The sequence below is a fragment of the Flagellimonas sediminis genome (assembly GCF_010500845.1).
GTDB classification, from domain to species: domain Bacteria; phylum Bacteroidota; class Bacteroidia; order Flavobacteriales; family Flavobacteriaceae; genus Flagellimonas; species Flagellimonas sediminis.
The window spans coordinates 115343-173013 of record NZ_JAAAMI010000001.1 but is presented as its reverse complement, the minus strand read 5'-3'; the positions used below and the strand labels follow the sequence as shown (position 1 = coordinate 173013).

General features: G+C 43.7%; 49 protein-coding genes (2 of these 49 running past the window's edge). 36 read left to right on the top strand and 13 right to left on the bottom strand.

What is annotated here, in order from left to right; all coding sequences use genetic code 11:
* From GTK07_RS00725 to GTK07_RS00700, 6 genes are all read left to right on the top strand, one after another.
* Window positions 1–522: the 3' portion of a glycogen/starch synthase gene (locus tag GTK07_RS00725; RefSeq protein ID WP_163631854.1), read on the top strand. 288 nt of this gene lie to the left of the window's left edge; the window shows 522 of its 810 coding nt (coding positions 289–810); the start codon falls outside the window, past its left edge; it ends in the stop codon at window positions 520–522.
* A gap of 5 nt (window positions 523–527) precedes the next feature.
* Window positions 528–2351: a DUF4270 domain-containing protein gene (locus GTK07_RS00720; RefSeq protein WP_163631851.1), complete on the top strand. Its 1824-nt coding sequence runs from the start codon at window positions 528–530 to the stop codon at window positions 2349–2351.
* Between the two features lie 129 nt (window positions 2352–2480).
* A complete protein-coding gene (gene glmS / locus GTK07_RS00715) occupies window positions 2481–4328 on the top strand; it encodes a glutamine--fructose-6-phosphate transaminase (isomerizing) (RefSeq protein WP_163631848.1) in 1848 nt (615 codons plus the stop codon).
* 208 nt (window positions 4329–4536) lie between these two features.
* Window positions 4537–7296, top strand: a complete 2760-nt coding sequence (locus tag GTK07_RS00710) for a TonB-dependent receptor (protein WP_163631844.1) — start codon at window positions 4537–4539, stop codon at window positions 7294–7296.
* A gap of 162 nt (window positions 7297–7458) precedes the next feature.
* A complete protein-coding gene (atpD, locus tag GTK07_RS00705; RefSeq protein ID WP_163631838.1) occupies window positions 7459–8967 on the top strand; it encodes a F0F1 ATP synthase subunit beta in 1509 nt (502 codons plus the stop codon).
* A gap of 76 nt (window positions 8968–9043) precedes the next feature.
* Complete coding sequence (locus GTK07_RS00700) at window positions 9044–9322, top strand: F0F1 ATP synthase subunit delta/epsilon (RefSeq protein ID WP_163631834.1); 279 nt, start codon at window positions 9044–9046, stop codon at window positions 9320–9322.
* Window positions 9323–9370: 48 nt separating this feature from the next.
* Here GTK07_RS00700 and GTK07_RS00695 read toward each other — a convergent pair whose 3' ends face one another.
* Together GTK07_RS00695 and GTK07_RS00690 are read right to left on the bottom strand one after the other, a co-directional pair.
* Entirely contained in the window at window positions 9371–9901 is a 531-nt protein-coding gene (locus GTK07_RS00695; protein ID WP_163631831.1) for a GNAT family N-acetyltransferase, read from the bottom strand.
* On the bottom strand, window positions 9902–11698 hold the full coding sequence (locus tag GTK07_RS00690) for a M61 family metallopeptidase (RefSeq protein WP_163631828.1): 1797 nt from the start codon (window positions 11696–11698) through the stop codon (window positions 9902–9904).
* A 62-nt stretch (window positions 11699–11760) separates the two neighbouring features.
* On the opposite strand from GTK07_RS00690, the gene GTK07_RS00685 reads away from it, so the two are divergent.
* The 3 genes from GTK07_RS00685 to bioD are packed head-to-tail and all read left to right on the top strand — an operon-like array spanning window position 11761 to window position 13909.
* A complete protein-coding gene (locus GTK07_RS00685) occupies window positions 11761–12915 on the top strand; it encodes an aminotransferase class I/II-fold pyridoxal phosphate-dependent enzyme (protein WP_163631825.1) in 1155 nt (384 codons plus the stop codon).
* Window positions 12912–13298 (top strand): putative signal transducing protein, encoded by a 387-nt coding sequence (locus GTK07_RS00680; protein WP_163631822.1) that lies wholly within the window; start codon window positions 12912–12914, stop codon window positions 13296–13298. Before GTK07_RS00685 ends, GTK07_RS00680 begins: the two co-directional genes overlap by 4 nt.
* Entirely contained in the window at window positions 13295–13909 is a 615-nt protein-coding gene (gene bioD, locus GTK07_RS00675; RefSeq protein ID WP_163631819.1) for a dethiobiotin synthase, read from the top strand. Before GTK07_RS00680 ends, bioD begins: the two co-directional genes overlap by 4 nt.
* Here the strand turns inward: bioD and GTK07_RS00670 are convergent.
* Window positions 13901–15376, bottom strand: coding sequence for an ArnT family glycosyltransferase (locus GTK07_RS00670; RefSeq protein WP_313790698.1), 1476 nt, complete (start codon window positions 15374–15376; stop codon window positions 13901–13903). The two genes, bioD and GTK07_RS00670, sit on opposite strands and share 9 nt — an antisense overlap.
* Window positions 15377–15438: 62 nt before the next feature.
* Here GTK07_RS00670 and bioA point away from each other — a divergent pair, with 62 nt between their 5' ends.
* The 6 genes from bioA to GTK07_RS00640 all read left to right on the top strand — a co-directional run bounded on the left by bioA (window position 15439) and on the right by GTK07_RS00640 (window position 22106).
* Window positions 15439–16725, top strand: coding sequence for an adenosylmethionine--8-amino-7-oxononanoate transaminase (bioA, locus tag GTK07_RS00665; protein WP_235932399.1), 1287 nt, complete (start codon window positions 15439–15441; stop codon window positions 16723–16725).
* A 9-nt stretch (window positions 16726–16734) separates the two neighbouring features.
* Window positions 16735–17913, top strand: coding sequence for a beta-ketoacyl synthase N-terminal-like domain-containing protein (locus GTK07_RS00660; protein ID WP_163631813.1), 1179 nt, complete (start codon window positions 16735–16737; stop codon window positions 17911–17913).
* A gap of 71 nt (window positions 17914–17984) precedes the next feature.
* Entirely contained in the window at window positions 17985–18560 is a 576-nt protein-coding gene (locus GTK07_RS00655; RefSeq protein WP_163631810.1) for a hypothetical protein, read from the top strand.
* Window positions 18561–18565: 5 nt separating this feature from the next.
* Window positions 18566–20005, top strand: coding sequence for a flotillin family protein (locus GTK07_RS00650; protein WP_163631807.1), 1440 nt, complete (start codon window positions 18566–18568; stop codon window positions 20003–20005).
* Window positions 20006–20082: 77 nt separating this feature from the next.
* On the top strand, window positions 20083–21180 hold the full coding sequence (gene bioB, locus GTK07_RS00645; protein ID WP_163631804.1) for a biotin synthase BioB: 1098 nt from the start codon (window positions 20083–20085) through the stop codon (window positions 21178–21180).
* Window positions 21181–21239: 59 nt separating this feature from the next.
* The gene (locus GTK07_RS00640; protein ID WP_163631802.1) at window positions 21240–22106 is read left to right on the top strand and encodes a cupin-like domain-containing protein; all 867 of its coding nucleotides are present in this window, start codon (window positions 21240–21242) and stop codon (window positions 22104–22106) included.
* Between the two features lie 6 nt (window positions 22107–22112).
* Here GTK07_RS00640 and GTK07_RS00635 read toward each other — a convergent pair whose 3' ends face one another.
* The 4 genes from GTK07_RS00635 to GTK07_RS00620 form a co-directional block, all read right to left on the bottom strand.
* A complete protein-coding gene (locus tag GTK07_RS00635) occupies window positions 22113–22598 on the bottom strand; it encodes a regulatory protein RecX (protein WP_163631799.1) in 486 nt (161 codons plus the stop codon).
* A gap of 6 nt (window positions 22599–22604) precedes the next feature.
* Complete coding sequence (locus GTK07_RS00630) at window positions 22605–25040, bottom strand: alpha-L-rhamnosidase-related protein (protein WP_235932398.1); 2436 nt, start codon at window positions 25038–25040, stop codon at window positions 22605–22607.
* 30 nt (window positions 25041–25070) lie between these two features.
* Window positions 25071–26624 carry an Rne/Rng family ribonuclease gene (locus GTK07_RS00625; RefSeq protein WP_163631796.1) on the bottom strand — a complete coding sequence of 518 codons (1554 nt, stop codon included), beginning with the start codon at window positions 26622–26624 and terminating at the stop codon, window positions 25071–25073.
* A 270-nt stretch (window positions 26625–26894) separates the two neighbouring features.
* Window positions 26895–27185: an HU family DNA-binding protein gene (locus tag GTK07_RS00620; protein WP_119647760.1), complete on the bottom strand. Its 291-nt coding sequence runs from the start codon at window positions 27183–27185 to the stop codon at window positions 26895–26897.
* Between the two features lie 126 nt (window positions 27186–27311).
* On the opposite strand from GTK07_RS00620, the gene mutY reads away from it, so the two are divergent.
* From mutY to gldD, 4 genes are read left to right on the top strand one after another with little or no spacing between them, the layout of a single operon-like run.
* Window positions 27312–28349, top strand: coding sequence for an A/G-specific adenine glycosylase (mutY, locus tag GTK07_RS00615; protein WP_163631793.1), 1038 nt, complete (start codon window positions 27312–27314; stop codon window positions 28347–28349).
* A 23-nt stretch (window positions 28350–28372) separates the two neighbouring features.
* The gene (locus tag GTK07_RS00610) at window positions 28373–28828 is read left to right on the top strand and encodes a single-stranded DNA-binding protein (RefSeq protein WP_163631791.1); all 456 of its coding nucleotides are present in this window, start codon (window positions 28373–28375) and stop codon (window positions 28826–28828) included.
* A 25-nt stretch (window positions 28829–28853) separates the two neighbouring features.
* Window positions 28854–30164, top strand: a complete 1311-nt coding sequence (locus GTK07_RS00605) for a gliding motility-associated protein GldE (RefSeq protein ID WP_163631788.1) — start codon at window positions 28854–28856, stop codon at window positions 30162–30164.
* On the top strand, window positions 30154–30708 hold the full coding sequence (gene gldD / locus GTK07_RS00600; protein ID WP_163631785.1) for a gliding motility lipoprotein GldD: 555 nt from the start codon (window positions 30154–30156) through the stop codon (window positions 30706–30708). The genes GTK07_RS00605 and gldD overlap by 11 nt, the downstream gene beginning before the upstream one ends.
* Here gldD and GTK07_RS00595 read toward each other — a convergent pair whose 3' ends face one another.
* The gene (locus GTK07_RS00595) at window positions 30709–31137 is read right to left on the bottom strand and encodes a hypothetical protein (protein ID WP_163631782.1); all 429 of its coding nucleotides are present in this window, start codon (window positions 31135–31137) and stop codon (window positions 30709–30711) included.
* A 146-nt stretch (window positions 31138–31283) separates the two neighbouring features.
* Between GTK07_RS00595 and GTK07_RS00590 the strand changes: the two genes are divergently transcribed.
* Both GTK07_RS00590 and GTK07_RS00585 read left to right on the top strand, forming a co-directional pair.
* Entirely contained in the window at window positions 31284–31679 is a 396-nt protein-coding gene (locus GTK07_RS00590; RefSeq protein WP_163631780.1) for a hypothetical protein, read from the top strand.
* 80 nt (window positions 31680–31759) lie between these two features.
* On the top strand, window positions 31760–33856 hold the full coding sequence (locus tag GTK07_RS00585; RefSeq protein WP_163631777.1) for a TonB-dependent receptor domain-containing protein: 2097 nt from the start codon (window positions 31760–31762) through the stop codon (window positions 33854–33856).
* Between the two features lie 64 nt (window positions 33857–33920).
* Here the strand turns inward: GTK07_RS00585 and GTK07_RS00580 are convergent, their stop codons facing one another.
* Together GTK07_RS00580 and GTK07_RS00575 are read right to left on the bottom strand one after the other, a co-directional pair.
* The gene (locus GTK07_RS00580) at window positions 33921–35993 is read right to left on the bottom strand and encodes a M16 family metallopeptidase (protein WP_163631774.1); all 2073 of its coding nucleotides are present in this window, start codon (window positions 35991–35993) and stop codon (window positions 33921–33923) included.
* Window position 35994: 1 nt separating this feature from the next.
* A complete protein-coding gene (locus GTK07_RS00575) occupies window positions 35995–37317 on the bottom strand; it encodes a M16 family metallopeptidase (protein WP_163631770.1) in 1323 nt (440 codons plus the stop codon).
* 186 nt (window positions 37318–37503) lie between these two features.
* On the opposite strand from GTK07_RS00575, the gene GTK07_RS00570 reads away from it, so the two are divergent.
* The 8 genes from GTK07_RS00570 (at window position 37504) to eutC (ending at window position 46983) form a co-directional block, all read left to right on the top strand.
* Entirely contained in the window at window positions 37504–37950 is a 447-nt protein-coding gene (locus tag GTK07_RS00570; protein WP_163631767.1) for a DUF4199 domain-containing protein, read from the top strand.
* Between the two features lie 102 nt (window positions 37951–38052).
* Window positions 38053–38574: a 50S ribosomal protein L21 gene (gene rplU, locus GTK07_RS00565; protein ID WP_163631764.1), complete on the top strand. Its 522-nt coding sequence runs from the start codon at window positions 38053–38055 to the stop codon at window positions 38572–38574.
* 24 nt (window positions 38575–38598) lie between these two features.
* Window positions 38599–38859: a 50S ribosomal protein L27 gene (rpmA, locus tag GTK07_RS00560; RefSeq protein ID WP_163631761.1), complete on the top strand. Its 261-nt coding sequence runs from the start codon at window positions 38599–38601 to the stop codon at window positions 38857–38859.
* A 139-nt stretch (window positions 38860–38998) separates the two neighbouring features.
* Window positions 38999–40597, top strand: coding sequence for a tetratricopeptide repeat protein (locus GTK07_RS00555; protein WP_163631758.1), 1599 nt, complete (start codon window positions 38999–39001; stop codon window positions 40595–40597).
* A 171-nt stretch (window positions 40598–40768) separates the two neighbouring features.
* The gene (locus GTK07_RS00550; RefSeq protein ID WP_163631755.1) at window positions 40769–43669 is read left to right on the top strand and encodes a TonB-dependent receptor; all 2901 of its coding nucleotides are present in this window, start codon (window positions 40769–40771) and stop codon (window positions 43667–43669) included.
* A gap of 110 nt (window positions 43670–43779) precedes the next feature.
* Window positions 43780–44805, top strand: coding sequence for a phytase (locus GTK07_RS00545; protein WP_163631752.1), 1026 nt, complete (start codon window positions 43780–43782; stop codon window positions 44803–44805).
* Window positions 44806–44857: 52 nt separating this feature from the next.
* Window positions 44858–46228 (top strand): ethanolamine ammonia-lyase subunit EutB, encoded by a 1371-nt coding sequence (locus tag GTK07_RS00540; RefSeq protein WP_163631749.1) that lies wholly within the window; start codon window positions 44858–44860, stop codon window positions 46226–46228.
* On the top strand, window positions 46228–46983 hold the full coding sequence (eutC, locus tag GTK07_RS00535; protein ID WP_163631746.1) for an ethanolamine ammonia-lyase subunit EutC: 756 nt from the start codon (window positions 46228–46230) through the stop codon (window positions 46981–46983). Before GTK07_RS00540 ends, eutC begins: the two co-directional genes overlap by 1 nt.
* A gap of 3 nt (window positions 46984–46986) precedes the next feature.
* Here the strand turns inward: eutC and GTK07_RS00530 are convergent, their stop codons facing one another.
* Window positions 46987–48153 (bottom strand): alanine racemase, encoded by a 1167-nt coding sequence (locus GTK07_RS00530; protein ID WP_235932396.1) that lies wholly within the window; start codon window positions 48151–48153, stop codon window positions 46987–46989.
* A 109-nt stretch (window positions 48154–48262) separates the two neighbouring features.
* Here GTK07_RS00530 and GTK07_RS00525 point away from each other — a divergent pair, with 109 nt between their 5' ends.
* A complete protein-coding gene (locus tag GTK07_RS00525) occupies window positions 48263–48841 on the top strand; it encodes a DUF3332 domain-containing protein (protein WP_163631742.1) in 579 nt (192 codons plus the stop codon).
* A gap of 68 nt (window positions 48842–48909) precedes the next feature.
* Here GTK07_RS00525 and ahcY read toward each other — a convergent pair whose 3' ends face one another.
* The gene (gene ahcY, locus GTK07_RS00520; protein ID WP_163631739.1) at window positions 48910–50226 is read right to left on the bottom strand and encodes an adenosylhomocysteinase; all 1317 of its coding nucleotides are present in this window, start codon (window positions 50224–50226) and stop codon (window positions 48910–48912) included.
* 74 nt (window positions 50227–50300) lie between these two features.
* On the opposite strand from ahcY, the gene GTK07_RS00515 reads away from it, so the two are divergent.
* The 6 genes from GTK07_RS00515 (at window position 50301) to GTK07_RS00490 (ending at window position 56378) form a co-directional block, all read left to right on the top strand.
* Window positions 50301–50942, top strand: a complete 642-nt coding sequence (locus GTK07_RS00515) for a 4'-phosphopantetheinyl transferase family protein (protein ID WP_163631736.1) — start codon at window positions 50301–50303, stop codon at window positions 50940–50942.
* A gap of 43 nt (window positions 50943–50985) precedes the next feature.
* Complete coding sequence (locus tag GTK07_RS00510; RefSeq protein WP_163631733.1) at window positions 50986–51246, top strand: YkoF family thiamine/hydroxymethylpyrimidine-binding protein; 261 nt, start codon at window positions 50986–50988, stop codon at window positions 51244–51246.
* A complete protein-coding gene (gene pnuC / locus GTK07_RS00505; protein WP_163631730.1) occupies window positions 51230–51871 on the top strand; it encodes a nicotinamide riboside transporter PnuC in 642 nt (213 codons plus the stop codon). The genes GTK07_RS00510 and pnuC overlap by 17 nt, the downstream gene beginning before the upstream one ends.
* The gene (locus GTK07_RS00500; protein ID WP_163631727.1) at window positions 51826–53925 is read left to right on the top strand and encodes a DUF4301 family protein; all 2100 of its coding nucleotides are present in this window, start codon (window positions 51826–51828) and stop codon (window positions 53923–53925) included. The genes pnuC and GTK07_RS00500 overlap by 46 nt, the downstream gene beginning before the upstream one ends.
* Window positions 53926–54596: 671 nt before the next feature.
* A complete protein-coding gene (locus tag GTK07_RS00495; RefSeq protein ID WP_163631725.1) occupies window positions 54597–54899 on the top strand; it encodes a hypothetical protein in 303 nt (100 codons plus the stop codon).
* 135 nt (window positions 54900–55034) lie between these two features.
* Window positions 55035–56378: a sigma-54-dependent transcriptional regulator gene (locus GTK07_RS00490; RefSeq protein WP_163631722.1), complete on the top strand. Its 1344-nt coding sequence runs from the start codon at window positions 55035–55037 to the stop codon at window positions 56376–56378.
* On the opposite strand, the gene GTK07_RS00485 is transcribed toward GTK07_RS00490, so the two are convergent.
* On the bottom strand, window positions 56353–57671 hold the 3' portion of the coding sequence (locus GTK07_RS00485; RefSeq protein WP_163631719.1) for an ATP-binding protein. Its footprint extends 1078 nt past the window's final position; the window shows 1319 of its 2397 coding nt (coding positions 1079–2397); the start codon falls outside the window, past its right edge; the stop codon is at window positions 56353–56355. The two genes, GTK07_RS00490 and GTK07_RS00485, sit on opposite strands and share 26 nt — an antisense overlap.

Here is a 57671-nt window from a genome sequence, read left to right as displayed (position 1 = left end):
GATGAATATTTTAAGCGCAAATCCACTTTTAGGGATTCCGAAGGAAATCTTTTCCCTGATAATGACGAACGCGCCATTTTCTTTGCCAAAGGAGTGGTGGAGACCGTGAAGAAATTGAACTGGTCGCCAGACATTATCCACGTACACGGTTGGATGGCCTCTTTGTTGCCCCTTTACCTAAGAAAGTATTATGCGGATGAACCCTTGTTTGCTGATAGCAGGATTGTGACCTCAGTTTATGGCAAAGGTTTTGAAGGTAACCTTGACATGGAAATGATCAACAAAATTGCCTTTGATGGTATTGATAAAGAAGAAATCTCTGTGCTGGTACAGCCCGACTATAATAATTTGTTAAAGGTTGCCGTAGATCATTCCGATGCGGTTATTTTAGCCTCGGATGAGTTGGAGAGGGATTTAAAGGAATACATAGAAAAACTTTCCAAACCTGTTCTGCCTTACGTTTCGCTCCAAGAAGCGGAAGAGGCATATACTAATTTCTATAAAACAGAGGTTTTAAAATAAATTGCATGGGATTTTCCAAAATCTTTAAAGTTTCGGCAATGGTCGGAACTTTGTTTCTGCTGATTGCTTCTTGTGATGATGAGTTGGATACCATTGGTGAGGGTGTGGTTTCCGGGGAACCCTTTACCACTGGCAAAATGGAATATGACGTTTTTGCCTTTAACAAGGGTATCACGGCAGTACAGACCAATAGATTGCCTTTATACCAATTGGGAACATTCAACGATCCTGTGTATGGAAAGCGTAAGGCCAGCATTATATCACAAGTAAACCTGCCCAATGCCTCACCAACCTTCGGAGATATTTCACAAGCTTCTGAAGATAAAGCAGATTCTGATGATAGTGCATCTACCGTAGTGGAAAACGAAACCGTAAAGGAGGTTTACCTTTACATTCCTTTTCAATTGCCGCCTTCATCGGATAGTGATGGGGATGGTGTTGATGACGAGTTTGAAAGTGGTGACGATATTGACGATCCCAATTCAGACTGGGATGGTGACGGGGTTACTGACAACCAGGAAAGAGTGATCGGTTCCAATCCTTTCGATCCGGATGATGATGGTACCCAGGATGGTTTTGTGGCAAATAACTTTGCAAAGCGTTTTGATCTGGACAGTATCTACGGGGACAGAAACCAGTCCTTCAATTTAATTGTGGCCAGATCTAATTATTTATTGAGGGACCTTGATCCAAATTCAAGTTTTGAAGAAGCCCAGGAATACTATTCCAACCAAGATTTTTCGGCATTTATTGGTGAGACCCTTTTCGATGGGGAAGTGACCATCAACAATGAAGAATACCTTTTTTATAAGGAAGATGACCCGGAAACCGAGGATGTTGATGAATCTACCCAAGTGGATACCAAATTGAATCCTGGCATTAGAGTGCCTTTGAACCCGGATTTTTTTCAGCAGAACCTTTTGGATAAAGAAGGCCAGTCAGAACTGTTGAGTCAATCCAATTTTAGGAACTTTTTCCGAGGTATTTACCTTTCAGGAGCCGATATGGACGAGTTGATGTTCCTATTGGACCTTACCGAGGCCAACATTACGGTAACTTACGAGTACCAAGATTACGATACCTCAGAGGAGACGGTGGTGACAAGGGAAAAGGATTTTGTGTTGAGTCTGTTGGCGGCCAATAGAACAACTGGGATTACCGGCAATGCTGTGAATGTTTTTGAGAACGAGATGTTCCCGACCAACATAGCCGATGCATTGGATAATGATTCCAACAGTTCCAGAATTTATGTAAAGGGCGGTGCTACCCTGACAGAAATCCGATTGTTCGACGAATCTGAAAATGGAGGTTCAGAGATTATCAACCAGATCAGATCCAAAAATTGGGTGATCAACGAAGCCAAGCTGGTGTTTTATATAGATAGGGAAACCTTGGATTTGGCAGGTGGAACCGTAGAGCCTCCGAGGTTATATCTGTACAATGGTGAAACAAGTATGCCTTTGTATGATGTAACAAACGAAATAGGTACAACCGCTACCACAAACAATCCATTAAGGTTGTATACCAGTCATGATGGAATTATTGAAAAAGAAAATGGCTTGGGAGTCCAATATACCATCAGGATTACGGAGCACATCAACAATATTATTGTAAGGGATTCTACAAATGCCAAACTGGCGTTGACGATGACCTCCAATATTGCTTTTCCAAATGTTCAAGAAGCTGTGGATAGTGGCATGCAAGGAGTGTTTTATCCTGTAATGTCAACAGTTAGCCCATTGGGAACCGTTCTCTATGGAAGTAATGTTGGGGCTGGGGAAGAAGCCAAAAAGTTGAAATTGGAAATATTTTATACAGAGGCCAACTAAGGTGCCCATTACAGATCATTTCTGAACTTTCATCGTTTTAAACGGCCGTATTTATATTTTTTCACATATACCTTATAAATTTGTATGCCGCTTTCCCCCAAAAGCGGTACTTGTCAAAAAAATATACTTATGTGTGGAATAGTAGGATATATTGGTTATCGAGAAGCGTACCCAATTATAATTAAAGGTCTCCAAAGACTGGAGTACCGTGGTTATGACAGTGCTGGTATCGTATTGTTTGATGGTGAAAAAACGCACCTTTCCAAAACGAAGGGAAAGGTTGAAGACTTAAGGAATAAAGCAGAAAATTCAATACGTACCTCTGGTAAATTAGGGTTAGGCCATACAAGATGGGCCACCCACGGGGTCCCAAATGATGTAAACTCCCACCCACATTATTCCAACTCAGGGGATTTGATGATCATCCACAACGGTATCATCGAAAACTACGATGCCATTAAACAAGCCCTCATCAAACGCGGATACACTTTTGAATCCGATACCGATACCGAAGTGTTGGTCAACCTTATTGAGGAAGTAAAGAACAAAGAAGGGGTCAAATTGGGCAAGGCCGTTCAAATTGCCCTTAACCAAGTGGTGGGGGCCTACGCTATTGCAGTTTTTGACCGAACCAAGCCGGATGAAATCGTAGTGGCCAAATTGGGAAGTCCTTTGGCTATAGGTATTGGGGAGAATGAATATTTTATTGCTTCAGATGCTTCGCCATTTATTGAATACACCAACAATGCCGTGTATCTTGAAGATGAGGAAATGGCCATTGTGCGTATAGGGAAAGAGATCAAATTACGCAAGATCAAGGATGATGCAATTGCCTATCCCAACATTTTGGAACTGCAATTAAACCTTGAAGAAATTGAAAAAGGGGGTTACGACCATTTTATGCTCAAAGAAATCTATGAACAGCCAAGGGCCATTCTAGATACTTACCGCGGTCGACTTTTGGCCAATAAGGGAATCATCAAAATGGCAGGGATTGACCAGAATTTGGAGAAATTCCTGAATGCCAATCGCATCATTATTGTGGCTTGTGGTACCTCATGGCATGCCGGATTGGTAGCAGAATACATTTTTGAGGATTTGGCCCGTATTCCTGTAGAGGTTGAATACGCATCTGAATTCCGTTACAGAAACCCTGTCATTACCGACAAAGATGTGCTTATTGCCATTTCCCAATCGGGAGAAACAGCGGATACCTTGGCGGCCATAAAATTGGCCAAGGAAAAAGGGGCTTTCGTATTTGGGGTGTGCAACGTGGTGGGTTCTTCCATTGCAAGGGAAACCCATGCCGGTGCCTATACCCATGCTGGTCCCGAAATTGGGGTGGCGTCTACCAAAGCATTTACTACGCAGATTACGGTACTAACGCTGATTGCCCTTAAACTGGCACATGAAAAAGGAACCTTGTCACAGTCTAAATACCACGAGTTTTTGGCAGAGTTGGAAGGGATTCCTGCGAAGGTTGAAAAGACCTTGTTGTCCAATCCCGTTGTGGAAGAGATTTCCCATATCTATAAAGATTCCACTAACTGTTTGTATTTGGGAAGGGGTTACAATTTCCCGGTTGCTCTTGAAGGTGCCTTGAAATTGAAAGAAATCAGTTATATCCACGCAGAAGGGTATCCCGCTGCTGAGATGAAACACGGTCCTATCGCCCTGATCGATGAGCAAATGCCGGTTATCGTAATTGCCACCAAAAAGGGACACTATGAAAAAGTAGTGAGCAATATCCAGGAAATCAAATCCAGAAAAGGAAAGATCATAGCCATTGTTACCGAAGGGGACCAATCCGTGAAAGAATTGGCAGACCACGTGATAGAGGTGCCGGAAACTTCTGAAAGTCTTTCACCTTTGTTGACTACCATACCATTGCAATTACTGTCCTACCATATTGCAGTGATGAGGGGTTGCAATGTGGACCAGCCTAGAAACTTGGCTAAATCGGTTACCGTGGAGTAACCAAAAAATATCGAGATTTTGAATTTATAAGCGTCCAATTGGACGCTTTTTTATTGATTATGTATATTATCCCATGGATTTTTACTGAAAAAGTATTATGCACGCATAATTTTTTTCATATTTGTATTATGGAAATGGAAAATAATGTATCTTCCATTTCATAACTGAACATGTACATAAAAACTAAATTAACTCTAATTCATAACCGATGAAAAGACTTATGGCAATTTCCCTGATGCTGTTGGGTATCGTCTCCTATGCTCAGACTACCGTACAGGGGAAAGTAGTTGATGAAAATAATCAACCGGTTCCTGGGGCCAACGTAGTGTTGGTGGGCAAAGCGGAGGGGACCACGACCGACTTCGATGGTAACTTTACGTTCAATACTTCGGAAAGACCACCATTCCAACTTAGGTTTACCAGTATTGGCTTTTCTGATTTTTTGGCCAGTGTCACTGCCAATAACCAAACCTTGTCCATTACCTTAAAAGAGGCATCCACGTTGCTGGATGAAATAGTGATCTCCGCCTCCAGAACCCCGGAACGTATCTTCGAATCGCCGGTTTCCGTGGAACGGTTCGGACTTAAGGAAATCAAGAATACCACTTCTGAATCCTTTTATGGGGGACTCCAAAATTTGAAAGGAGTGGATATCAATACGAACAGTTTAACGTTCCAGTCCATCAACACTAGAGGTTTTGCCACCTTTGCCAATAACAGGTTCTTGCAGTTGGTAGATGGTATGGACAATACCTCCCCAGGTCTGAACTTCGTTTTGGGTAACCTTGTGGGGATGTCCGAGTTGGATGTGCAAAGTGTTGAGATCTTACCAGGTGCTTCCTCGGCATTGTACGGTGCAGGTGCCTTTAACGGTATTTTGTTCATGAACAGTAAGAACCCTTTTGATTTTCAAGGGATCAGTGCCTATTTCAAAGGAGGGGTAACCGTTCAGGATGCTGCCGGAAGTAATTTTTATAAAGACTTTGGTGTACGTGCTGCCCATGCCTTTAGTGATAGGGTAGCCGTTAAGGCCAACCTATCGGTGTTAACAGGTGAGGATTGGCATGCCAACAGTAGGGTAGACCTAAACAATCCCGGTGCTGATCGATCCAATCCGGCATACAATGGATTGAACGTGTATGGGGATGAGGTAGCTACCACTTTGAACTTTGATGCAGCGGCCGGATTGCCTTCAGGAACTGTAGGTTCAGCACGTATTTCAAGAACAGGATATGATGAAGCAGATTTGGCTGATTATGGTGCGGAAAGCGTAAAAGCAGACTTTGCCTTGCACTTACGTCCATTCGCAGACGATTTTGAAATCATTTTCAACAGTAGGATCGGTCGCGGTACCACAATCTATCAAGGGGCCAACCGATATGCGGTAAGCGGATTTACCATGCAACAGCACAAACTGGAGATTAAGAACAAGAACTTCTTTTTAAGGGGATACATTGTTTCTGAAAATTCTGGGGATGCTTACGATACCCGTTTCGCGGCCATCAATGTGAACCGTTCATGGAAATCTGATGTACAGTGGTTCACGGATTATGCCTCCACTTATATTCCTGCTTATTTGGGAGGGATACAACAAGCGGGCCTTACCCCGGAACAATCTTCTACCCAAGCACACATTGCAGCAAGGCAAGCTGCGGACACTGGGCGATTGATACCCGGCACCCCAGCATTTGAAAGCGCCTTCAACAGGGTAACCAATGATGGAAACCTGACAACGGGAGCCAAGTTTATTGATAAGACCAAATTCAGACACATTAACGGTAATTACAACTTTGCCCATTTGATAGATAATTGGGCCGATCTTCAGGTTGGAGGATCATTCCGTGAGTATGTATTGAATTCCAACGGAACCATCTTTACCGATATCGATGGACCTATTTCCTACAATGAATATGGTGCCTACATCCAACTTCAAAAGAAGTTTTTGGATGACCGATTGAAGTTTACCGGTTCTGCCCGTTATGATAAAAATGAGTTCTTTGACGGCTTTGTTTCCCCTAGGGTCTCTTTGGCCTATACTGCTGGCGAACAAAGAAACCACAACTTAAGGGTTTCCGTTCAACAAGGTTTCAGGAACCCTACTACCCAAGACTTGTTCATTGGCTTGGATGCCGGTTCTGCCGTTTTGGTAGGTTCTGCCCCTTCCAACTTGGATAGGGATGTAAGGACGTATAATTTGAGCCAAAGTGGTCAGACCTTGACAGGCCAATCCTCAGTGCAGGTAGTAGGTCGTGCCGCATATGAAAATGCCTATTCCATTGGTTCTGTTTTGGCCGGTGCGCCAACCGCAGTGGAAACTCCTTTGGTAAAACCAGAAGAAATCACTGCTTACGAAGTAGGTTACCGTTCCCAATTGGGCAAGTTCACCATTGATTTGAGTGGATATTATAACAGCTATTCCAGCTTTTTGGCCAATACTGCCGTAGCAGTTCCGCTTTATGGCCAAGCAGGCGATGGAGGACTTTCCTTGTTGGCCCTTCAAAATGGAGATTACAAGGTTTACCAAACATACACCAATTCCGATGTAGACATCAACTCATTTGGTGGAACCATTGGTGTGGATACCAAGTTGGGTGGATTTGATCTTGGTGTAAACTATACCTATGCTGAATTGGACATTGACAGGGGATTGTATCCTGATTTAAGGACCAACTTTAACACACCAAAACATAAGGTAAAAGCTCACTTTGGCCATACCGAACTGTTCAAGAATTTCGGTTTCAATGTAAACTATAGATGGAGCGACAGCTATTATTGGGAAGCTTCTTTTGCTGATGGTGACATCCCTGCCTTTACGGTTTTGGATGCGCAGATCAACTACGGAGTACCTTCTTTAAAATCCGTTTTCAAGGTAGGGGGCTCCAATATATTGGGGGATGAATACTACACTGCCATTGGTACCGGATTCGTAGGTTCCATTTATTATGTATCCTGGACCATAAACCCTTAATTGGCAGTAAAAAAGGATAATAAAAGGCACTGATATTCTCAGTGCCTTTTTTCTTTTAAAAAAAGCTAAAATCAGTTTCTGAATAAAAATGTAAAAGCATATCTTTGCAGCCGGAAAAAAAACGGTTTTTTTCCTCGTATTCAATTAAAAATAAACACACTAATGTCTAAAGTTACAGGTAAGGTTGCCCAAATTATAGGCCCGGTCATTGATGTTGAGTTTGAATCAGGGGTGCAGATTCCAAGGATTTACGATTCCCTTGAAATTGCAAAAGCTGATGGCTCCAAATTGGTATTGGAAGTACAATCGCATATTGGTGAAAATACTGTTAGGACCATTTCTATGGATTCTACCGATGGTTTGAGCAGAGGCGTTGAAGTGGTTGCTACCGGAAATCCGATTCAAATGCCAATCGGAGAGGATGTATACGGAAGACTTTTCAACGTGATCGGTGATGCCATCGATGGTATGGAAAACCTACCCAAAACTGGAAGCAATGGACTTCCTATCCACAGGGAAGCCCCAAAATTTGAAGACCTTTCCACTTCTACCGAAGTACTTTTTACCGGTATCAAGGTAATCGACCTTATTGAACCATATGCAAAAGGTGGTAAAATTGGATTGTTCGGAGGTGCCGGTGTAGGTAAGACCGTATTGATCCAGGAGTTGATCAACAACATTGCAAAAGGTCACGGTGGTCTATCCGTATTTGCCGGTGTTGGGGAACGTACCCGTGAAGGGAACGACTTGCTTCGTGAGATGTTGGAATCAGGCATCATAAAATATGGAGATGCTTTCTTGCACTCTATGGAAGAAGGCGGATGGGATTTGTCCAAAGTGGACAAAAAGGCCCTTAAAGAGTCCAAAGCTACCTTCGTGTTCGGTCAGATGAACGAACCTCCCGGTGCCCGTGCCCGTGTGGCCTTGTCAGGATTGACCATTGCCGAGTATTTCCGTGATGGTTCCGGTGAAGGACAAGGTAAGGACGTTCTTTTCTTCGTGGACAACATTTTCCGTTTCACGCAGGCAGGTTCTGAGGTATCCGCCCTTTTGGGACGTATGCCATCTGCGGTAGGTTACCAGCCTACTTTGGCTACTGAGATGGGTGCCATGCAAGAAAGGATCACATCAACTAAAAGAGGTTCCATTACATCTGTACAGGCAGTTTACGTACCTGCGGATGACTTAACGGATCCAGCGCCAGCGACCACGTTCGCGCACTTGGATGCCACTACCGTACTTTCCCGTAAGATTGCCGAGTTGGGTATTTATCCGGCCGTGGATCCTTTGGATTCCACTTCAAGGATTTTGACCCCGGACATCTTGGGCAAAGAACATTATAACTGTGCACAACGCGTAAAAGAGTTGTTGCAGCGTTATAAGGAGCTTCAGGATATCATCGCTATCTTGGGTATGGAAGAGCTTTCCGAAGAGGATAAATTGGCGGTAGGTAGGGCAAGACGTGTACAACGTTTCTTGTCCCAACCTTTCCACGTAGCTGAGCAGTTTACCGGTATACCAGGGGTATTGGTTGATATCAAGGAAACCATCAAAGGATTTAACATGATCATGGACGGTGAATTGGATCACTTGCCAGAATCGGCCTTCAACCTTAAAGGAACCATTGAGGAAGCTATTGAAGCTGGAGAGAAAATGTTAGCCGAAGCATAGAACAGAACTTATACGCTGGTATTTAGAAGTTAGAATGGTCTCAATACTGGTATCTCATATCTCAATACTATAAAGTATGTATTTAGAAATCGTATCACCGGAAGCCACATTGTTTTCTGGGGAAGTAACCTCGGTTATCGTTCCTGGTGTTGATGGGGAGTTCCAGATGTTGGAAAACCACGCAGCCATTGTTTCCCTGTTACAAGAAGGAAACGTGAAGGTCAAGGGTAACATCACCATTGATGAGGCTTTTCAGGATAAATTTTCAAAGGGAAGCAATGGGGAGACCGTTTTGGCCATCACCAGCGGTACCGTTGAAATGAAGGACAACAAGGTCATTGTATTGGCCGATTAAGAATAAATGAATTCATTCACAAAAAAGCCGCTCCTTGGAGCGGCTTTTTTATTGTAAAATAATCAAGTGCCATTCCAGTTCCCCGGAAGCGTAAACGTTGATCGTTTTAAATCCAACGGCGGCATGTGCTGCCAAAGATCTTGTATTCTTACCTTCCACCTCGGTAACGATGGTATCTATACCTTCAGGTAGTTTTTCTTTCATGGTCAGGTACAGGTTACGGAATACCCCTCTTCCCCTATGGCTTTTTGCCACACAGATCTGTCCCATGGCCATGTACCCATTTTTGTTTTCGATCACTTTATCAATTTCCTCGAACATGGGTCGCAATAGATCAATACTATTGGCGAATTGACGATGCATACAAAGGGCAAAACCGACCACTTGATCATCTTCAACGGCAATGATATGCCCGCACACATCGTTCATGGTCTTTAAGATGTCCATGTCGTGTTCCACGGTCAGAAAACCTTCATTTTTGCGTTCTTCTTCTGAAATGTTCTTGATCAAGTTTAGTTGTTGAAGGGCCAGAATCTGTTCCAACTCCTCCATGGTAGAAGCTTGCTTATAGGTGATCATCTATTCCACTTTTAACCAGTCCTTGCGGTACTGCAGCATTTTTTTGGAAGGTTTTTGTTCCTTGTCTTCCATCAAACTGAACGAATAATCTGGGTTGGGTTCCAAAACCAAAGTGGTGGTTTTTGGAGTGCCAAAACGGGTGAAATTTACTTTTAGTGGAGTTCCCATTTCAAATTGCTTGAGATATTCGTCAAACTTTTGGTCGGCTTTAAATGGCATATCATTTATGTTCAGGATTACATCACCATTGTCCAAACCGGCCTTATAGGCAGGGCTTCCCATTTTGGTGTTCCTGAGAATGGTTGCTTCCGTGGTTTCCGCATTTACTACGGTGTAGGCACCAAAGTAAGGCTCGTTCTTGGGTTGCTCCAAAAGAACCCCGGCAGCGTTCAACAATGGGGTATAATTGGGCATATTGCTTTGGTACACATAATTGTTGAAAAAGTCATCACCGAAGGATTTGCCCGCAAACTCGGACAATGCTTCATGCAAATTTTCGAGGGTATAGGGAATTTCAGTTTTACCGTATTTTACCCAGACAGACTTCATGAAATTGTCCAAATTGAGGCCTTTTTCCCGAAGGGAAAGATCCAATGCCAGTCCTAATACACTTCCATAGGAGTAGTAGGAGATAAAAGTATTTTCCCTGTTTACGGGATCTACCGAAGTAGCGGCATCTACAAAGGGTGCCTGATAACTCATTTCAACCACATTGAAAAATTGTAGGGCAGGGGAATTCCATACATAATTAAAGGTGCCTGCCAAGCCTTCCACATATTCCTTGGATGTGATTAGTCCGGCCCTGCACAAAATCAATCCGGTATAGTAACTGGTAAAACCCTCGGCGAACCATAGTTCACCACTCATATTGGCAGCTTCAAAATCGAAAGGCTCCAACGATTTGGGCCGAATGCGTTCCACGTTCCAAGAGTGAAAATATTCATGGGAAATGGTACCGATATTGCCATCCATGCCACCATCGGCCAAGCTTCGGGTATTGGTGACTATGGTAGAATTGCGGTGTTCCATGCCGTCTCCGGAAGCATTGGGAATGTAGCAGGCCAAAAAGGTATAGGAACCGTAATCATAATTGGGGAGTTCCCCATACACCTCCTTCTCGGTGAGGACCACTTTCTTCACTTTTTCAAAATAGGTATCGGCTTCATCCTCTGTTCCGTTATGGTGCAAAGCAAGGTTTACCCGCATTCCATCAACCTCAAAAGAACGTAGCATATAGTTGCTGATTTCCGTAGGACTGTCCATAAAATAATAGAGGTTCGGGGCCATATAGGTAGTGCCGGAAACCAAAGGCAACTGGGTGGCCACTTTCCAATTTAAATCCTCGCGAACATCAAAAGTCACTTCTATTTTCCGCTCGTTCAACGAGGGAGAGAACATGAAAGTGGCAGGGATGTTCAAATGGGCATGGGTCTCATCCACTTGCGAATAGGTGCCTCCGCCGCGGTTGGCGAAAAGAATATATTGGATGTGTATGGTGCCATCATGCCCCAATACCACCCATTGATAGGGATTGGGACGTTCAACAACCAAGCTGTTCCCTTTGCTATCGGTAGCCGTAAAACCATACACGTTCTTGGCAAATTCATGAAGGGCATAGCGTCCCGGAGAGGTCCTGCTCATTTGAAAAGTTACGGCTCCGTTGGGCAATTCTGGGAAACTGGCTTTTATGACCGCTTCATGGTGTACGGCATTATCAAAGGAAATGGTGTAGGTATTGGTTTGGGCCGAAACCACCATTGCTGTTAACAAAAGGAATAGGGAGCATTTGATTTTCATTTTCAATTCGATTTATGGACCTCTAAGATAGGCTTAAAATTAGGAAGTACTACTTTTGTGGTATGGAGAAACTGCCGCCAAAATTGGAAAACAAATTAAGGGAACGATTGGCCCAAGATGCCTTTCGACGGCTACCCTCTTATACCGACCGTATCGATTTCTCCTCCAACGATTATCTGGGATTGGCCCAAAATGATGACATAGCAAAGTTGACCCTCGAATTATTGCACGGTACGAACAACTTTAACGGCGCCACGGGTTCACGGTTGCTTACTGGCAATCATACTGGTTATTCGGAATTGGAAACCTTTTTGGCAGTCCATCACCGTGCCGAGACAGCATTGGTTTTTAATTCGGGGTATGATGCCAATGTCGGCTTTTTTTCCGCCGTGCCACAGCGAGGGGATATTGTACTTTATGATGAGCTGATACATGCCAGTATACGTGACGGCATTCAAATGGGCCATGCCAAGTCGTACAAGTTTGCCCATAACGATGTAGGCGACTTGAAACGAAGAGTGGAATCGATTCAAGCACAGTCAGCTAAAGATGCGGATATATATATTGTTACCGAATCGGTGTTTTCCATGGATGGCGATACCCCGGACCTTTTTGCAATGGTCAAATTGTGTGAAGAGCATTCGTGCTACCTGATCATTGATGAAGCCCATGCCACCGGTATTTTTGGAGAGGGAAGGGACATGGTTTGTGCCTTGGGCTTGGAAGAACAAGTTTTTGCCAGACTCATTACTTTCGGGAAGGCCATGGGGTGTCATGGTGCCGCGATTTTGGGCAGTGAAGCATTGAAAGATTACTTGGTCAATTTTGCCAGGAGCTTGATTTATACCACCGCCCTATCACCCCATTCGGTTGCAGCTGTTCAGGTAGCATATCAGGTTTTGGGTCAAATAGGACCAACTGTGCATAACCAACTTTTTGAAAACATAGGATTTTTTAAAGAAGAGTGTAAAAAGCTTGGGATTTCGGATTCATTTGTGGAAAGCAATTCCGCCATTCACTGCGTGGTGGTGCCAGGGAGTGGCAGGGTGAAGCAAATAGCTGCCCATTTGCAGGAAGAGGGTTTTGAGGTAAAGCCCATATTGTCCCCAACGGTAAAGGAAGGCAGTGAACGGCTTCGCTTTTGCCTGCATGCCTTCAATACAACAGAAGAAATCTCACGAGTTTTGTTATCATTGAAAAAAGAATTGCAACCATGAAAGTGGAATTCCATACCATCGGAAGTTTTGAGTTTCCGGCCGATGCCTTGATCATTAAGGGCAAATTGGAAGCCGAAGGTATACCCGCTTTTTTACGGGATGAGGCCACCGTAAATTCTGACCCTTCCCTTAGCGGGGCCATGGGCGGGGTTAGGTTGCAGGTATATGCCACCGATTGGGATAGGGCAAAACAGATTTATGACGAGGTACGGGGCTATGCCACGGATAAATTCGGTAACCCCATTGTTTGTCCCAATTGCAAGGCCACCCGATCCGAGATCTATTATGCCAGAAAAAATTTCTTTTATAAGCTCTTTCCTTTTTTTGAATCCACTAAGTACCGATGTTTGCAGTGTAATTTTATCACAAGACCTTCCAAATGAAATTTTTTGTTACCGGCATATCGACCGAAGTGGGAAAAACGGTGGCCTCCGCTATTGTGGTGGAAGCCCTTGCAGCGGATTATTGGAAACCCATTCAGGCAGGAGATTTGGATCGTTCCGATAGCCATAAAATAGAGGCCTTGATCTCGAACGACCGAACGGTGATCCATCCCAACAGCTATGCCCTGAAAACCCCGATGAGTCCCCATGCCGCGGCGGATATCGATGGTATTTCCATTCAGTTGGATAAAATAGTGCTGCCCACGACCAAGAACGATTTGGTGATCGAAGGGGCGGGCGGATTGATGGTGCCCCTGAACGATACAGACACCATTTATGATCTCATCCAACCCGATTACAAAGTAATCGTGGTGTCAAGACACTATTTGGGAAGCATTAACCACACCTTATTGACCATTGAAAAATTGCAACAGAAAGGCGTTGTGATCGGAATTATCTTTAGCGGAAACGAACACCCTACGACCGAGGAAATCATCCTGAAAAAAACAGGGGCCGTCTTTTTAGGCCGGATCAATGAGGAGAAAAAGTTCAACAAAGAGGTGGTCAAAAAATACGCCGCAGCATTTCATGAAGCCCTGCTATCATTTTGACCGTTGATAAATAAGGCCTCTATCTACCGTAGCCGCCAAAGTGTAATGCTCCGCCAAATAGGTGTCGATATAGGCATTGTACTCCAGTAATTTCTTGTCGAAAATTTCCTTGCCCTTACGTGCCACCAAGGTTTTGGGTTGGATAACTTCCATAATGTAGCGCAATTCCTCCATTCCCCTTCGTCTTGGGTTTTCCATGTAAGGGAACAACTCTTCCCGAGTAATATTACTGGGATGGGTAGCGGCCTTTGTAGGTGGCGATACGCCTAAAACCCAGTATCCAATATGGTATTCCGTAAAAAAGATGTTTTGGGTTTCCAGATGATGGTCCATAATGTATTGTGGCACATCCACTCCTTCGCCATTAAAAAAGGACCCTTTTTTCATTTTGTTGGAAATGATGTTGGCATATTCCAAATAGGATTCCATGGGAATCAAAAGGAGCAATATAATGATGACGGGTTTAAATTTTTTCTGAAGCGGGGGAAGTTTGGCAACCGCCATACCCAAGGGAATCAAAATAAAGGGATACAGTTGGATCAAATAATGCCCATTCACTTTTCCTGCCTGCATAAAGGACAACAAAATGCCAAGGGTAACCGCCGTTAATAGTTGTAGTCCTCTGGATTTGTAATCGATAACTTTGGTTTTGAACCCAATGGCCAACAACCCCAAGATGATGATCAAAAAGGGAAGGGTATTCAATGGGGAATGGAATTTTCCTTCGGAATAAGCCATGGGGGCCTTAAAAATGGATTGCCACCAAATTTGCACATTCCCTTCTAGATAGTACGGTAGGGCTGTCAATAATACGATCAACACCGTACCCATGACCATTATGGTCATATTGGCAATTGTCAGTGCTATTTTCCGTTCCCGGAATCCTTCCCACAGCAAAAACAATCCCACCACAAATACGGGATAGGCCATGTTCAATTTGGACATGATGGACAAACCGAAAAGCAACCCGGAAGCCAAATAGAGATACCAAACCTTTCTACAGAACAACAGATAGACCCCGATCACAAAAAAGAGGGTGCAAATATGTTCCGACATTACCCCTTGTAGACTTCCGAATAAGCTTTGAAAAAAAACACAGAACACACCTGTCCAAAAAGCTACTTTTTTGGAAGTAATTTTGTTGGCAATGCCATAAGTGAACAAAGCCGTGATGGCGACCATCAACGAACCGAAAAATCGTATCGCAATAAAACTCTGCCCAAACATCTTGATGATCGAAGCAAACAAGAGAAACGTGATGGGCGGTTTCAAATCCCAAAGTTGGATATAGGGCAAATGCCCGTCGGCCCACGATTGCCCCATAATGATAAAGGTACTTTCATCACGATCCACATAATCCCTAAAAAAGAAAGGAAACCGGATAATAAGCGCCAACAACGCCAAAACAAATAGGACCCGTTTCCAATTCAGGTCTTCGTAGTCTCGAATCACAAATGGATTATGCACGGTCAAGGTCGGTTTTTTTGGCTATTAATGATCATCTTTGCAATATAGATAAATAGAATGTTTTGAGAGATTCCATAGCACTGGAAAAATTATCGGATCGGGACAAAAAACACCTCTGGCACCCCCTGACCCAGCATAAAATCTATCCTGAAATGCTCGCCATTGCAAGAGCGCAAGGGGCTTTGTTGTATGATGAGGAAGGTAAGGAATATGTGGATGGCATTTCCTCGTGGTACACCTGTGTGTATGGCCATTGCAACCCGTATATTTTGGAACCCGTCATGCAACAGATGCAGCGATTGGATCAAGTGGTCTTTAGTGGATTTACCCACGAGCCTGCTGTTCGACTTTCGGAAGAACTCATCAAGATTTTACCACCGAACCAGCAGAAAATGTTCTTTTCGGACAATGGTTCTACAGCGACGGAGGTGGGTATCAAAATGGCTTTACAGTACCATTTCAACAAAGGTCAAAAACGCAATGTGCTTTTGGCTTTTGAAGAAGGATTTCACGGCGACACCTTTGGTGCCATGTCCGTTTCGGGCCTTTCGGTTTACAATGGTCCTTTTGAGGATTTCTTTATTGAAGTGGAACGGATACCTGTACCTACGGCCAAAAATATCGATTCTATTTTGGCCCAATTGACCAAGCGATTGAAAAACAACAACTTGGCCGGATTTATCTACGAACCTTTGGTACAAGGTGCCGCAGCCATGAAAATGCACGATGCCGAAGGTCTTGAAAAAATCCTCGCTTTGCTCAAATCGCATGGAGTGTTGCTTGTTGCCGACGAGGTCATGACCGGATTTGGAAAAACAGGCAAACACTTTGCTTCGGAATATTTGTCTACCCAACCGGATATCATGTGCCTGTCCAAGGCCCTTACGGCCGGTTTGATCCCCATGGGACTCACCACTTGCACGGAAGAAGTGTATATGGCCTTTTATAGTGATGAGGTGGCCAAGGGACTTTTCCACGGGCATACCTACACCGCCAATCCTTTGGCATGCACTGCAGCCTTGGCCGCTTTGGAGCTGTTACAGACCGAAGAGATCCAAAAGAATATCCAGAATATTATCCAGTGGCATACGGCATTCGACAATGAAATTAAATCGCATCCGAAAGTAGCCAATACGCGACAACTTGGGGTCATTTATGCCTTGGATCTGAAAGTGCAAATGGAACGCTACGGCAATCTTCGGAACCGACTTTTCAAACATTTTATGGATAAAGGAGTATTCCTGAGGCCATTGGGCAACACCATATATATTTTGGCGCCGTATGTAACCACCAAGACACAGATGGACAGGATTTATGATGCCATTCGGTTGGCTCTTGAATTGGTTTAAGTATTTGTTATGTTGAAAGAACCCATTTCCATAACGGCCCTATCCTCCATTTCCGCTTTGGGAGAATCCTTGGAAGAGGTTTGGCAATCATATGACCAAAAGGGACATTTCCTCTCCGAGAAGCTTATTGGAGAACAAATGGTTTGGGTTTCACAATTACCGGAATCCATTAAGCTAAAAATTGAGGACTTACGCCAGTCCGATGCCAAGTACAGGCATTTGGATGATTCCGTATTGTTCGCCATTTATGCTGCTAGAAAGGCAGTGGCCAATGCCGGTTGGGAAAAGGGAGCCCAGTTTGGGATCAATATAGGCTCGTCTCGAGGGGCCACCTCCCTTTTTGAAAAATACCATCAGGAGTTTTTGGCCGATGGTAAATCGGCTACGCTTTCCTCTCCTACTACAACCTTGGGAAATATTTCGTCCTGGGTGGCACATGATTTAAAGTCAAAGGGCCCGGAAATTTCCCACTCCATTACCTGTTCCACGGCCTTGCATGCTGTGTTGAACGCTGTCGCTTGGATCCAAAGTGGAATGACTGACAAGTTTTTGGTGGGTGGCAGCGAAGCACCCCTGACCCCTTTCACCATCGCCCAGATGCAGGCCCTAAAAGTGTATTCCAAGATGTCATCTCGAGCGCAGTCGAGAGTTGATTATCCCTGTTTGGCCATGGATTTGGACAAAAACCAGAACACCATGGTTTTGGGAGAAGCCGCGGCACTTGCCTGTTTGGAAAAAGGTCAAAAAACCAATGCCCTGGCAGTAATTGAAGGAATTGGGTATGCCACCGAACCCTTGGAGCATAGTGTGTCCATCAGTACCGATGCCCAATGTTTCCAGGATTCCATGCAAATGGCCTTGGCGAATTTGGATCCATCCGAAGTGGATGCCGTAGTGATGCACGCCCCGGGAACCATCAAAGGAGACGAATCTGAGTTCAATGCCATTCAAAAAGTGTTCTGTAACAAATTGCCATTTTTGACTACCAATAAGTGGAAAGTAGGTCACACCTTCGGAGCTTCAGGCTTGCTCAGTTTGGAAATGGCTGTTTTGATGCTTAACCACAAGAGGCCCATTCCCATTCCGTTCGCAGTTTATGATGCACTTCCAAAAACCATTGAAAAAGTCATGGTGAATGCCGTCGGCTTTGGAGGAAATGCGGTGTCGATCTTACTTTCCAAAAGATAACTTTACGGACTACGGATTATCCGCACAAAGTCTTATCTTAACAATTAGTACCAACTTTAAATTTTGTTGCCATGGAAAATTGGTTTGCAGCACTTACACTTTTTGAGAAGGTTTATTGGATCGTTGCCATTGCAGGTTCTGCCATTTTATTGGTGCTCGTTGCCATGACATTTATTGGCGGTGATGTTGACGATATGGGCGACGTGGATGCCGATATTGAGGCGGATACGGGTATAGATTTTCAGTTTTTGTCCTTCAAGAACCTGATGGGTTTTTTCACCATTTTTGGCTGGTCTGGTATTGCTTGCATTGAAAGTGGTTTGTCCACCGGACTCTCCATTTTTATTTCGGTGGTCTGCGGTTTATTGATGATGTTGGCCATGGCCTCTTTATTTTATTATCTGGCCAAACTACAAAGTAGTGGTACCCTCAACCTAAAGAATGCAGTGAACCAAATTGGCGAAGTATACCTTACGATTGGGGCCAAACGCAGCCGAATCGGAAAAGTGTCCGTGAACGTCCAAGGCACGCTTCAGGAGCTCCAAGCACTAACTGATGAGGACCAAGACTTGGTACAGGGCAATGTGGTAAAGGTGCAGGAAGTGACCGACACCGGAATATTGATCGTTAATCTTTTAAATAAATAATCAGCATGTTAACACTACCATTACAAATGGGCGGAGGAGGGGCCACTTTACTTGTCATTGGCTTCGCCATACTATTTTTCTTTATCATCATCATCTCTTTTATCCGAAGGTATAAACGTTGCCCATCTGACCGGATTTTGGTGGTTTACGGTAAGGTGGGCACTGGGAATTCAGCAAAATGTATTCACGGTGGGGCCGCCTTTATATGGCCCGTTATCCAAGATTATGAGTTTCTGGATCTGACCCCTATTTCCATCGAAGTAGATCTTACCAATGCCTTGAGTAGACAGAACATTCGGGTAAATGTACCCTCGCGATTTACCATAGGTATTTCAACAGAGCCAGGTGTGATGCAAAATGCGGCCGAGCGCTTGTTGGGCCTTGGGTTGAAAGAGGTTCAGGAGCTGGCCAAGGAAATCATTTTTGGTCAGTTGCGTTTGGTGGTCGCTTCCATGGATATTGAGGAAATCAATGCCGATAGGGATAAATTCTTGACCAATATCTCCCAGAGTGTGGAGTCGGAGTTGAAAAAAGTGGGTCTTAAACTCATCAACGTGAACATTACGGATATTGTGGATGAGTCCGGGTATATCGAAGCTTTGGGTAAGGAAGCTGCTGCCCACGCCATCAACGCTGCCAGAAAATCCGTTGCCGAGAAAAACAGGGATGGTGCCATTGGAGAGGCCAATGCAGTTCAGGATGAACGTTCCCAAGTCGCTGCTGCCAACGCAAAGGCGGTAGAAGGGGAAAACTTGGCCAAAATTGATATCGCCAATTCGGATTCCTTGCGTCGTCAAAGAGAAGCCGAAGCGGAAAGAACGGCGATTGCCTCCGAAAAAGTACAGGCAGCGAAGGCTTTGGAAGAATCCTATTCTGCAGAGCGCGATGCGGAAATCGCCAGAGCGGAACGCGAACGCAGCTCCCAAATGGCGGATATCGTTATACCTGCCCAAATCGACAAACAAAAAGTCGAAATTGAAGCCGAGGCCGAAGCTGAACGTATTCGAAGAAGGGCCAAAGGTGAAGCCGATGCGATACTCTTTAAAGCCCAAGCCGAGGCAAAGGGTATTTTTGAGGTATTGACCAAACAGGCAGAAGGTCTCGATAAAATTGTGAAGGCTGCCGGCAATAGTCCGAAAGACGCCGTACTGTTATTGATTGCCGACAAGCTTCCAGAATTGGTGGAAAAACAAGCAGAAGCCATCAAGAACATTAAGATTGACAAAGTCACTGTTTGGGATTCCGGCAACAAAACGGCGGATGGCAAGAACTCGACGGCCAATTTTATCTCGGGCATGTACAAATCCGTACCACCCCTCCAAGAGATGTTCAACATGGCCGGTATGGACCTCCCGGAATACTTGAAGGGAAAGGATGTGAAGGCAAAAGAAGGAAATGATGATGCCCAACCCTCCAAAGAAACAGGGTCTGGAGAAGAGGAATAATCTCATTTTAATTCACAGTAATAAGAAAACCGGAGCCCATGCTTCGGTTTTTTGGTGTTAAAGACTATTTTTGGGGTATGAATCAGACACGACACGATTGGACCAAGGAAGAAATCCTGGCCATTTACAATAAGCCTTTGATGGAGTTGCTTTATGAGGCAGCTACCGTTCACAGACAGTTCCACGACCCGAATACCGTGCAGGTTTCCACTTTGCTTTCCATCAAAACAGGTGGCTGCCCCGAGGATTGTGGGTATTGTCCGCAGGCAGCCCGTTACCATACGGATATTGAGGGCAACGATTTGATGTCCGTGCAACAGGTAAAGGCGCAGGCCCTTCGTGCCAAGGCATCTGGAAGTTCCAGGGTGTGTATGGGAGCGGCATGGCGAAACGTAAAGGACGGACCCGAGTTCGACCAAGTGTTGGAAATGGTGCGGACCATCAACAAGTTGGACATGGAGGTGTGCTGTACCTTGGGCATGGTGACCGAAAACCAAGCCAAACGATTGGCAGAGGCCGGATTGTACGCCTACAACCATAATTTGGATACTTCGGAGGAATATTACAAGGAGGTAATTTCTACCAGAGGGTATGAAGACCGTTTGCAGACCATTGAAAATGTTCGAAAAACCAATGTTACGGTATGTAGTGGTGGCATAATCGGAATGGGAGAGAATGTGGAAGATCGTGCCGGTATGTTGGTCGCTCTTTCCACCTTGAACCCACAACCGGAATCGGTACCGATCAATGCTTTGGTGGCCGTTGAAGGCACTCCCATGGAAGACCAAAAACCCGTTGAAATTTGGGAGATGATCCGTATGGTGGCCACCACAAGAATCGTGATGCCACAGACCCAAGTGCGACTTTCTGCAGGAAGGACCGAAATGACAAGGGAAGGACAGGCCATGTGCTTTTTCGCCGGCGCCAATTCCATTTTCGCCGGGGATAAACTGTTGACCACCCCAAACCCGGATGTCAATGAGGATATGGAAATGTTCAAGCAATTGGGATTGAACCCACAAAAAGCTTTCGTGAAGGCACCACAACCACAGACTGTGGAGGCGGCCGATTCCGAATACGCACCATTGGGTGAAAAACCAAAATGGTCACGACCCGGTCACGTCATCGAAAGGAACGAAGCGGCAAAGGGGAAAGGTGTCGTTTCCAAAAGTTGAGGTGGATCAACAAATTCAAAACCTTTTACTAATTTAGCGGTTTCAAATTCCTTGAAATCTTGAAGCTGAACCTTGAACAGATACCGAGGGAAAAGACCCTGACGAAAAGGGAATTTATCCAAAACTATTTCAAGCCGCAAAAGCCTGTCGTAATCGAAAGGTTTATTGAGGATTGGCCTGCTTATTCCAAATGGAACTTGGAGTATATGAAGGATGTGGCAGGGGATAAGATCGTGCCACTGTATGACGATCGTCCGGTAAAGCACGATGAAGGTTTCAACGAACCGCACGCCAAAATGCAGATGTCGGATTATGTAGATCTGTTAAAAAGCGGACCAACACGTTACCGTATATTTCTGTGGAATATCCTTAAGGAAGTACCGGAACTACAACAGGATTTTACCTATCCCGATTTTGGATTGAAGTTGATGAAGGGCCTGCCCATGTTGTTCTTTGGTGGCGAGGATTCCTATACCTTTATGCACTACGATATTGATTTGGCCAATATTTTCCATTTTCATTTTGAAGGCAAAAAACAGTGTATCCTGTTCTCACAATCCGAGACCAAATACCTGTACAAAGTGCCTCATTCGTTGATCACCAGGGAAGATATTGATTTTGACAGGCCCGATTTGGAAAAATGGCCGGCACTTAAACATGCCAAAGGACATATTGCCGATTTGGAACACGGCAACGTGCTTTATATCCCGGAAGGTTATTGGCACTACATGAAATACGTGACCCCAGGTTTTTCCATGAGCCTGCGATCCATCGCCAAAAAACCGCAAAACTTGAGCAGGGCAGTTTATAACATTTTTGTGATGCGCCATTTCGACAATCTCATGCGCAAATGGAAGGGCCAGCAATGGATCGATTGGAAAAATGAGCAAGCGGTTTTGCGCACACAAAAACTGGTGCAGGTATAACGTTTATTAGCTGATCAGCTCATTGACCTTGTCATAGACCAAATGGCTTTCCCAACCTCTGTACAATAGGTAATCGGCCAATTTTTTCTTGCGTTTTTGGGGATTACTTTCCTTGATGGCGTCCAAACGCTTTTGGGCCAATTCGTCCAAGGTTGTCAAATAGGCATCGTTGGTGATTTCCTTAAGGGCACTTTTAATGTTGAATGCGGAAATATCCCTTAACTGAAGTTCCCGTACAATTCGATTCTTTCCCCATTTTTTGATGTTGAATTTGCCCCGGGCAAAACTTTTGGCAAACCGTTCCTCGTTCAGGTAATTTTCTTGGATGAGGTGGCCCACGATTTGGTCAATGGCCTCGGGAATCATCCGCATCTCCCGCAATTTATCGATTACCTCTTTGTGGCAACGTTCTTGGTAGGCACAATAACGCTCCAATTTTTTGGTGGCTTCCTGCACCGAGTACGACTTGCCAAAAGAGAATTGGTTTTGCATTGGGGCTCAACGTTTGGTGATCACCATTGTTTTTTCATTGGATAGCATAAAGATTGTATTCCCCTGTGCTGCGCTTGTTTCTGGATTTCCCTGGGTTGCGGAATAATCATCTTCTGGCAGGATGAGTTTTAAATGCCATTCGGGGTTGGTCTGTTGCACCTTTATTTGAAAGACATCATCATGGTTCTCGTACCAAACCGAAACCTCATTAGTGCCAATTTTTACCTGTTCCAAGGATGCATTGTCCCAATCCTTGGGCATTTGTGGCCGTATTTCCACCATTTTGTCATATGCTTTGGGGTTGATGCCAAAAAACTGGTTCACAATGGGGATGGCAAAGGCATATATATTCCAGGCCTGGGTCATCATCCCGTAATCCGGAGATACTTCATACATGCTTCCCGGGAGGGCATAGCTAAAGGAACGTGTCATCCGTTTCAGGTAGTCCAAAGCCTCGTCGGGCCGTCCATAATTATTTTCTGCAACGGCTTGTACGCCAGTGGGCAGGGTCATCACAGCCCCGGTATAGGAAAATACCTTGCTGCCTTTGAAGGAACCTTCGTCCTTACCGGCAGACTCATCCCTATCGATTCCGGTAACGAACATCCCAAAGGGGTTGGTGAATTTTTTGGCATTGTCCAAAGCTACAATGGCTTTGGTGGAATCGGCGATTCCCATTTCCATGGGCGTGTTCACCACCCAATTATGATAGAGCACGAACGGTCTCGGTTCTGACGAAGGATTTTGCCTAAGTTGTCTTTCGGTCGCCTTCAACTCTTCTACTGCCCAAGGTTTGTTGAGCGTATCAGCGCGGACCAGGGCATCTTTGATCAAGTGGAGCGCCTGTTCGTCCGTACCGATAAAATCGGCATAGGAACCAAAATCCGCTGACCAGAATTCGGTATTGATCCTTTGTTTGAGCTCACCGGCCAACGCCTCATATTTGTTCACCAAATCCGGTTTTTCCAATGCATGGGCCATTTTCGAAGCGTCTTCAAAAGCTTTTTGGGTATAGGAGGCCACATCGATCATTTCGCTGTTGAGACCGTGTATCTCCATCATCCCAAAACCGTCTGGGAAAAGATTCCGGTTCGTATCATTTTCGTCCATCAACCACTGGAGTCCCAATTCTGCCGTTGGAAAGTATTTTTTCAAGAATTCCTTGTTTCCGGTCCAGGCATAAATGTTCCATATCAAAGAGACGAATTGGGGCGTCTCATTGATATTGCCTTCGTTGAAAACTGCTCCGTTGGTCGACATTTCATGAAGAATGCGTCCATTGCCGTTGATGGCCATGGACACACTGTCCAAAAGGCGAATGGTTTCCATAACGATGTCTTCCCTGCCAATGGCCATGTATCCCTTTAGGGCATACTCACTGTCTACCCCAAACCACCAAGGATAATCCGGAATGCCGGCACCAATTCCGGTTCCGATTTCGGGAACGGTCCGTACCAACCAATCGCTGTTGTATTTGAGCCATTCAAAGGTTTGCTCCAATTTTTTATCTGGAATGGTCAATTTGGTCTGGTTGGCCAATTCGGTATACCGTTGTTTCTTTTCTTGGGCAAGGGTGTAATGGTTGTTTTGAATGGAGGTGTAATTTTTCTCCGCATCTTCCAAGGAAGTATAAGATCCGGAAATGGTGAAATTCAATATGAAATCGGATACTGCTGGAATTTCAATGTTGTAGATTAAGGAATTTGAAATCCCATTGGCTTCATTCGGATTTTCATGGGTCAATGTTAGGTCAGGAGTTTGCTCGGACCCAAATATATTGTACCATGGGTTGGAGGCATCCTTGACCACCCATTTCTTTCCATCAAAATTGGCCTCGTCCTTGCCATCGTCCATTTTTGTGCGTTCACCGAGCCATGTTGGCCTTAGATCGGTATGACCTATAAATTGGAATTTCCCTGTTTTGGTTTCTTTGGAGTTGTTGTGAATTACATATTGAACAAAAACGCCTTGCTTTCCATCGGGGATGAACTGTACACGTTCTACCGAAATATTTTCTTCCTCAAATATAAACTGGTGTTTGTTCGCAAAAGGGTAGTTGGTAAATTCCGTGGCCTTGTTGAGGGGCATTACCTTACCCGCCATGATCAATTCGGCGTCAAAACCGTCCATCAGTTTTATGGGATGGTCCCAGATTCCTCCCATTTCGCCTTTGATGTGCCAACCCAAAGGAGGGAAACTGCCATCTTGGTGGCCCACCATGTACACTCGGTCCCCGGCCGTCACAAACGGCGATTCCAGGTATGAAGAAGTACCCTTGATATCGGGTGCGTCCACCAACAATGTAGATAGCGGTTCTACCTTTTTTTTGGAGCAGGCGGTAATCAGGATAAGGGCAATCAGGGTGAAAGAGGGTCTCAAAATAATGGTTTCATTTAGGAATTTATCAAAAGTAGCATTTTGTACCGAAACCGTTTTAAACAAAAAAAGCGGTTCAATTTGAACCGCTTTTAATTAAGGTATATTGATTTCTTTACCGTCTTTGTCTTTAAAACGGTATTCCAGATACTGATACGCGTCCCTTGGCTGGATCTTGACCCATTTTTTATAGGTCTTGAACCACTTGGAACGAATGGAGGGAAATCCTTTGGTAAGATATGCCGCAATGAACGGGTGTATATTCAATACAATGCCGTCTGGCTTTTTCTCACCTTTGATGATCCTCTCAAGATCTGACTGGATTTTATCGATCAAGACAATGGGCGCTTCCACTTCGGCACCCGCTACGTTCGGATTTTCCTCACTGGTCTTGATGTTCATTTCCGGGCGTACCCTTTGTCTGGTAATCTGTACCAGACCAAATTTACTGGGAGGCAAAATCTTGTGTTTTGCCCTGTCGTCCTTCATTTCTTCCCTAAGATGATCGAACAGTTTTCTCCTGTGGTCACCTTTGGTCATATCGATAAAATCAATTACGATGATTCCGCCCATATCGCGTAAACGCAACTGCCGTGCAATTTCTGAAGCGGCGAGCAGGTTTACTTCCAAGGCGGTATCTTCTTGGTTCTTTGCCTTGTTGGAGCGGTTGCCACTGTTCACGTCGATTACGTGGAGGGCTTCGGTATGCTCAATGACAAGGTATGCCCCTCGGCTCATGGATGCTGTGCGTCCGAATGAGGTTTTGATTTGACGTTCGATCCCGAACTTTTCAAAAATGGGGGCCGGACCGGTGTATTGCTTTACAATGGATTCTTTTTCGGGTGCAATTTCATGCACATAGTCCTTGATCTGATTGTAAAGTGTTTCGTCGTCAACATATATTCCGGTAAAGGAATCGTTGAAGACATCCCTAAGGATGGAGGAGGCCCTGTTAAGTTCCACCAAAACTTTTGCTGGATGGGGCGCTCGCTGCAATTTCTTGCACATTGCTATCCATTTGGATAACAGGTTCTGAAGATCTTTGTCCAGTTCTGCAACCTTTTTGCCTTCTGCAACGGTACGGATTATGACACCAAATCCTTTGGGCTTGATACTCTTCACGAGTCGGATCAAGCGGTCCTTTTCTTCTTTGCTCGCTATTTTTTGTGATACCGAGACTCTATCTGAAAATGGGACCATCACCAAGTAACGACCGGCAATGGATAGCTCTGAGCTAATCCTGGGTCCCTTGGTGGATATGGGTTCTTTTACAATTTGTACCAATAATGACTGATTGGCCTTTATAGCATCGGTGATGCTGCCATTCTTGTCAATGTCTTTTTCAAATGGAAAATCTTTGAGGGTATAGTCCTTTAACTTCCCTGTCCTGACTTTTTTGATGAATTTCAACATGGAGGACAACTGCGGACCAAGGTCATGATAGTGCAGGAACGCATCTTTTTCATAACCTACATTGACGAATGCCGCATTTAGACCTGTAACGGGTTTTCTTATCTTGGCTAGGAAGATATCCCCTACGGAAAAGTTGTTGTTATCCTCTTCTTTGTGGAATTCTATTAGTTTTCCATCTTTTAGTAAGGCAAAATCGACTGCTTCGGGAGTAGATCTAACAATTAATTCTCTATTCACCTGAATCGATTTTTATTCGTCCTCATTAAAATAATGGGACAAATGATTAAACAATGTATGGTGTCGGCCATTTTTCGGACCGACCGAAATTCGTTTTTTGAATCTCTATGTCAAAGAACGTGGACTTAAAAATGAAAAAGTAGTTGCAACAACTACTTTTTCTTGTGTCGGTTAGCTCTTCTACGCTTTTTACGCTTGTGGGTAGCTACCTTATGTCTTTTTCTTTTCTTTCCACTCGGCATATGGCTCTTTTCCTTTAGTGTTATAAATTTATTTTACTTCTACGTTGCTTTTTACACCTTCCACAAATACTTTGGCTGGCTTGAATGCAGGGATATTGTGTGCTGGAATTTTGATGGTGGTGTTCTTGGAAATGTTTCTTCCTGTTTTTTCAGCTCTGGTCTTAATAATAAAACTTCCAAATCCTCTTAGGTAAACATTATCTCCGTTTTCCAAGGATGCTTTTACTTCATCCATAAAAGATTCCACTGTAGCTTGCACGTCTCCTTTTTCAATTCCTAGTTTCTCTGAGATTCTAGTTACAATATCTGCTTTCGTCATTTCTCTTGATTATTTTTTTCTTGTTTTTTTCGGCTTGCAAATATAAACATTAAAATTAATCTTTCGTTTAAACCCTTTAATTTTAAGTATATAAACTGATACATTTGGCGCATAGTATTTTTTTGCATGTCTTTTTCCCATAAAATTCTGGATTGGTACAGCGCCCATAAAAGGAAACTTCCTTGGCGTGAGACCCGTGATCCCTATAAGATTTGGTTGTCCGAAATCATACTTCAACAGACCCGTGTGGCCCAGGGAATGCCTTATTATCATAGGTTTTTGGAGGCTTTCCCCACTGTTCATGAACTTGCCCATGCATCAGAGGAAAATGTCTTGAAGCTTTGGCAGGGCCTCGGATATTATTCCCGGGCACGCAACTTACATGCTACCGCACAAATAGTGGTAGAGCAATTTAAGGGCGAATTTCCTACTACCTATGAAGGGTTAAAATTCTTAAAAGGAGTGGGCGATTATACCGCCAGTGCCATCGCTTCCTTCTGTTTTGATGTCCCCGAACCGGTAGTTGACGGTAATGTGTATCGAGTTTTGGCCAGATATTTTGGGGTTGATATTCCTATAAACAGTCCTGCGGGGATCAAATATTTTAAAGAATTGGCAAAAGAGGTCATGGATACCGAAAATATTCGGGACTACAACCAGGGCATCATGGAATTCGGGGCCATTCAATGTGCACCCAAAAAACCAAATTGCTTGCTTTGCCCATTGAACGATGGGTGCGTGGCTCTTAAAGATAATAAGGTAGATAGTCTTCCGGTAAAGACGAACAAGACCAAAGTTCGCATCCGCCACTTTAATTATTTGGTTTATTTGGACGAGCGGAACCAAACGATTATGGAAAAGCGGAAAGGCAAGGACATCTGGCAAAACCTGTATCAATTTCCATTATTGGAGTCAGAAAAGGAAATTCAGGCGGAAGCATTTCAGCAACATTTTAAAAGTGAAATGGTTTTGGAACCATTCGAATCCTATTATCTTTTCAACACCGAACCCATTGTGCACAAACTTTCCCACCAACATTTACATACCAAATTTTGGATACTCAAAACTTTCCATAACTTGGAGAACGGTACTCCGTGGGATGTGGTAACCAAATTCCCGGTTCCTGTTTTGATAGCCGATTTCATCAGGACATTGAAAATTTAGTACTTTTGATTAATTAGAAAACTATGAGCGGAACATTGAATAAAGTAATGCTGATCGGGCATTTGGGAGATGAAGTGAAGATCCACTATTTTGAAGGAGGTAACTGCATTGCCAGATTTCCATTGGCCACCAATGAAACCTACACCAATAGGCAAACCGGTGAGAAGGTGACCAATACGGAATGGCACAATATAGTGGTAAGGAACAAGGCCGCCGAAATTTGTGAAAAATACTTGAGCAAAGGGGATAAGGTTTATGTAGAAGGCAGGTTGAAGAACAGGCAATGGCAGGGTGAAGATGGCAACATGAGGTACACCACCGAGGTGCATGTACAGGACTTCACATTTTTGACCACCAAGAATGAGAGTCTGCAAAATACTCAAATGCAAGGCACTGCTCCACAGAATGAACCATCTAGACCCAGCGCCCCGGAAGTTCCCATAGACGACACCGAAGAGGATGATGACCTACCATTCTAAAAATAAAGTTTAAAGCAATACAAATTTGGATCCCGAACCCCATTGTTTGGTAATTTTATTTACAGTGTTTAGTGGAATCTTCACTATAAAAATTCTTGTGCTTTTGTTTCTGTTGGCCGGGTCTGCACTGATTTCCGCTGCCGAAGTGGCCATGTTCGGACTGTCACAGACCGACATCAACGAACTGGAAGAAAATGATTCCTCACGTGGAAAGTTGATTGTACAATTATTGGAAAAACCCAAAAAGCTGTTAGCCACCATTTTGATCACCAACAATGCCATTAACATTGGCATTGTTCTGTTGTTCAGTTCCCTTGGTGACACTCTTTTTGAAGGGATAGGTGGTACCCTACGGTTTTTTTTGGAAGTGGTGATGGCTACCTTTTTGATCTTGATGTTCGGGGAAATCCTTCCTAAAATTTACGCAAACCGAAACCGGGTGCAGTTTTCGCAATTTATGGCCGTGCCCTTAAAAGGGTTGAATTTTCTTTTCACCCCGTTGAGTATGCCCATGCGGTCGGCCACCTTGTTTTTGGAGGATAAGCTTGGCAAACAAAAATCGAACCTGAGTGTGAACCACCTATCCCAGGCATTGGAGCTTGCTTCCGAAGGCGACACCACAAAAGAGGAACAGAAGATTTTGGAAGGCATCGTGACCTTTGGCAATACGGATACCAAACAAGTGATGCAACCCCGCATCGATATTTTTGCCCTGAACGAAAAAATGAAGTTCCCCGAAGTGCTATTGGAGATCAAAAAGCATGGATATTCTAGGATTCCCGTGTTCTCCGAACACATGGACAATGTTTTGGGGGTGCTATATGTGAAGGATCTTTTACCTTATATAGATAGAAAAAGTTTCAATTGGATGTCGCTTATACGCGAACCCTACTTTGTCCCCGAAAATAAAAAGTTGGACGATCTGTTGTTGGAATTTCAGTCGAAGAAAAACCATTTGGCCGTAGTGGTGGATGAGTATGGCGGAACTTCTGGAATTGTTACGTTGGAAGACGTGATCGAGGAAATTGTGGGCGATATCAGTGACGAGTTCGATGATGAGGATTTGGTTTTCTCCAAACTGGATGATTATAACTATGTATTCGATGGCAAAACGACACTAAAGGATTTTTATCGGGTCGTAAAAATTGAGGAAGAAGAGGAGTTCGAGGACCAAAAAGGGGAATCGGAGACCATTGCCGGATTTGTACTCGAAATTTCAGGAAGCTTTCCAAAGGTGGGCGAAAAAATAGAGTTCAACGATTACCAATTCGTGGTGGAGAGCATGGATAAAAAAAGATTGAAACGCATAAAAGTAACCTTGCCCCATGAAGCATAGCCCGTTTGTATTTTTTGTTTTTGCCTTACTTTTTTTAGGCTGTAAGGATGACGTTTTGCCAAGGCCCAAGGCCATGTTGCGTTTGGAGTATCCTGCCGCAACCTACTCTCGGACCAATATGGATTGCCCATATATTTTTGATCAGAATACCCTTTCGGACATCAAGGAGAACAAGGATTGTTCCCTTGTTTTGGATTATCCACAAATGAAAGGATCTATCTATTTGACCTATAAACCTGTCCATGGGAATTTAGACACATTGTTGATTGATGCCCAGAAATTATCGTACGAACATGTGGTAAAAGCGGACAATATTATAGAACAGCCCTTTATCAACCAAGACCACGGTGTCTATGGCATGTTCTACGAGGTCAGCGGTAATGCGGCATCACAATCACAGTTTTATGTAACGGATAGTATTCAACATTTTGTGACCGGGTCCCTTTATTTTTATGCCAAGCCCAATTACGACTCTATCCTGCCAGCTGCCATGTATTTGCAGAATGACATCCGCAGGATCATGGAAAGTATTCGATGGAAATAATTACTCCTCTTTGGTTAAAAGCGCTTCGGCTTTTGCAATACTGCCGTTGATCTTTTCCTTTACAATTTGAACCTTTTCTTCTTCTTCATCCAGCCATTTTTGTTTTTGCTCTGTGAGTTCCTTGCCGTTCAAAATTTCATCGGAGTTGAACCTGTCACCAAACTCTTTCATCCAGTCCATCATGGTTGTATGCGCATCTTGAAGGTCTTTTATGGCCGATTCATATTGTTGGCCCACTTCGGTAGTATCAACTTTGCTTTTGAGTTCCCCTACCAATTTTCCAATTTTCCCCATTTCTGGCATCACTTCATCATGGACGGCCATTACGCGCTCCATTTGGGTAGGTCCCTCGGAAGCCTTTTTTTCCTCTTTACAGGAAATGATACTTAGGGATAAAGCAAGAACGGATAAGGATAGTATTTTTTTCATATGCCTGATTTAAACCTCAAATTTAATTATCAAATCCTTTATGGAAGGATAATACTTAATTAAAAAGAATTAAAAGGTGATTATGGTTACTTAAATAAATATCCTAGGGTTTTACTTTTGCATTTGTTATTGAGTAAAGTACATAATTGTCCCAAATAGCAGCACATAACAAAGTTCGGCACTCCATATTGGTGGTGCTTTTTGTCTCTTTCATTTTGATTAGCAACCTTCGCTTTTCCAGTATGTATGTGTATTACAGCATTGATCGGGAAGGGTTCATCGAGCGGCTTTGCGAGAACAAGGACAAACCCGAATTAAAGTGCGATGGTAAGTGTATGCTGGCCCAAATGCTCCGGGCCCAAAGTGATGAGGACGAACAACCCATGCCCATCATTGGTTGGGAACAGGTACTTATATTTCTGGTGAAGTTGCCGGATTTTAAACTTCAAGATATCCCGGATACCGATAATGTGTACCATTATTATAGCAACAATTATTCCTATAGGTTCAGCGATGTCCTGAACAAGCCCCCCATTGTTTAAGATGCTGCAGCGTAAGTCGGCAAACCTGGTTTGCTGCATTGTATAATCTTAAATTTTATTTCAAAATGAATATCAGTTCAATGACAAAACTTTGTGTTTTGTCTTTTGGGACCGCTGTGTCCTATGCGCAAGTGTCTACAGCGCAGGATTCCATTGTAAGGCCACCCGTTCAATTGGATGAGGTCTTGGTGGAAGGAAAAAGTAAGACCGATCCCGTATTTTCCATGTTCAAGAGCGAACCGGAAAAAAAGGTGGTTCAATCCAAAAATGTGGCAGACCTTTTTAGGGACATCAATGGCTTTGCCTTGATCAAGAGGGGCAACTATGCCATAGACCCGTCGTTTAGGGCATCACAATACGAACAGCTCAATGTGCAGTTCAATGGGGGCACCAAGGTCATGCATGCATGCCCCAACCGAATGGATCCCATCACCACTCATGTAATCCCGGAGGAGATAGAGCGTGTGGAAGTCGTCAAAGGTCCCTATACATTCAGGTATGGACCCATCTTTGGTGGTATTGTGAATTTGGTGACCCAAGAAGTGGAAAGGCAGGAAAAAGGCTATCATGGCAAGGTAAATTTTGGCGGGGAAAACAACGGGAATGCCATCACCACCTTTGCCAATGTAAAGTATGTACAGGAAGATTTGGATGTCAATTTCAATGCGGGCTATCGTGATTTTGGAAATTATGAAGATGGGAATGGCAATGAAGTGCCTTCCTCTTTCAAGAGTACCGATTATGGAGTGCAATTGGGGTATAATCCCAATGAAAATCAGCGTATTCAAGTGGGATTCAGGCAATCCTTCGGAAGGGATGTGTTACATGCCGGACTTCCCATGGACACCAAAGAGGACAATAGCAATGTCCTTTCGTTGGATTACAAATTGGATGGTCTGTCTGGGGACATAAGGGCCCTGAGCGCCAAATTGTACCGATCCAAAGTGGATCATATCATGTCAAACGAGCTTCGACCAAGTTATAATAGTACCGAAGCAGTATCCGAGGTGGATGCCACCACATTGGGTGGTAGGATGGAATTGGAATGGAGGCCTGTTCAAGATCTTAAATTGTACACTGGGATTGATGCACTTTCAGTGGGAAGGACAGGGAACAGGACCCGTTTGGTAAAACGCAACATGAACGGGGACCTATTGCCCATGCCCATGGAGTTTGTAGATGAGGTTTGGCAAGATGCCCAGATTGATGATTATGGTGCTTTTGTGGAGGGTAAATATCCTATTTCAGAAAAATTCTTGATAAACATTGGCGTTCGATACGATCTGGTTCGTTCCAAAGCTGATGCCCCAGCGGAAGATTTTGTGGCATTATACCCTGATTTGGAGGCGAGGACCGAAAACAATATCAGTGCAACGGCATCCTTCAAATATATGGTGGATTCAAACCTTTTGTTTGAATTGGCCTTTGGCAGGGGTGTGCGTTCGGCCAATATGATCGAACGATACATCAACCATTTTACGGTGGGCCAAGATGCGTACGAATATGTGGGCAATCCGTATTTGGATGCAGAAGTGAATAACCAGTTTGAATTGGGCATGAAGGCAAACAGCCATTTTAAGGGCTATGTTTTCAATGGATTGGATTATGGGGCCTCGGTATATTATTCCATTTATGAGAATTACATTGTGGCAGTCATTGATCCTAGCCTGGACAAGAAATATATGCCCATGGTTCAGCCTACGGAGGTGAAAAGGTTTGCCAATTTGGACCAAGCCTATAAAACAGGTTTTGAGGTTTTTGCGCAATTGGATTTTCTTAAAGATTTCTCGTTTAAAACGGAATTGTCCTATGTATATGCCAAAAACAAGGATCTGGATGAATCGTTGCCTTTGACCCCACCTTTGGTATCACGTTTTAACCTGCGTTTTGAAAAGGAAAAAATGTGGGCAAGGGCCACTTATACTCTTACCTCCAAACAATCCGATATCGCTTCTTCCTTTGGGGAAACGGAGACCGATGGTTATGGGATTGTGGATCTGAGTTTTGGAGCCAAACCTTTCAAGCATTTTACTGTTGGTGTTGCCGCATCCAATGTTTTTGATGTGGCCTATCACAACCACCTGAATTTTTCGTTCGTGAACCAAGCCGATTATGGAAGGGTGCCGATCAATGATCCAGGTCGGAACCTTACAGCTTTTGTACAATACAGTTTTTAAGGTTGATTCATGTTGCAACAAAAAAGGCGCCCATTGGGCGCCTTTTCAATAAATTTTCAGATGATTATTTAAAATCTGCGGCATCTACCCCTTCATTGACTTTGATCTCCTTTACCATGAATTCAAAGTTTTGAGGACCCATGCTCTGGGTAATCTTGAATGGGAACAAAATCCCGGAAACTTCTTGATAGTCACCATACCCTAAAGTGCTACTCATTTGCTGACCTTGTACTTCCTGGCTATTGATCTCTTGCACTTTCAGACCTGTTTCCACATCGTAATAGGCTGTTTTGCCATCACTGATCTTGAGTTTATATGCCTTGGAATCCCCTACAGTCTCAATGCCTTCCAAAGAAACATTTCCGGCAGCCAAATAATTCAGCTCGGGGAAAGCGGAAGACTCCTCCTTGATTTTTTCAATCTCTTCTGGGGATAGGTCTTTGCGCTGGCCCTGTACCACCATATATCCGGAGTCTCCGTCCAATACTTGCTTGGACATGGAGTTGCCCATCACTTTCACATCTTGCATAAACTGGTCTTTGGTGGTTTTCTTCATCTCAAGTTCCAGTTTCATGCCTTGCATTTCAGCTTCAGCAACCATGGAATAGGATTGTACCCCATCCAATTTGGATTTTCCGCCGATGGCCTCGATATACTTTTCCAAAATGGCATTGGTATCTATTCCTTCGGGAACTTCTGCACTGTAATTGGGCTTTTCGGTCTTGTTGGCGTATTTGTCGTAGAAAAGTATAGGAACAGTTTTTCCATTAAAGGAAACTTTTTCCAAGTTTTCCAAAACATCACTTCCCTTACCTGTGACCACTACCCTGGCATTGGTGGTAGAGAAATATTTTTTGGCCGCTTTTTGCACGTCTTCGGCAGTAACGGATTGAAGACGCTCCAAATAGGTTTTGTAAAAATCCTTGGACAATCCCTCTGTTTCAATGTTCAAGGCATAATTGGCCACCGTTTCAGGACTTTCCAATGCCATTACAAAGCTACCTGCATATTTGGCCTTGGCATTCGCCAATTCCTCTGCACTTACAGGCTCGGTTGTCATCCTATTGATTTCTTCTAGGATCTGCACCACGGAACTATCGGTCACAGCGTTTCGTACTTGTGCATAGGCACTAAAGCGCATGGGACTGTACTTGTTATCCCGGATTCCGGAATAAGATCCATATGTGTAGCCTTTGTCTTCACGCAAGTTTTTGAACAAACGGGCCTGAGATCCTCCACCCAAAATGCGGTTGGCCAAAAGGGCATCCAAATAATCGGGATCCTTCATTTTTAGGTTGGTAATGTTCTCAACAGCCACTTCGGACTGAACGGCATTGGGAACATCCACAAAGTTGATTTGGTTGTATTGTACATCCGTTGGTTCTGTATAAGAAAAGGAAGGGGGTGCTGCCTTGGACCATGGAGTAAAATATTTGGTCACCAACTCTTTCACGTTGTCAAATTCCACATCCCCGATGACTACCAAATAAGCATTGGCGGGCACAAAATAGGAGCGGTAGAATTGCTCCACATCGGCAAGCGTTACGTTATTAACGGTCTCCTCGGTAGTGATTTCACCAAAGGGATGGTTTTTGCCATAGGCCAAAGCTACCTGAACGCGGTTTGATATTGCAGAAACGTCTTTTTCCTCTGATTTGATACCGGTAATGATTTTATCTTTTTCCTTTTCGAACTCCTCTTGGGTAAAGTTTGGATTGAGGGCGGCATCTGCCAACAGTTCCAAAATCCTTGGAAAGTATTTGGAGAGGCAGCTTGCAAAGGCACTTTGGTCGCCTACATAGATATTGGCGCCCAAAAAGTCCACTTCCTCGTAAAAGTCATCCTTGGGAATATTTTTGGACCCCTTGCCCAGCATGCTGGATGTTAGATCGGAAACCCCCGCTTTATCACCCTGTAAAATTGGGGGATTGTCTATATTCAATTGAATACGGACACTGGGAAGCTTGTGGTTTTCCACCACCAATACCTTCAGTCCATTATTGAGCTCAAAACGTTGTGGCTCCTTAAGGTTGATCTCTGGAGCGGGCCCTGGCTTGGGTTGTTTGCTCCTGTCAATTTGCGCGTATGTTGCTGTCATCAACAAAGACAGCAAGGTCAATACAAAATACTTTTTCATCTTAGTTAGCGTCTTTTTGTTCTGGTAAATATTCCAATTCCACTCGCTGGTTCACCTTCAAATATTTTTTGGCCACTTCCATGATGTCTTCACGGGTTATGGAGCGGTAAATGTCTATTTCGGTATTGATGAGGTTGGTGTCATCCTTTAACATATAGTTTTCGGCCAAATTGTTCGCGATGCCCTCAACACTGCTGTTGGCATTCACGTACATGTTTTCGAACTTGTTCTGAAGTTTTTGATAGTCCTTTTCAGAAATCAGTTCCATTTGAAGTTTTAGGATTTCCTCATCGATTTCCTTTTTAAGGTCTTGGATGGAATTTTCGCCCACGGGAAGCGCCCCCACTACATAAGAGCTATAATCTTCGGCATCGATGGGCACGGAAATGACCTGAAGAGCCATTTTCTTTTCATCCACCAATTTTTTGTAGAGTTTGGAACTTTCACCATCGCTCAAATAGGTAGATATCATGTTGATGATATAAGCGTCCCGTTGCCCTTGCCCTGGAGTCCTGTAAGCTAACAAAATAGCGGGAATTTGGATGTTGGGGTCGTTGTACTTGGCATAAATGGTTTGGGTAATAGGGTCTTCCTTGATATCGGGTCTTTTGATATCGGCCCCTTTTGGAATGGGGCCAAAATAATCCTTGACCATTTTTTTGGTCTTGTCCGAATCTATGTCCCCGGCGACTATCAACACGGCATTGTTGGGAACATAATAGGTTTTGTTGAATTTTTTGAAATCGTCCAAAGTGGCACTGGCCAAATGATCCAAAGAACCGATCACGGCCCATCGGTATGGGTGTTTGGTATATAGGTTTTTCAAAAGCTGCTCAAAAAAGGCACCATAAGGGGAATTGTCAACCCGCAGCCTTCTTTCTTCCTGTACCACTTCCTTTTGGGTATCTACCCCAACCTGCCCAATGATCGGGTGCATCATCCGTTCAGATTCCAACCAAAGCCCGACTTCCAAACTGTTGGATGGGAATACTTCGTAATAATAGGTGCGGTCCAAGAAGGTGTTGGCATTGTTTCTTCCACCATTGGCGGCCGTTATTTGGTCCCATTCGCCACGGGCTATGTTTTCAGTTCCTTCAAACAATAAATGTTCAAAGAAGTGGGCAAACCCTGTTTTTTGGGGATCTTCGTCTTTAGACCCAACGTGGTACATGACGGAGACGGTAACCACGGGGGCAGAATTGTCCTGATGCAGGATCACATGCAGGCCGTTGTCCAGGTCGTACTCTTCAAAAGCTACTTCCTGGGCAGAAACCATGGTTCCTACAAGAAGCAACGAGAATGCTGAAAGCAAGTGTTTTTTCATTGTAATTGTCAGTATTAGAAATTAATGGTGTTGTTTAGAGGTTGGTAGCGATTTGTTGATCGATGTTACGCTAAATATAGGATAAAATCGAAATAAAGTTGGAATCTAAGTCAGTCTTTTACCACAATTTAAAGCACAATTGGCAAATATTCAGTAATTTAAACAATGGATTTAAAAAGCATAACAATGAAAAATTTAACCCTTCCAATCCGCTTTGGCATTGTAACCAGTGCCGTTCTGATTGCCTATTTTTTACTTTTGGCTTTAATGGGTAAGCATACCAATGTTTTCTTCAGTCTTTTTAATGGGGTGATCACGGGATTTGGAATCTATGAAACCATAAAATACACCAAGCTTCGGCAGGGCAAGGGTTTTAGTTATGGCAATGGGTTTACGGCGGGGGTAACCACCGGTTTTGTGGCAACGTTACTTTTTACCATCTTTTTTGCTTTTTATGCCACGGAACTGGATAGCGTTTTTTTGGATGAACTCTCCACGGCATGGTCCAAGGATTATAAAAACTTTCAGGGAATTGTATTCTTCACTGTGGCCATTATGGGTTTTGCCACTACCTTGGTCTTGACGCTTTCTTTTATGCAGCTGTTCAAAACCTCCAACAACTCCAAAAAATAATCGGTATTTGCCGTAATAATACTTGTGGATTAAGGATTTAGCAGTATATTTGCACCCGCTAATTTTGATAAAGCGAATTAATTTTAATCTAATCAACGCATTATGTACGCAATTGTAGAGATGGCAGGGCAGCAATTCAAAGTTGCAAAAGACCAAAAAGTGTACGTTCACCGTTTGCAAGAGGATGAAGGAAGCAAAATTACTTTCGACAAAGTCCTTCTTTTGGAAGATGGCGGAAACGTTACCATTGGCGCCCCAGTCATAGAAGGTGCGGCTGTAGAGGCCAAAGTTGTGAAGCACCTTAAGGGAGATAAAGTAATCGTCTTCAAAAAGAAAAGACGTAAAGGTTTTCAAAAGAAAAACGGACACAGACAATATTTGACCGAGATCTTGGTTGAAAGCATTGTTGCTTCCGGTGCAAAGAAAGCGGCTCCCGCCAAGGCTAAGGCTGATGAAAAACCTGCTGCCAAAAAGGTTGAGGCTCCAAAAGCCGAAGCTCCAGCTGCAACTGAGGACCTAAGCTCCAAAACTGTTGCGGAATTGAGGGACTTGGCCAAGGCCAAGGACATTAACGGTTACTCTTCCATGAAGAAAGCCGAGTTGATCGAAGCATTAAGCAAATAAGAAAAGAACCAAAATTTAGATATCATGGCTCACAAGAAAGGTGTAGGTAGTTCAAAAAACGGTAGGGAATCAGAATCGAAACGTTTGGGCGTTAAGATTTTTGGTGGTCAGGCTGCCGTTGCTGGTAACATCATTGTAAGACAACGTGGTACCAAGCACAATCCTGGAGACAACGTATACGCAGGTAAAGACCATACCTTGCACGCCAAGGTAAGCGGTATCGTTAAGTTTGAGAAAAAATCCGGTGGAAAATCATTCGTTTCCATCGAGCCTTTCCAAGCTTAAGAACTAGTTTATATACAAGTTAAAGGCCCCGCAATTGCGGGGCTTTTTTTTCACTCCATTTTTTAAAGGTTTAATAACCTAATGGTGATGTTGGGATGAGGGCGAATGGTTTTCTTGAATCCTTATTCCAAGGTCTGCCATGAAAAGAATTATCAGGTATGTACAAATGGTCCTATTTATGGTCATTATTGTCCATCACCATGGTTTTTCCCAAAAATCCGGGATAGAACAGTCCCCAAATGATCTTAATTCAGTATTTCGGACCCTTCAAAATCAGTTGGAAATTTCTAAGAAGAATCCGGGTCAACCCAAAAAAATAGTGCAGAGCCATTTAAAATTGGGGGAATATTACCATTCTTTAGGTCTGTACTCCGAGGCCATGGAGCAATACAACAAGGCGTTGGATCAATTGGGTACCGATTTAAACGACACCCTTTTCATCACCCTTAACAACAATATTGGCAAGGTGTATTTATCCCTCAATAACTTTGAGCTTGCCGAACAACATTTCACTGAAACCCTAAATGTTTCCAAGGGGATAAAGAATGATAGAGGTTTGGCGGTTTCATTGGGATTGCTAGGGGCGAGCCATGAAAAGCAAGGGGAATACGGGGAAGCGTTAAAAGACCAGAAAGAAAGTCTTTTGTTGTTCCAAAAAATGGGAGACCAACATGGGATGGCCATGACCAATGAAAATATTGGGAGCATTTATGAGGATTTGGAACAATTTGATCTGGCTTACCAATATTTCAATAAGGCCTATCAATATTTGGAAGGAAAAGAAACTGTGGAAGAGGTCAACGTGCTCAATAATTTGGGGGATTCCTTTAGGAAAACGGGAAACTATACAGCAGCCCTCGAAAAAACTTCAATGGCCTTGGAAGTAGCCAAAAGACTGAATGATCTTCACCAATTGGAAAGTGCCCATAAAGATCTATCGAAAACCTTTGCTTTTTTGGGTGATTTTGAAAGTGCCCACACGCATCTCCTACTGGCTGAGGAATTCAACAGTGCCATGCTGAGGGCGCAGAACACCGACCAACTCAATGTGCTGCAGACCATTTACGAGACCAACAAAAAAGAGGCCGAGATCCAATTGTTGAAAGAGCAGAACAAGGTGAGCCGCGCCAATCAAAACCTGTTATGGGTTGCCCTTTTTGCCATTGCTGCCATTCTTACCATCTTGTACAATTATCTGGGAAGAAAGCGAAAGGCAAAACTCAAGATCCAGGAATATAAACAAAGGATGCTCAAAGCAGAGCTGGAAAAGAAGGCCATCGAGGAAAAGAATCTACAGCAGGAGGTGCAACTTAAAACATCATCCTTGTCCCGATACAGTCTGCACCTGTCCCAGAAAAACAAGATTTTGCTTGATCTCGCCAATACGTTGAGGAACGTTGCCGCTAGGAAGAACATGGACACTTCCGAAAAAATCAAGGCGTTGGTAAAAGAAATCGACTTTAATCTACAACAAGAACAGGAGTGGGACGAGTTCATGACCTTCTTCAAAGAAATTCATCCCGAGTTTATCAAAAAACTATCAACCCTATCCGATAACCATCTTTCCCCGGCCGAACTCCGTTTGGGGATGTTATTGCGGTTGAACCTATCCTCCAAAGAAATCGCCTCTATTTTAAGGGTGACACCCGATAGCGTTCGCGTGGCCCGTCACCGACTCCGAAAAAAACTTCCCATAGACCAAAAAGATGAATTGGTAAACTTCATGATCGATCTTTAAGCCCACTTTTCCCCTATTTTTTGGAAAAGGTTAGCCCAATGTAAATTAACTGTAATTGTTGCCCTCTTGTTTCTGTCCATTTTCCCATTTGTTTCCTTTTTGTTTCCCTTTAGTTTAAATCATAATAGGTTGATATACATAGTTTTGGAAAGCATTCTAACAAGAACCAAAATGAAACCAATGAACCTAAAAAAACTATTGTTTGTAACGCTTTTTTTGATGGTGGGAATCGCATTTTCGCAATCCCAGGCAGGAAATATACAAGGAACCATTACCGATGAAAATGGAATATATGTCCCTGGGGCGAACGTTTATATAGAATCCATTTCCAAGGGAGGAATCACTGATTTTGACGGGCGATTCACTTTGGTGGGAATTCCCGAAGGAAACTACACTTTAAAAGTATCCTACATGGGATATGCCGATGTGGAGCAAGGGGTCGTCGTTACCGCTGGAAAAACCACTTCTGTGAACATGTCATTGAATCCTACCAGTGTTGAACTTGATGAGGTACAGGTAAGCGCATATGGACTTAGCGGGCAGGCCAAGGCCCTGAACACCCAAAAGACCAACATGAACATTACCAACGTGGTTTCCACGGACCAAATTGGAAAGTTTCCCGATGCGAATATCGGTGACGCCGTAAAACGTATTCCTGGTATCACCATGCAGGTAGACCAAGGTGAGGCGAGGAACATCATCGTTCGTGGTTTGTCGCCACAGTTGAACTCCGTAACCTTGAACGGAAGTAGGATTCCTTCCGCAGAAGCCGATAACAGAAACGTCCAAATGGATTTGATTCCTTCGGATATGATTCAGACCATCGAAGTCAACAAAGCGGTAACGCCCGACATGGATGCCGATGCCTTGGGTGGATCGGTAAACTTGGTGACCCGCACAGCTCCCCAAGGATTCAGGGTTTCTGCTACGGCAGGATCGGGAATCAACTTCATTACGGATAAAAGAATTTGGAACGGATCTATATTGGTGGGAGATCGTACCAAGGATGGAAAATTCGGTTATATGCTTTCCGCCACCATCAATGACAATGATTTTGGATCGGATGATATTGAAGCCGAATGGGAAAATGAATTTGAGTACAACACAGGTGTAGAAGATGATGAGGGCGACCCCATTTTGGAAGAAGTGGATGTTGATCCCTATACCAATGTCACCGAACAGCGTACCTATTTTGTGCAAAGGGTAAGAAGAAGCTTTGCCGCCAATTTTGATTTTCAGATCGACCCAAACAACAATATTTTCTTGAAAACCATGTACAACTGGAGGGATGATCGTGAAAACCGTTTCCGTTTGGAACAAGAAATTTTGGATGGGGAGGATATCGAAGTGGGAGATTTTACCATCAGTAACGGAGCTTTGACCCGTTTCCCTGCAGAAATCAAAAGGCAGACCAAAGGAGGTATTGCTGGTGGACGAAACCAAAATGCCCGATTGGAAGACCAGCGAATGCAGAATTATACACTTGGGGGTACCCATTTGTTGGGAACCTTGAAAATGGATTGGATGGGCTCCTATGCCAAAGCATCCGAAGAACGTTTGAACGAGCGTTATGCCGAATACGAATCGGAATACATCGTCAATAACGACAACAGCAATCCCAAGTATCCGATCATGACTGCGGTGGATCCAAACGATTTTAATGATCTGGGTAGCTTTGAGTTTGGGGAAGTGACCAATGAAAACCAATATACCGATGAGGAGGATATGAACTTCTTCGTGAATTTTGAACTTCCGGCAGATTTGTTTGGTAAGGGTGGAACATTGAAATTTGGTGCCAGAGGTCGGTTCAAGACCAAGGAGCGTGACAATGATTTCTTCGAGTACGATTTGGAGGACTTATACCCAACTTTGGCCGATGTGCCGACCAAAATATACACAGACCCAGATTATCTGGCAGGCAGCAAATACCAAGCGGGAACTTTTGCCAGCGAAGAGTGGTTGGGTTCTTTGGATTTGAATAGTGACAACGGTGAGGATGTTCCTGACGAATATCTTCCCGGAAACTTTAAAGTAAAGGAAAATGTTTGGGCGGCTTATGCCATGTTCAACCAGAAACTTACGGACAAATTGAGTGTTTTGGCAGGTTTGCGGGTCGAGAACACCAAATTGGAATCCGATGGCAACAGGGTCATCTATATTGAAGAAGATGAAGACAATGGTATTAAGGAAGGCATTGAGGTGCAACCCGTATCCGATGAAAACTCATACACCAACATTCTACCTGGAGTTCACTTTAAGTATGATGTGGACAACAATACCATCTTGAGATTTGCTTGGACCAATACCTTGGCACGTCCCAATTATTCAGATTTGATTCCAAGGGCAGAAATCATCAACGAGGATGCCGAAGTGGTTGTGGGCAATCCTGAATTGGACCCTACCACTTCCATGAACTTTGATTTGAATGCCGAGCACTATTTTGAAAGCGTAGGGATTATTTCCGGTGGGGTGTTTTATAAAAAGATCAACGACTTCATTTATACCTTCATCACCGAAGCACAGGATGATACTTTTGGATCGGGCACTACCGGGTATGACGTGTTCCAACCCTTGAACGGGGATTCTGCTTCCATCTTTGGAGCTGAATTTTCCTTCCAAAGACAACTGGATTTCTTGCCTGGCTTCGCCAGAAACTTCAGTATCTATTTGAACTATACGTATTTGACTTCCAGTGCGGATGGCATCCGTAACGAAGATGGTGACGAGCGTACCGATCTTGACCTTCCCAATACGGCACCCAACATGTTCAATGGTTCTTTGGGTTATGCAGACAAGAGGTTCAGTGCCAGGCTATCGGCCAATTTCTCCGATTCCTATATTGATGAGATTGGAGGCAACGCCTTTGAGGACAGATACTATGACACCCAGTTCTTCTTGGACTTCAATGCCAGTTTTGCCATCAACAAAAACTTGAGGATCTATACCGATGTGAACAACATCACCAACCAACCTTTAAGGTATTTTCAGGGAGTGAAAGAAAGGACTCAACAAGCAGAGTTCTACAGTACCCGATGGACCTTTGGGTTAAAATATGACTTGTTCAAAAAATAGCATTGTCAGGTCGAGCGCAGTCGAGAACAAGTATGGACGTTTTCCCTGAAAAACATCTCGACTGCGCTCGATATGACTTTTTTGAATGTACTTTTAATAGATAGATTCTAATGAAACAGATACGAATATTACTTTTTTTATCAATTTTGGTGCTTTCCTGCAAACAACAGGCTCCCAAATTGCCTGCCATAGCACCAGACATCATTACTGAAAAAACGCCCAACGATACCGATGATCCCGCTATTTGGATCCATCCTGATGATCCCTCAAAAAGCATTGTGTTCGGAACCGATAAGGAAACCAATGGAGGAATTTATGCCTTCGGTTTGGATGGGAAGATTATTCCCGAGAAATCCATCAAAAATATGGAACGACCCAACAACGTGGATCTGGAATACGGTTTTCAATTGAACGATTCCGTTGCACTGGACATTTTGGCCTTTACGGAAAGGGAGAAGCAACAATTTCGCTTGTTCTCCGTCCCCGACATGCAGCCTTTAGATGGTGGTGGCTTTCCTGTTTTTGAAGATGAGACCAATCTGGAACAACGTTTGCCCATGGGGATAAGCCTGTATAAATCACCTAAAGATTCCTCAATTTATGCCATTGTGGGAAGAAAAACCGGTCCTAGCGGTTCGTATCTCTATCAATATAAACTGGAGATGGACAGTACAGGGGTCAAGGCCAACTTGGTCAGGAAATTTGGTAGTTTTAGTGGTAAGGAAGAAATTGAGGCCATTGTCGTGGATGATGAACAAGGCTTTGTTTATTATTCGGATGAAGGAGTCTGCATCAAAAAATATTATGCCGAACCTTCCATGGGGAATGAAGAGATTGCCTGTTTTGGTGGTGAGCATTTTTTACGGGACATTGAGGGAATTGCCATTGCCGCTTACCCAAAAGGTGAAGGGTTTATCATTGTTTCCGATCAGCAGCGAGGTCAATTCAATATTTTTTCAAGAAAGGATAACCGTTTTATCAAGGCCGTGAACCTGTCGACCACTGAAACAGATGGTTGCGATGTGGTCACCGTGCCATTGAACAACACTTTTCCAAATGGCCTTTTTGCTGCCATGAACGATCAAAAGGACTTCTATTTTTACGATTTGGGCAAATTGGGATTAAAAGTTGATTGATTCCTTCTTCCGATTCATCTAACAGGCTATATTTAAAGGGAAGATTGTAAGGATGCCCTATACGTATACCATTCAACAAAAAGTATATTCATTTCCCGATCTAAAATCGGTGTTGGCCAAGGCCAGTCCATTTAGAACGGGAGATGCCCTTGCAGGTTTGGCGGCCGAAAGTAATATGGAACGGGTAGCCGCCCAATTTGTGTTGAGTGAAATCGCCCTTAAAGATTTTTTGAACGAGACCCTTATCCCTTACGAGGAAGATGAGGTGACCCGATTGATCATGGACACCCATGATGCCATTGCCTTTCAGGAAATATCGGGGTTTACAGTGGGCGATTTGCGCAATTGGTTGCTTTCCCATGAGGTGGATTCTCAAAAATTGACCCAGATTGCCAAAGCCCTTACCCCGGAAATGGTAGCCGCCGTTTCTAAACTGATGCGCAACCAAGACCTGATTGCCGTGGCCCAAAAGTGCGAGGTGGTCACACAATTCCGAAACACCATTGGAAAAAAAGGACATTTATCCGTGAGGTTACAGCCCAACCATCCTACGGATGACTTGCGCGGCATTGCAGCCAGTATTGTGGACGGTCTTTTGTACGGAAGCGGGGATGCTGTCATAGGCATCAACCCGGTGACGGATAGTGTGGACATTGTGGGCGACCAGCTTAAAATGATGGACGAGATCCGCCAACGGTTTGATATTCCCACCCAGATCTGTGTACTCTGTCACTTGACCACATCCTTGGAATTGTTGAACAAAGCTCCCATGGATCTCGTTTTTCAATCCATCGGCGGAACGGAAAAGACCAATGCATCCTTCGGCATTGATCTTTCCATGTTGAAAGAGGCTTACGACGGTGCTTTGGAATTGAACCGGGGAACTTTGGGGAACAATCTCATGTATTTTGAAACGGGGCAAGGCTCTTCCTTGTCGGCCAATGCCCATTGGGGAGTGGACCAGCAGACTTGTGAGGCCAGGGCCTATGCGGTGGCCAGACATTTCAATCCGCTTTTGGTGAACTCAGTAGTGGGATTTATTGGGCCGGAATATCTGTATGATGGCAAACAGATTACCCGCGCGGGACTGGAAGATCATTTTTGTGGAAAATTGATGGGATTGCCCATGGGGATGGATGTGTGCTATACCAATCATGCCGAGGCCGATCAAGATGATATGGACAATTTGTTGACGTTGCTGGGAGTGGCGGGTTGCAATTTTATCATGGGGGTTCCGGGTTCGGATGATGTAATGTTGAATTACCAATCCACATCCTTTCATGATGCGCTTTACGTGCGAAAGGTCTTGAACAAACGACCTGCTCCAGAATTTGAAACCTGGCTCCACAACATGGGGGTTTTGGACGATACAGGGAACCGTTTGGCTGTTGAACCCTCCCATCGATTGTTAAAGAACCTGTGATGAAAGAGAAACCATCCAAACCGATCATTAAGGATCCTTGGGAAAATTTAAAGGAGTTCACCAATGCCCGAATTGCTTTGGGGAGTACAGGCAATGCCATTCCGTTGAAAGAAGTATTGCAGTTCAAGTTTGCCTACGCCCATTCCAAAGATGCCATTGCTACGGAGTTGGATGTCGTCATGTTGAAAACGAAAATCCAATCTTGGGATTATCCAGTTTGGGAAGTAAAAAGTCAAGTTTCGGATAGGTCGGAGTATCTAAAACGACCCGATTTGGGAAGAAAATTGGATGCAGAATCGGAAGTGCTGCTGAAAAGAAACACTGGAACCTTCGATATCATTTTTGTATTGGCAGATGGGCTTTCGGCTGGTGCCGTGAACCGGAATGCCCTTCCCCTACTTCAGCTATTGTTACCCCAATTAGATGGGTATTCCATTGGGTTTGTTACGGCCACCATGGCCCGTGTGGCATTGGGGGATGACATTGGGAGTGCCCTGAACGCGAAATTTGTGGCACTGCTCATCGGGGAACGCCCGGGATTGTCCTCCCCAGAAAGTATGGGCATTTATACCACTTTTGCCCCAAAATTGGGTCTCACCGACGAACGTAGGAATTGCATTTCCAACATACATTCCAATGGACTCAGTCATCAACAAGCCGCTTCTTTGGTTGGCTATTTAATCCGTCAATCGTTTGCCAAAAAAATAAGCGGGGTCGATATCAAAATCAACCTAAAGGAGCTATTGGAAGATTAAGTTTTAGAATTGAAGCTTACGTTTTCTGGCCGTAATGGCCCAAGTATCCGTTTTCATCCCATTTTCAATTAAGGAGACTTCGTCGTGCAGGTTGATGGTAGGGCAGATGTGATAAGGAACCCCGTATAACACGTCTCCCACTTTCCAGTTGTCCCAATCATTTACCCGAATTACCCCGTGCTCTTCACTTTGGGAAAGCAACTCATAATTGGTGATGTTGAGAAATTTGATGCGTTTGTCAATAGGGTTTTCTGCGGATACGGATTTATGTCCCATGTCCACGGTAATAATGCCCTCCGTGGGTCTGGAAATGACCCGGGTCACCACCAAAGCGGCATACTTAAAGGATTGCTCGGTCAGTTTTTCTCCATAACCCCAATCCCACAGTACACAGGTTCCTGGACTGGTAATCCTGTTTTCTTCCAACAGATGGGAAGTAAAGGAAGGAGTGCCCCCGCAGATCATCTTGGCCTCTGGATATTGTTTTTTGAGCTTTTTGAAATAGCTAGTGACCTGCTCCAAGTCATGCTCTATTTTTTCTCGACGTTGGACAAATTCAGGATCCCGTAAATGGCCATCGTATACATGGAATCCTTGAAAATGGAGGCCTTTGCACGTTTTTAGATGGTTCATCAAATCATCCAATCCAGTACCTATTTTGATACCCGATCGGTCCATGCCATTGTTGATATCGATGTAAATATTTGCGATTGTTCCACTTTCCACCGCTTTTTTATTCAAAAGCTTCACACTGTCGATATTATCGATCAAGGTTGAAAATTGAGTGTTTGGAAAATGCAGGCACAACTGTATGAAACGGTCCACTTTTGGACCCACCAACTGATGTGCAATCAATACGGAACTGGCACCTGCCTCTGCGGCTATCTCTGCTTCGGAAATGGTGGAAGCCTTAAAATTGAAGATTCCGGAATCCAATAAAAAATCCATCACTTTGGGCATTTTATTGGTCTTGATGTGGGGCATCAATCGTTGCGTATCGCCATGGACCAAGGAAATCATTTCCTGAACATTAAATTTCAAATGCTCCAAATACAGGGCAATGGATGGGGAGTCCACAGCCTCCACATTTTGTATCACATACCAGTCGTTGTTCATGGTTTCTTCTTTAGGAGGATTAAAGGTAACGATCTGTTTAGAAATGGGAAGCATCTATTTTAAACGTTGAACGGAAAAATACAAGAGGCGTATTTTGTTTATGGATAGAGTTGCAACCAAATCTTTTTGTAGCTTTAAGAACATTAACCATAATTCTTATATCATGAAAAAAATCGTTATTTCTTCTTTGTTGGCTTGTTCCATTTTGTTTACAAGCTGTTTGGGATCTTTTAGTGCGTTCAACAATCTGAAGGATTGGAACCAAGGGTTAACCGACAGTAAGTTCTTGGACAACCTTATTTTTTGGGGATTGAACATTGTTCCCGTTTACGGTCTCTTTTTCTTGGGAGATGTCATTATTTTCAATGTCATTGAATTTTGGTCCGGTTCAAACCCCATTGCCATGAAAGATGGGGAGTCGGAGACCCAAATGGTGGAACATGATGGCAATACCTTTAAAATGGTGGCTACCAAAAACAGGATCCAAGTTACCGTAGTGGAAGGTCCTAAAAAAGGCAAGAAGATAGATTTGGTATATAAACCGGACGAAAAATCCTGGAACGCGATCCGACCAAACGGGGAGATCATCAAACTTTCCTCTTTTGAAGAAGGATTCTATATTGTGTACATGCCCAATGGAGAAAAAATCAAAATAGACCCAATGGACACTAGACAAGAAGGGCTGGCACTATTGAAAGAGGCCAAAACCTGTAATTATGGTGAAGGTTTATTGGCGGATTGATCCATCACTGCAAAATAAAAAAACCCATGGCCAAAACCATGGGTTTTTTTATTGGGTATTATTAAATCTTAATATCTGTAATAATCTGGTTTGAAAGGTCCTTCTACCGTAACCCCAATGTATTCTGCTTGATCTTCCTTCAACTCGGTAAGCTCAGCGCCTAACCTTGCCAAATGCAGTTGCGCTACTTTTTCATCCAAATGTTTGGGTAACGTATACACATTGTTCTCATAATTATCGTGGTTTTTCCACAATTCAATTTGAGCCAATGTTTGGTTGGTGAAGGAGTTACTCATTACAAAGCTTGGGTGACCAGTGGCACAACCCAAGTTCACCAATCGGCCTTCGGCCAAAATAATCACATCCTTTCCTTCAATGGTGTATTTGTCCACTTGAGGTTTGATTTCGTTCTTGGTATTGCCATAGGTGCGGTTCAACCAAGCCATATCAATTTCATTGTCAAAGTGACCAATATTACAAACAATGGCCTTGTCCTTCATGGCCCTAAAATGCTCTTCACGGATAATGTCCTTGTTCCCGGTTGCGGTGATGACCACGTCGGCATTTTCCACAACGGATTCCAATTTCTTCACTTCATAACCATCCATACAAGCCTGGAGGGCACAAATGGGGTCTATTTCGGTAACGGTAACAATGGCGCCTGCACCTCGGAAAGAGGCTGCGGTTCCTTTTCCAACGTCTCCGTATCCGGCTACAACCACACGTTTTCCGGCCAACATGGTATCCGTAGCCCTTCTAATAGCATCCACGGCACTTTCACGACATCCGTATTTGTTGTCAAATTTGGATTTGGTCACGGAGTCGTTCACGTTGATGGCGGGCATTGGTAGGGTTCCTTTTTTTACCCTTTCGTACAAACGGTGCACTCCGGTAGTGGTTTCTTCGGATAGTCCCTTTACACCAGCGGCCATTTCAGGATATAGATCCAACACCATATTGGTAAGGTCACCACCATCGTCCAAGATCATGTTCAGTGGTTTTCTATCCTCACCAAAGAAAAGGGTCTGTTCAATGCACCAGTCAAATTCCTTCTCGTTCATGCCTTTCCAGGCATAAACAGGGATTCCGGCAGCGGCAATGGCAGCGGCGGCGTGGTCCTGGGTAGAGAAAATGTTGCAGGAACTCCAGGTTACCTCGGCACCCAGGGCCACCAAGGTCTCGATCAATACGGCCGTTTGGATGGTCATGTGCAGACATCCGGCAATTCGGGCACCTTTCAATGGTTGCTCTTTACCGTATTCTTCACGCAACGCCATGAGCCCTGGCATTTCGGCCTCGGCAAGCTCAATCTCTTTTCTTCCCCAATCCGCTAGGGACATATCCTTCACCTTATAAGGTACATACGGAATTGTCTTTGTGCTCATACTTTATATAAATTTACTTTTGTAGCTTCGCTTTTATAGTGCGACAAAGATACAAATTCGCTTAATTTTTGGTCATGCCCATTTACAAAACCATAACAGTTTCCCCAACAACCAAAGTCTATATCTGGAAGGTGACCGAACCAGAGAAACAACTGGCCAAGAATGTGGAGCTCACACAGCACTGTCAAAACCGTATGGACGGCATGAAATCGGAAGCACACCGAAGGGCATTCTTGAGTATCAGACACTTATTGGCCTTGGCCGGATATGAGGACAAGGACCTTGTTTACGATGATTTTGGAAAGCCCCATCTAAAAGATGGAAATCATATATCCATAACCCATTCGCACAATTTTACGGGAATCATTGTAAGCGAAACCGATGAGGTGGGTATTGACATAGAAATGCAGCGCGACAAGATCCTTAGAATCGCACATAAATTCACCCCTATTGATGAATATAAAACTTTGGCGAATACCGAGGCCATTATGAGAAAATTGACCATTGTCTGGGGTGCCAAGGAATCCCTGTATAAAATTTATGCGCAACAGGGGCTCAGTTTTTTAAGGCACATCAATGTCATGGATTTTGCCTTTGCCGATGGACGGACCGTTGCCGAGATCTTGTATAAGGGTAAAAAGTCGCAATACGAAATCGAGTTTTTGGAATTTGAGGGGTTTACTTGTGTGTATGCCCTTAAGATGATGGGTGGATGACGATTTCTTTTAGTAGTTTTGCCTGTGAATTGCAACCATGCCCATGAAAATATCCGCCGAACTTACCTTAACCCCGCTTCAAGACGATTTTGAACCCCCGATCATAGCCTTTATCAAAAATTTACGCGCTTCCGGTCTCACGGTATTGGAAAATCCGTTGAGTACCCAAGTGTATGGGGATTATGACAGGGTCATGGAGCTGCTTCAATCTGAAATCAAGGAAGCTTTTGAAAATTTAGATCATGTAGTACTGACCATGAAGCTCGTGAAATCTGACAGAAGCGACTATGAACCCCATTTTTGATTTTTTTCTGGGACCCTATGAGGATAGGGAACTGTCGTTGATCATACTGGAAGCCACGGCTTTTTTCTTTGGGATTGCTAGCGTTGTATATGCCAAAAAAGAGGATATTTTGGTATACCCAACTGGCTTGGTGGCCACCGTGATTACCACGTACATTTTTTTTACGGATAGCCTTTTTGGGGACATGATGATGAACTTCTACTATTCCATCATGAGTATTTATGGTTGGTGGAACTGGGCCAGAAGAAAGGATGACCGACAGCCTGTGGTCCACATCACCCGGACCAATATCAGGGAAAAATGGGTAGGATTTGGATTTTTTCTGCTCACCATGTTGGTTACCTATGGTGTTTATGTGGCATTTGGAGCGGATATTGGCCCTACCAATTATGTAGATATTGTTACCTCCGGTATATTTTTTACCGGAATGTGGTACATGGCCAACAAGAAACTTGAAAACTGGACACTATGGATCATAGGTGACCTAATAACCGTACCTTTGTACGCTTATAGGGGATGGGGCATGTTCTCTTTGCAATACCTCATTTTTACCGTTTTGGCCATACAGGGATATCTAGCATGGAAGAAAAACTTGGGCAACAGCCTTCAAACCTCATCAAAATAGTCCTATTTGGACCTGAATCCACGGGAAAGACAACTTTGGCGGCCCAATTGGCCGAACATTACAATACAGAATGGGTGCCCGAATATGCCCGGGAGTACCTTCAGGATAAATGGGACAGGGAACAAAAGACCTGCGAACCCAAAGATCTGGTCCCAATAGCCTACGGACAAATGGAACTGGAAAACCGATTGGCCAAAAAAGCCAATAAGGTACTCATTTGCGATACCGATTTGTTGGAGACGAAAGTCTATTCGGAGGCATATTACACGGGTACCTGCGATCCCATTTTGGAAAAATACGCATTGAGGAACAGTTATGATCTGTATTTACTGACCTATATAGATACCCCTTGGGTGGCGGACGATCTTCGGGACAAACCGGATGAACGTGAACGAATGTATGCGTATTTCAAAGAATCATTGGAGAAATATCATCGGAATTTTATTATTTTAAAGGGAGATAAGGCCACTAGGCTAAAAAAGGCAATAGAACACATTGATAAACTTCTCCAGAACATGATAACATTGAGTCCGAAAGACTTGGAACAATTGGATTCCAAAGGAATTACCAAGGAAAAAGTGATACGCCAAATTGAGACTTTCAAGGAAGGCATCCCATTTGTGAAATTGGTCAAGGCCGCCGTTGTGGGCAACGGTATCCTCCGATTTTCTGACAAGGAACAAAACGATCTGGTTCAATATTTTGAGGACCACAGGGGTAACTTGGATCTTTTGAAATTTGTTCCGGCCTCCGGTGCCGCATCCCGAATGTTCAAGGCCATGTTCAACTTTTTGGATGCCTTCGACCCTAAAAAAGAAAGTCTATCCGATTACATTGCTCGGACCGGGGATAATGACGCGCAAAAGTTTGTGGAACAAATGCCGAAATTCCCTTTTTATGATCTGATCATGGAAAGGATAAAAGGTAAGGCAGCAAACAAAGATGAGGAAGCTTATCTATTCGTGAAGGAAATGTTGGTGGAAAGTGGACTCAATTACGGTTTTTATCCGAAAGGATTATTGCCGTTCCATAGGTATGAAACAGGAAGTGCAACCCCTTTTGAAGAACATTTGAAAGAGGCAGCACTGTATGCTAAAACATCGGGGAAAGCAAATTTGCACTTCACGGTTTCCGAACAGCATGATGAGATGTTCGCTGAAGAAGAATCCAAAGTTGCTCCCAAAATAGCAAAGCTGACCGATACAAAATTCGATATCAGCTATTCCAATCAAAAACCATCGACCGATACCATTGCCGTTGGTTTGGACAACCAACCTTTCAAAAATGGGGATGGTTCCTTATTGTTCAGGCCAGGAGGACATGGTGCTTTGATCGAGAACCTTAATGATCAGGATGCCGATATCATCTTCATCAAGAACATCGATAATGTAGTCATCGATAAAAATTTGGAACAAGTGGCCAACAGCAAAAAAATGCTGGCAGGCGTTTTGGCCAAGGTTCAGAACAAGGCCTTTGGCTATGCCAAACTTTTGGATGAAGGGGACGTTTCCATTGCCAAATCTGAAGAGATCAAGGAGTTTTTGGAAAAGGACCTGAATGTGAGGATGCCAAATGATTTCGATGACATGGACGTTGACGAACAGCTTTCCGTATTGAAGGATAGGATAAATCGCCCGATTCGTATTTGCGGAATGGTGAAGAACGAAGGCGAACCCGGTGGGGGACCCTTCTGGATCGAAGATGGCGACGGCAACATTTCACTCCAGATTATCGAGTCCGCCCAAATTGATATGGATGATGACCAACAGGCTTCCCTACTCAAAAACTCAACACATTTTAACCCTGTGGATTTGGTCTGCGGTGTGCGCAACCATAAGGGAGAGAAGTACCATCTGTTGGATTATGTGGACGAAAAGCAAGGCTTCATTACAAGTAAAACGCAAGAAGGAAAGGAACTAAAAGCGCTGGAGCTACCCGGACTTTGGAACGGGGGTATGGCATTCTGGAATACTCTTTTTGTTGAAGTTCCATTGGTGACCTTCAACCCGGTGAAAACGGTGAACGATCTTTTAAAACCGAGCCACCAAGCGTAAGTACCAGACAATCAAAATGTAAGATCCGCTGTTCATATAAACAGCGGATCTTTTTTTTGTTTTCTTGGTGACCACTTCCTTTAAAAGGTGTCGAATAAGGTATACTCGAAAAGGATTGAATGTATTTGGATCAGCTGTTTTCGCGTAATGGAAAAAATAGATAATCCTTGCGGGTTGTCTTGCTTTAGGTTGGTTGATTTGGTTAAGAGAGCTGTACGCCTAGTGCAGCTCTCTTTTGAACCAAAATGGCGGTCCACAATAATGAAGGTATGCTCTTTAAAATAATTCTGTTTTTCAACCTGGTCTCATTGGCCATGGCGATATATATGTTGTTATCGTATTTAAAAATTAAAAAAGAAAAGGATAAAAGAAAACATCCGGATGATGCTAACTAAACACTATCCATGTATTGTCCATTTCTGCCAACCCTATAAATAGTCTTTTTTCCTTGTGACTATAGTTGGTCAGGAGGAAAGGCCGCGAAAGCGGCCTTTCTTGTTTACTTTTTACACACTACAACCTGATAATTACACATTTTTACACAGTTGTAAAAATCCACTGATTTTTTAAATTATTGATAATCAAAGAGTAAAATGGAATTTGGCATGGTGCTGAATTCTGGCATTGGATTTTCATATACCTAAGCAAGTAAAACATTAAAATCATATACCATGAAAAATTTAGCAATTGCAACCGTATTGTCCTTTGTAGGAATCTCAGCTTTCGCCAATGTAGAAACTCCAGAACTTAATGTGGATAACGCCACAGTAATCGTTGCCCAGGATTTTGAGGAAATCGAAGTTGCTTCCCTTCCTGAAGCCGTTTCAAAAGCTGTGGAGAAAAACTACCCCACGGCCAAAATTGACAAAGCCTACAAGAATGAGAAGGACCAATATAAATTGGATCTATCTCTAGAAGATGGTACTACAGGAACCGTATATGCCGATGCCGACGGTAACTGGATCGACATGTAATTTAAGTTTTCGAGACCGTGTTAGGTTAGTTAGTTTGGTTGAAAAGGGCTGTATTTACAGCCCTTTTTTGTGATAAATTTATAAGTGACGCACCATCCCATCGGCTTTTGGTATCGTATATTAGATATCTAAGCTATGCCCAAAATCCTGATCATTGAAGACGACACTGCTTTCTGTCAAATGCTTGAAAAGTTTTTGACAAGGAACGGTTTTGACGTGTATACAAGTTATACCATCAAGGAGGCCGAAGAGCAATTGAGAACTTCCCATTTTGATGTGATCCTTTCCGATGTGAGGTTGCCCAAAGGTAATGGGGTTACCCTCCTTCATCAGGTAAAAAAGGAATCGCCCCAAACCCAAGTCATCTTGATGACAGGCTACGCCGAAGTCCGGACTGCTGTGAATGCCATAAAAAATGGTGCTTTCGATTACATTTCAAAACCCTTTACACCAGATGAAATTGTAACGGTGATCAACAATGCATTGGTCATCCAAACAGGAAATCAACAGGAAAAGGTTGAAACTTCCCCCATAAAACCGGTAAATAAAAATCCAAACAGCTTTTTGGCAGGAGAAAGCGATAGTTCCAAAAAACTACAGCAGTATGTGCAATTGGTGGCTCCTACCAATATGTCCGTTCTATTGACCGGGGAAAGTGGAACTGGTAAGGAAGTAACTGCAAATGCCATCCACAAAGCCAGTAACCGAAGCAATCAACCTTTTGTGGCCGTGGATTGTGGGGCCATACCCAGGGAAATTGCCACCAGTGAATTTTTCGGTCATGTGAAGGGCAGTTTTACCGGAGCCATTGAGGACAAGGTCGGACATTTTGAAGCGGCCAATGGCGGCACTCTCTTTTTGGATGAAGTGGGAAACCTGTCCTACGAACATCAGGTACAATTGCTCAGGGCCATTCAGGAACGAAAGATTAAAAGGGTGGGGAGCACAAAGGAAATCCATTTGGACCTAAGAATCATCGCAGCCACCAATGAAAACCTCTTGGTAGCTATTGATGATGGAGCCTTTCGGGAAGACCTGTACCATAGATTGAACGAATTCTCCATTGAGGTACCTTCCTTGCGGGAACGAAAAGAAGATATTCTGTTATTCGCCAGCTATTTCTTGGATAGGGCCAATTCGGAATTGGAAAAGGAGGTCTTCGATTTTTCCGAAGAAACCAAGCAACTGTTGTTGGATTATTCCTGGCCTGGCAACCTTCGTGAAATGAAAAATGTGATCAAACGTGCCGTTCTTTTTTCCCAAGGAGAGATGGTTTTACCCGATGCCTTGTCAAACGAAGTAGTGCAGGGAGTCAACGGAACCCAAGAACCAATCTTTTCCAAATCGGATTTTGAAAAGGAACGGATCATGGAGGCATTAAAACAGACCAATTTCAACAAGAGCAAGGCGGCCAAACTTTTACAGATTACCCGAAAGACCCTTTATAACAAGATCAATCAGTACCAACTGGAAGTTTGATCAAATATTTCCCTATTTCCAATTCGAGTTTGGTCAGGATTTGTTTCAATTGGGAAAGTGTTTCATAGACCTGCTCCCCTTTTGTTTCGTCGTTCAGGTGTTCCAATCGTTCCAGAACATCCACTGCGGTATATACTTCCAGTTGCTTGAACATGGGCAACATTTTATGGGCAATAGATCGCAATTCCTTGTAATCCGAATTCCCGATAGAAGAAAAAAGAAGGTCCAAATTTGCCTGGGTATTTTCCATAAAAACTTGGAGCACCTCTTGAACAGCTTTTGGCCCATCCAAAAACATGGCAATGTTCTCGATACTGAACAGTGAAGTTTCAGATGGGGGAATACGGGCATCCTCAGATTGTCTTGTATGCATGTTTGAAATTCCAAGGGCGGAAAGTAGTATATGGGTAGAAAATGGTTTTTGTAGGACATCGGAGAAACCTGCACTGATGAAAGTGGATTTCTTGGTTATGGATTGCCCGGTCATGGCAATCACAGGATTTTCAAACCCCATTGCTTTTAATTTTCCCAGAACGGTAAAGCCATCCGTTTCGGGCATTTGAATGTCAGTGAGTACCTTGTCAAATTGAAAAACGCTTGATGGTTCCAACTGTTTGAAACTGGAAACAGTCTTTACCTTGATCTGGTTGACCTTGCCGATCTCAGCAATGAGACCCAGCATGTTTTCATCATCATCGATTACCAATACTGAAAGGGGAGCGTTAAGGGCATCATTTTTTTCGGTAACCTTATCAGGCCTATAATGCCCTGAAAATTGAATGGGAAGGTCCAAAATGAAGGTACTACCTTTGTTGACCTCGCTGCTCAAGGTCAGGCTTCCCCCCAACAGTTCCGTCAACTTTTTGGAGATAGTGAGCCCTAGGCCATAACCACCTTGTTTGTGCTCGTTTTGATTTCCCGCTTGTGTAAACTCCTGAAAAATCAATTCCTGTTTCTCTTTTTCAATACCGATACCGGTGTCGATGACCTTGATCTGTAACCGAGGGCCATCCTTTTTTTCCTCCACTATGGCCCATACCTTTACAAAACCTTTTTGGGTGAACTTAAAGGCGTTGCCGATCAGGTTGGTCAAAATCTGTCGTATACGGAAGGGGTCGTCAATGATGGGTTTGTTCAATCGCTCGTCAATCTCCAACAGTAGTTCAAGGCTTTTCTTGTCATTGATTTCATCAAAATGCCCTGCCGTCTCACGGATCAATTGAGAGAGTATGAAAGGCATTTTTTCCAACTGTACTTTTCCCGCTTCCAGTTTTGAAAAATCCAAAAGATCAT

Coding starts and splice junctions, on each gene's coding strand:
- GTK07_RS00720 (WP_163631851.1), top strand. CDS start 528: ATGGGATTTTCCAAAATCTTTAAAGTTTCGGCAATGGTCGGAACTTTG.
- glmS (WP_163631848.1), top strand. CDS start 2,481: ATGTGTGGAATAGTAGGATATATTGGTTATCGAGAAGCGTACCCAATT.
- GTK07_RS00710 (WP_163631844.1), top strand. CDS start 4,537: ATGAAAAGACTTATGGCAATTTCCCTGATGCTGTTGGGTATCGTCTCC.
- atpD (WP_163631838.1), top strand. CDS start 7,459: ATGTCTAAAGTTACAGGTAAGGTTGCCCAAATTATAGGCCCGGTCATT.
- GTK07_RS00700 (WP_163631834.1), top strand. CDS start 9,044: ATGTATTTAGAAATCGTATCACCGGAAGCCACATTGTTTTCTGGGGAA.
- GTK07_RS00695 (WP_163631831.1), bottom strand. CDS start 9,901: ATGATCACCTATAAGCAAGCTTCTACCATGGAGGAGTTGGAACAGATT.
- GTK07_RS00690 (WP_163631828.1), bottom strand. CDS start 11,698: ATGAAAATCAAATGCTCCCTATTCCTTTTGTTAACAGCAATGGTGGTT.
- GTK07_RS00685 (WP_163631825.1), top strand. CDS start 11,761: ATGGAGAAACTGCCGCCAAAATTGGAAAACAAATTAAGGGAACGATTG.
- GTK07_RS00680 (WP_163631822.1), top strand. CDS start 12,912: ATGAAAGTGGAATTCCATACCATCGGAAGTTTTGAGTTTCCGGCCGAT.
- bioD (WP_163631819.1), top strand. CDS start 13,295: ATGAAATTTTTTGTTACCGGCATATCGACCGAAGTGGGAAAAACGGTG.
- GTK07_RS00660 (WP_163631813.1), top strand. CDS start 16,735: ATGTTGAAAGAACCCATTTCCATAACGGCCCTATCCTCCATTTCCGCT.
- GTK07_RS00655 (WP_163631810.1), top strand. CDS start 17,985: ATGGAAAATTGGTTTGCAGCACTTACACTTTTTGAGAAGGTTTATTGG.
- GTK07_RS00650 (WP_163631807.1), top strand. CDS start 18,566: ATGTTAACACTACCATTACAAATGGGCGGAGGAGGGGCCACTTTACTT.
- bioB (WP_163631804.1), top strand. CDS start 20,083: ATGAATCAGACACGACACGATTGGACCAAGGAAGAAATCCTGGCCATT.
- GTK07_RS00635 (WP_163631799.1), bottom strand. CDS start 22,598: ATGCAAAACCAATTCTCTTTTGGCAAGTCGTACTCGGTGCAGGAAGCC.
- GTK07_RS00620 (WP_119647760.1), bottom strand. CDS start 27,185: ATGACGAAAGCAGATATTGTAACTAGAATCTCAGAGAAACTAGGAATT.
- mutY (WP_163631793.1), top strand. CDS start 27,312: ATGTCTTTTTCCCATAAAATTCTGGATTGGTACAGCGCCCATAAAAGG.
- GTK07_RS00610 (WP_163631791.1), top strand. CDS start 28,373: ATGAGCGGAACATTGAATAAAGTAATGCTGATCGGGCATTTGGGAGAT.
- gldD (WP_163631785.1), top strand. CDS start 30,154: ATGAAGCATAGCCCGTTTGTATTTTTTGTTTTTGCCTTACTTTTTTTA.
- GTK07_RS00595 (WP_163631782.1), bottom strand. CDS start 31,137: ATGAAAAAAATACTATCCTTATCCGTTCTTGCTTTATCCCTAAGTATC.
- GTK07_RS00585 (WP_163631777.1), top strand. CDS start 31,760: ATGACAAAACTTTGTGTTTTGTCTTTTGGGACCGCTGTGTCCTATGCG.
- GTK07_RS00580 (WP_163631774.1), bottom strand. CDS start 35,993: ATGAAAAAGTATTTTGTATTGACCTTGCTGTCTTTGTTGATGACAGCA.
- GTK07_RS00575 (WP_163631770.1), bottom strand. CDS start 37,317: ATGAAAAAACACTTGCTTTCAGCATTCTCGTTGCTTCTTGTAGGAACC.
- GTK07_RS00570 (WP_163631767.1), top strand. CDS start 37,504: ATGAAAAATTTAACCCTTCCAATCCGCTTTGGCATTGTAACCAGTGCC.
- rplU (WP_163631764.1), top strand. CDS start 38,053: ATGTACGCAATTGTAGAGATGGCAGGGCAGCAATTCAAAGTTGCAAAA.
- rpmA (WP_163631761.1), top strand. CDS start 38,599: ATGGCTCACAAGAAAGGTGTAGGTAGTTCAAAAAACGGTAGGGAATCA.
- GTK07_RS00555 (WP_163631758.1), top strand. CDS start 38,999: ATGAAAAGAATTATCAGGTATGTACAAATGGTCCTATTTATGGTCATT.
- GTK07_RS00550 (WP_163631755.1), top strand. CDS start 40,769: ATGAAACCAATGAACCTAAAAAAACTATTGTTTGTAACGCTTTTTTTG.
- GTK07_RS00545 (WP_163631752.1), top strand. CDS start 43,780: ATGAAACAGATACGAATATTACTTTTTTTATCAATTTTGGTGCTTTCC.
- GTK07_RS00540 (WP_163631749.1), top strand. CDS start 44,858: ATGCCCTATACGTATACCATTCAACAAAAAGTATATTCATTTCCCGAT.
- eutC (WP_163631746.1), top strand. CDS start 46,228: ATGAAAGAGAAACCATCCAAACCGATCATTAAGGATCCTTGGGAAAAT.
- GTK07_RS00530 (WP_235932396.1), bottom strand. CDS start 48,153: ATGCTTCCCATTTCTAAACAGATCGTTACCTTTAATCCTCCTAAAGAA.
- GTK07_RS00525 (WP_163631742.1), top strand. CDS start 48,263: ATGAAAAAAATCGTTATTTCTTCTTTGTTGGCTTGTTCCATTTTGTTT.
- ahcY (WP_163631739.1), bottom strand. CDS start 50,226: ATGAGCACAAAGACAATTCCGTATGTACCTTATAAGGTGAAGGATATG.
- GTK07_RS00515 (WP_163631736.1), top strand. CDS start 50,301: ATGCCCATTTACAAAACCATAACAGTTTCCCCAACAACCAAAGTCTAT.
- GTK07_RS00510 (WP_163631733.1), top strand. CDS start 50,986: ATGAAAATATCCGCCGAACTTACCTTAACCCCGCTTCAAGACGATTTT.
- pnuC (WP_163631730.1), top strand. CDS start 51,230: ATGAACCCCATTTTTGATTTTTTTCTGGGACCCTATGAGGATAGGGAA.
- GTK07_RS00500 (WP_163631727.1), top strand. CDS start 51,826: ATGGAAGAAAAACTTGGGCAACAGCCTTCAAACCTCATCAAAATAGTC.
- GTK07_RS00495 (WP_163631725.1), top strand. CDS start 54,597: ATGAAAAATTTAGCAATTGCAACCGTATTGTCCTTTGTAGGAATCTCA.
- GTK07_RS00490 (WP_163631722.1), top strand. CDS start 55,035: ATGCCCAAAATCCTGATCATTGAAGACGACACTGCTTTCTGTCAAATG.